The organism is Oribacterium sp. oral taxon 102 (assembly GCF_013394775.1).
In the GTDB taxonomy this organism is placed as follows: Bacteria; Bacillota; Clostridia; order Lachnospirales; family Lachnospiraceae; genus Oribacterium.
In genome coordinates this window covers 173,014-230,684 of sequence record NZ_JABXYT010000001.1, presented here as the reverse complement: position 1 = coordinate 230,684, position 57,671 = coordinate 173,014, and the positions used below count along the sequence as shown (strand labels likewise).

The window sequence follows — 57,671 nt, the reverse complement described above, 5'->3', positions numbered from 1 at the left end:
CGAGAAGGCGAAGCCGATCGATTATAAGGATATTGCAACCCTGAGAAAGTATATCTCCGAGAGAGGCAAGATTCTCCCGAGAAGAATTACCGGTACCTGTGCGACACATCAGAGAGCGATCACGGTAGCGGTAAAGCGCGCAAGACATGTAGCGCTTCTCCCGTATCAGGTAGACTGATCGAGGCAGGAAAACAGAAGAGATCCACAAACGGGATGACTGCGGGAAATCGCGGACGTCCCGTCTTTTCGTCGTATCTAAATTATGGTATCATAGACTGCATATCCGATCGTTCAGTCTGGTAATGGAGAGACTATGAAAAAATCAAGAAAACCCGGAAGCCTGATAGACAGCTACTTCATGTGGCCGCTGGGCTTCATCGTACTGATGATTCCGGCGCTGCTGATGGTGGAGCTGATTTCCGTACGTGCGGGAATTGTCCTGCTTTTCTTCTATATGCTCTATAGCATACTCGCGCTCTGGCTGTATCTGTCCCGCAGAAAGCAGCTGCTTGCGGGACTGCTGGACTTCGCGGCATCGGCGAACGAGGTGCAGGCGGAGCTCTTCCGTGAGATGCCCTTTGCCTATGCGATCGTCTCCGACAACGGCACGGTGCTCTGGCAGAACCGCGCCTTCCGGGAGATCGCGGCGGGAGACCGGTCGCAGAGCGGGAATCTCCTCTCTATGTTCCCGAATATCAAGAAGGAAATGCTGCGGGAGGACGGTGCGATTCTGGAGATCCATTCTTCTTTTCAGGACAGGAAATATTGCATCGATCTGCAAAGGACGCATATTGTGGCGGGACAGGAGGAATTCCCGACGCTGATCGACCCGGAGACGAAGGTTGTGGCGGTGTATCTCAGGGACGAGACGGAGGAGATCCGGCTTAACTTAGAGCTTGAGGCGGAGCATATTGTCTGCGGGTTGATTTATATCGACAATTATGAGGAGGTGCTGGACGAGATCGAGGAGGTGCGGCAGTCTCTCCTGACTGCGCTGGTAGACCGTAAGATTAACCGCTATGTTTCCTCGGTGAACGGACTGACGAAGAAGATCGAGAAGGACAAGTATTTCTTCGTACTGAAGCAGCAGTATCTGCAGAAGCTGCTGGACGATCGCTTCTCGATATTGGATGAGGTCCGGCAGGTTAACATCGGCAATGAAATAGCGGTCACATTGAGCATCGGGATCGGCTACGGTGCGAGGGAGTATATTCAGAATTACGATTACGCCAGAAATTCCATTGATATGGCGCTGGGGCGTGGCGGGGATCAGGCGATCATCAAGTCGCCGGATAAGTTTACCTACTTCGGCGGGAAGTCACAGAGCACCGAGCGCGTCACGCGGGTGAAGGCGCGGGTGAAGGCGCAGGCCTTCCAGGAGCTTCTGGAAAGCAAGGATAAGGTGCTGATCATGGGGCACGCGAACGGGGATATGGACTGTCTCGGCGCCTCGGTCGGCGTGTACCGGATCGTGACGAATCTCGGGAAGCGCGCCTATATTGTACAGAACAGGGTTACACCGCCGATCCTCCCACTGAAGGAGCGCTTTTTGAACAATGATGATTATCCGAGGGATATGTTTATCAGCGGCGCGGAGGCAAAGGACAAGGTCGACAGCAATACAGTACTCGTCATCGTGGACTGCAACCGTCCGTCGATACTGGATGAGGCGGAGCTTCTGAGGCTGTGCAGAACCATCGTGGTTTTCGATCATCACAGGCAGAGCTCCGAGACGATACAGGGGGCGATGCTGAGCTACTGCGAGCCGTATGCCTCTTCCGCGTCGGAGATGATCACGGAGATGATGCAGTATATCGGCGATGGCATCAAGGTGCGCCCGATGGAGGCGGACTGCCTCTACGGCGGCATCGTCATTGACACGCAGGAGTTCACGAATCAGACCGGAGTCCGTACCTTCGAGGCAGCTGCCTATCTCCGGAGGTGCGGCGCGGATATTACGAGGATACGGAAGAATTTCCGAGAGAAGATCGGAGACTATCAGGCGAAGGCGGTCGCCATCAGTGAGGCGGAGATCTACCGCGAGGCATATGCTTTCTCCACCCTGTCCAGCAAGGGGCTGGAGAGTCCCACGGTGCTCTGCGCGCAGACCGCGAACGAGCTTCTGAATATCCGTGGCATCAAGGCGAGCATTGTGCTCACGAAATACAATGAGACGATCTATGTATCCGCACGTTCCATCGATGAGATGAACGTGCAGGTGCTGATGGAGAAGCTGGGAGGCGGCGGACATCGTACGATCGCGGGCGCGCAGCTCCGGGAGGGTACGATCGAAGAGGCAATCCTGAGCGTAAAGGAGGCAATCGACCAGATGATTGCGGAAGGAGAGGTGTCATAATGAAGGTTATTTTACAGAAGGATGTGAAGTCGCTCGGTAAGAGGGGGGAAATCGTGGAGGTCAATGACGGCTACGCGAGAAACTTTATTCTCCCTTCCGGGACGGGTGTTCCGGCGGATGCGAAGAATCTGAATACGCTGAAGCTGCAGAATCAGAATGCGGAGAAAATCGCTGCGGAGAAGCTCGCGGAGGCGCAGGCTGTGAAGGAGAAGCTTGAGAAGGAGAAGCTGATATTCCGGATGAAGGCGGGCAAGGACGGCAGGGCGTTCGGTTCGATCTCGACGAAGGAGGTGCACGACGAGCTGAAGAAGCAGACGGGCATCGATGTGGATAAAAAGAAATTCGAGACGGATGTTCCGATGCGGAACTTCGGCGGCTATGACGTGCGGGTGAAGCTGCATAAGGATGTGACCGCGATTCTTCACGTCAGCGTACAACCATTGGCATAGGGGCCCGGAGATTCCCCGGGAGAGGAATTCGTCCCGAGGAGGGGAGAGCAGATGGCAGAACTAGACGAAAATATCATCAAGCGTGTGATCCCGCATTCGCAGGAGGCGGAGCAGAGTGTGATCGGTTCGATGCTGCGGGACAGGGACGCCGTCATTACCGCGACAGAGCTCCTGCGCGACGGGGATTTCTACCAGAGGCAGTACGCGATCCTGTTCGAAGCGATGCGGGAGCTCTTCAATGAGGCGAAGCCGGTCGATATCGTCACTCTGCAGGATAAGCTGAAATCCAAGAAGGACGTCCCCGCTGAGCTGACCGGCACGGACTTTCTGAAGGAGATCATGCTTTCTGTCGCGACAAGCGCGAATATCCGGAGCTACTGCAATATCGTGAAGGAAAAGGCGGTGCTCCGCGCGCTGATTCATACCAATGAAGACATCGCGAGCATGTGCTATAGTGCGACGGAGGATGTCGAGACGATTCTCGCCCAGACGGAGAAAAAGATCTTCGATCTGCTGCAGAGAAGGAATACCCGGGAGTTCACGCCGATTGAGGATGTGGCGATGAATGTGCTTCACAATATCGAGAGGGCTTCCCGGCAGAAGGATCCGATCACAGGCGTTCCGACGGGCTTTCTGGATCTGGATTACCGCACCGCGGGGCTGCAGAAGTCGGATCTGATCCTGATCGCCGCCCGTCCGTCCATGGGCAAGACCGCCTTCGTGCTGAATATTCTCGACTATGTCGGGGTGCGGAGGAATATGCCGGCGATGGTATTTTCCCTCGAGATGTCAAAGGAGCAGCTCGTCAACCGCATGCTCTCTCTGGAGACGCTGATCGACGCGGACAAGCTTCGGAAGGGAACACTGACGGACGAGGACTGGGGGACGTTGATCGAAGGGATCGACAAGATCTCCGGTGCAAATATCATTATCGACGATACGCCGGGCATCTCGGTCGCGGAGCTCCGCTCGAAGTGCCGGAAGGTAAAGCTCGAAAAGGGGCTGTCTCTCGTGATGATCGATTATCTCCAGCTGATGACCGGCTCCGGCGGCAAGGGCTCGGAGAACCGTCAGCAGGAAATCTCCGAGATCTCGAGATCTCTGAAGGCGCTCGCCAGAGAGATGGACTGCCCGGTGATCGCGCTTTCGCAGCTCTCCCGTGCCTGTGAGCAGCGTCCGGATCACCGCCCGATGCTTTCGGATCTCCGGGAGTCCGGCGCGATCGAGCAGGACGCAGATATCGTGATGTTCCTGTACCGCGATGACTATTACAATAAGGATACGGAGCATCCGAACGAGGCGGAGGTCATCATCGCGAAGCAGCGGAACGGGCCGATCGGAACGGTGACGCTTCTCTGGCAGCCGCAGTATACCCGCTTCGTCAATGCGGAGCATTCCTGAGGAGAGATCAAAGCCGCGTGGCTCCCCCGATCTTTGATCGGGGGCAGAAAAGAAGCAATCGCAAGCGATTGCCTTGAATCGCTCAAAGCCGCGTGGCTCCCCCGATCTTTGATCGGGGGCAGATCTGAAATATTTATAAATTTCTGAGACAAGTGTTTGCAAAATCGGGATTTTCGGGGTATAAGTATAGGAAACATGATAGAGCAGGGAGGGGGAGCCATGAAAATAGAAAGAATCGATGACAACTCCATTAGATGTACATTGAGCAGTCTGGATCTGTCGTCCAGAAATATGAATATACGGGATATGACCTATGGCTCCGCGGCGGCGCGCAAGCTTTTCAGTGAGATGATGCAGAAGGCACAGGCAGAGGTCGGCTTCGAGCCGGACAGCACGCCGCTGATGATCGAGGCGATCCCGCTGCAGGGCGGCGCGGTGCAGCTGATTATCTCGAAGGTGGACGATCCGGAGGAGCTGGATACCCGCTTTTCGAAGTTTACACAGGAGCTGATAGGACAGAGCGGACTCCTGAACCAGCTCGCGAATCAGATTCTGGAGGGAGCGCAGGGGCTGCTCCAGCAGATCAAGACGGAGAAGCCGGCGACGGTCGAGGAGCCTGCCGGGCAGCAGGAGGAAACGCCTGCGGAGGAGCTTCGGATCTTCATGTTTCCGGAGCTGGACAGGGTCTGCGAGGCGGCACGTGCGCTCAATGGTGTTTATAAGGGGAGCAATACTCTGTATAAGGATACAGTGGGACAGCGCTACTATCTCGTGCTGCATACAGACGGCGCGGATCGGGAGTCTCTGACCAGAGCTGCTAATCTGCTCGCGGAATACGGGCAGAAGGTGAACGGGAACGAGCTGAATGAGGCGTACTATCAGGAGCATTACGAGCGTATCGCAGGAGACAGCGCGGTACAGAGGCTGAGAAAGCTGTAAGGAGGTCGATATGACAGAGGTAAAGAAGGACATGAAGATCGGAGATATCCTCCAGATCAACGAGCTGATCGCGCCGTTTCTGATGCAGAACGGCATGGGCTGTGTGTACTGCCCGTCTTCCATCGGGGAGTCTCTGGAGGAGGCGTGCATGGTTCATGGCATTGATGTGGATGCTCTGACGGAGGATCTTAATGATGTGATCCGCGAATATGAGGAGGCGCACGGACTCGGCGAGTGAACAGAGCTTCTTCCTTTTTATTTTATGAGAGACCTTCAGGCCTATTGCCCGGAGGTCTCTTTTGCTTTTCAACGGAAAGCCTGCTGTTGGAATGCAGATGAGGTTAGTCTAATAAAACTTTTTTCGAAAAAATCAAAAAAAGCGTTGACAGCCGGAAATACAGATGATATAGTATGGTCATCGGTTAGAAATAACTAACCGCTACGAATACAAGGAATCCTGAACCTTGCTTCGTAGTCCCGAGAGGGTACGCGTCCTCCTGAAAATGGCGGAGGGGAAACCCGAAGCTGAACCATAAACGTGTGCATCTCGGAAATCTCCTGAAATAAATAGACTCAACTTAAGTGTGGCAAAGGACCGGTTCTCCCCGGTTCTTTTGCTTTGGAGAAATCTTCAATACGGCAGGCTGCGGTCGAGGAACTGCCCGGTGATCTCGGCGAGCTCGATCGGGCTCTCCTGCATACCGTCCCGGAACCAGTATTGCAGCAGACTGATGCAGCCGCCGACGATGAAGGCGAAGTAGGCGTCGAAATGCTCCAGCTTCCGTTTACGGATGAGACTGCCCCAGTCGCGGAGGAAACGATCCCGCAGCAGGAGCTGCAGGTTGTTCAGGAATTTGATATCGCCGTTTTCCCCGACCAGGATCCGAACCAGATCGACATTGTCGAGACAGATTTGATAGATCTCCTGAAAGAGAGGAATGAAATTTTCGTTGTAAATGATATTGTCATGGGAATATTTCGCGACGGCATCCCGCAGCAGGCAGATCAGCTCGTCCTCAGACTGCTCCATGAGATCGAAGACATCCTTATAATGAAGATAGAAGGTGCCGCGGTTCACGTCCGCGAGCTCTGTCAGCTCTTTCACGGAAATGTCCTTCAGCTTCTTTTTCTTCATCAGCTCTGTAAGGCTGTGCTTCAGAGCGGCAGTGGTCTTTCGAATGCGCCGATCCGTCGTCGCAGTGCGGACGGCGGCACGGCCGCCGTCCTTGGAATCATTTTGCTTCGTCATAGTTGTCCCCCCAAATCTCTGTGGCGTTCCGCTGTCTGCCTGCCCTTTCTGTATCAAAATCAGAAATTTAATGATATCAGGGGCAGAAGCCTAAGCCTGTGGCAGGCTTGCTTTCCGGCGGGGGAAAGGTTCCATAACCTGCCCCTGCATTCCGGAAGCGCAATACGCGGCGTAATCCAGATAGCAGCTTTCGCTTCCGATGTCATTAAATAAACAAAAGCAAACAAACTGTTCAAAAACAATCACCGTGACGCAAATTGATTATTGCGCCATATAAATCCTTTTTCTATAATGTGTACGATATCGCAGAAATGAACAGTTGTCAATTAGTAGAAACAAGTTCATAAAAGAACGCATATCAATGAATTCTGAAACGAAGTGCGGTGAGGGAGAAGGAATGAAGCTGTTTGAGAGGGTTGCGGATTTTATTGTAAAGCATAATAAGGGGATCCGGGATATTGCACTGGTGCTGGTGGTTTTCAACGCGATCTGCTTCTTCTTTGTCGGGGTCAATTACGATCTCACCTCCTACCTGCCGGACACGGTGGAGTCCAAGATCGCGATTAACAAGATGAAGGAGGTATTCGGTTACCCGGGGACGGGCAGGCTGATGCTCAAGGATGTCACGATCTATGAGGCGAAGCAGTATAAGAATGAGATCGAGAAGCTGGACGGCGTAGATCAGGTTGTGTGGATGGATACGACGACGCAGATCTACGGCTCCTCCGAGTTTATCGACTACGACAGCATCTCGGACTACTACAAGGACGGCGACGCCGTCATGGACATCACCTTTCAGGAGGGGGATACCAGCAAGCTGACCCAGAAGGCGATCCGAAGGATCGAGAAGCTGGTCGGCGAGAGGGGGGATCTCGTCGGAATGGCACCGACGAATAAGTTCGTCGAGGAGAATGTGAAGCGGGAAATGAATATGATCATGGCAGTGGCAGTCGTGCTGATCTTCATTATCCTCCTGTTCACGACGACCTCCTGGTTCGAGCCGGTGCTCTTCCTGGCGGTCATAGGCTGTGCGATCGTACTGAATAAGGGAAGCAATATCTTTCTCGGGACGATCTCCTACATTACCAATAACATTTCGGATGTCCTGCAGCTCGCGACCTCCATGGACTATTCGGTATTTCTGCTTCATGCCTATGAGCGGGAGAGGGAGAAGGGACTCGGTAAGGAGGAGGCGCTCAGGACAGGACTCACCAGTACGTTGACGACGATTCTCGCCTCCTCTCTCACGACCTTTTTTGGCTTTATTGTCCTCGTGTTCATGCGCTTTGAAATGGGCTTCGACATGGGCATTGTCATGTCGAAGGGTATCGTCTGCTCCCTCCTGATGGTGATCTTCCTGATGCCGTCGCTGCTCCTGAGCTGGTCGGATCGGATCGACAAGTACCGGCACCGTCCGTTCCTGCCGAACTTCCATAAATTCGGCGAGAAGGTTGTGAAGGTAAGCCCGATCCTGCTGGCGGTTTCGATCGTGCTGGCGGGACCGATCTATGTCGCGCAGGGAATGAACAATTTCCTTTACGGAACGGATGCCTCCGGCGCGGGTCCGGGAACCCGGATTTACAATGAGACGCAGGAAATCAATGAGCGGTTCGGCCGCTCCAATCTGCTCGTGGCGATTCTCCCGAATACGGATGTCGGCAAGGAGAAGGAGCTGGTAGAGGAGCTGAAGGAGAAGGACTATGTGAAGAAGGTCATGGGGATGTCCGCCTATCTTCCGGACGGCGTATCGGAGGAGATCCTGCCGCCGTCCATCGCTGAGCTTTTCCATAAGGACGGCTACGCGAGGCTGCTGATCTATATCAAGACGAAGTCGGAGAGTCCGGCGGCGTACAGGTACACGGCAGAGGTCACGGAGCTGATTCGCAGCTATTACCCGGAGGACTCCTACATCACCGGCAATACTCCGGTGACAGAGGATATGGAGACGATCCTGATTCCGGACTACAATATGGTCAACGCGCTGGCGATGATAAGCATCTTCCTCGTCGTCGCGATTTCATTTCACTCGCCGATCATGCCTGTGGCAGCGATGGTGCCGATCATGATGGCGATTTACCTCAATATGGCGTTCCCGTATATTTCCGGCAGCACGTTGATCTTCATTGCCTATGCCGTCGTGTCCTGCGTACAGCTCGGCTCGACCATCGACTACGCGATCTCCTGCACGGAGAACTACCTGCAGATTCGCTCGCGGGAGAAGGACAAGCGGAGCGCGGCAGTCGAAATGGTAGAGATTTCCTTCCCGTCGATCCTGACCTCCGGGACGATCCTGGTGGTCTGCGGCTATGCGATCAGCCTGCTGTCCTCGATCCCGTCGATCAGTGAGGTGGGGCGTCTGGTCGGGCGAGGCGCGATCCTGTCGATGATCTTCGTCGTCGGACTGATGCCGGTGCTCCTGCAGCTCGTTGATCCGTTGATTACGACGCCCGCGTCCGTGAAGCGTGCCCGACGCCGGGCGGCGATCAAGGAGGCGGCAATGCTGGCGAGAGAGCATCGGCGGAGAGGCAGAGCGAAGCTTCGGGAGGTGCTGCTGTTTGCATCCGGAGCCTATCAGAGAGAAGAGAGCAGAGGGGAAAAATGATGAAAAATTTTCGGACGAATTCAAAAATGAAAAGGGGCGTGAGTCTTGCTGCCGCATCGGTCTTCCTCCTGACGGAGCTGCTAAGCCCGATGACGGCAGCCGCTGCGCCGGCAAAGGCATCCGTAGAGGAAACGATGTATCTGAATCTGGACTACTACGGACAGGTTTCGAAGGCGAATGTCGTGAAGGGCATCAGCTTCAACTCGCTCCCGAGCTATACCGACTACGGAAACTATACCGATATCATCAATATGTCTACGGAGCAGAAGCCGGTGAAAAACGGAGACAGTGTGACGTGGGAAGCACCGAAAAATGGCGGGAAGTTCTTCTTTCAGGGGACGCTCGAGCCGGAGCGGGCAGTCATGCCGTGGCACTTTGATGTGAGCTATAAGCTGAACGGCGTCGAGACCAATGCGGAGGACATCGCAGGCGCTTCAGGACTGGTAGAGATGGATATCGACGCGTTCCCGAACCGTTCTGCCTCGAAGTATATGCAGGACAATTTCATGCTGATCGTGGCGGTGCCGATCGACAGCAACAAGGTCTACTCCGTGGATGCGCCGGGCTCGCAGATGGCGACGCTGGGGCAGTACAGCGGCGTCATGTTCATGGGGCTGCCGGGCAAGGAGGAGCATTTCGTCATCCGAATGGGGACGGACAGCTTCGAGACAGTCGGCGCGGTCATGATGATGTCACCGGGCACCGTGGGAGATCTCTCGGATCTGAAGGATCTGAAGGACCTGAAGGACAAGTTCCGGAACAATACCAATACCATGCTGGACAGCGTAGAGGCGCTGATGGACAATGTGACGGACATGTCGGAGCAGCTGGAGCTCAACAATCAGATGCTGCGGGAGCTTCGGAGCGGAAAGGATAAGATCAGCTCTGCGAAGGATTCGATTTTCGCCGGAAACGACGTCCTGATCTCCGACCTCCGGGAGCTTTCGGGAGAGCTCGGACCGCTGGACGAGTCTCTCCGCACCACGCAGTGGATGATCTATGACCTGAATAAGGATCTGAACGGGATGGATCAGGATATCCTCGATATGAGTGCGAAGATGCGGACGCTCAGTACGAGGCTGAAGGCGCTGGGAAATTCCATGGGCGGCGTCGATAATCTGACGGCGCAGGAGCTCGCCGGGGAGCTCGCAGCGGTACAGCCGGGGCTTGCGAAGCTGCAGAACGGCGTCCGGCGCGGACAGAGCGCTGCCGGGGAGCTGAATACCATATTTAAGAGCGGGGCAGTACAGCAGAGCGTCGATCGGTCACTCGCCAGCGCCTCCGAGATCGTGACGCAGGCAGCGGTAGACAATGCGAACTACGAGGAGGAGTACCTGCCGGAGGCAGTGATTGAGGCGGTAAATCTGGGATTACGGCAGCAGCTCGCCGCAGCAGGGAAGCATTCTCTCGCAGAGCTGAGCGCGGCGGAGATGGATGCGATGCTCGGCGATACGCTGACAGGGCAGGTGGCGGGACTGCTTGCCGTATATGATGGGATGGCAGCCGTGCCCGGCACCGGAAAGATCGAGAGAGATGCGCTGATCGCTGCGGCGGAGGCTGCGGCTGCGGGCGGCACGCCGGTTCCGGGGAAGTATCAGAACCTCGCCGGGCGCTATGTCGGCAGACTCAGGTCGCTTTCTGCGCTCAAACGTTCCTCGGAGACGCTGCGGCAGAGCGGCACGGCTGCGGCAGCGCCGATCGCCGACAGGCTTTCCGAGCTCAGCGGCTCTCTTTCGGAGATCGGCGCAGGACTCTCCGACCTGCTTGGCTCCGGCGCGGGGGAGGCGCTTCTCAGGCAGCTCTCTGCTGTTTCTTCCGACATCCGGAAAATCTCCGAGGACGGCGCGGCGGTATCCTTTCAGACTGCCCGTTTTCTGAACAGCACGAGAGCGCTTGCGGGGGATATGGATACGCTGATCAGCACGCTGGATGAATACTATCCGGATGTGCAGAAGCTCGTCGACAATACGGATGCGCTGGTACAGACCCTGCAGAAGTCCTCCAATGATCTGGCAGGCACGTTGAAGATCGTGAACGATACCGCGCGCGCTGCCTCGGATAATCTGGATCACGCTGCGGAGGCAGGGCTGGATGCGGGGGAGCTCGCAGTCGGGAATGCCGGTAAGATGATCGAGAATACCAGGAATCTGAAGGATGCGGGGGCGGATCTCCGGAAATCCATCAATGACGAGCTGGATGAAAAGGAAGCGGAGAACAATTTCCTGAATATGGACCCGGATGCGGTGAAGCTTTCCTTCACGAGTGAAAAGAACGAGGAGCCGAGCTCTCTTGCCATTGTCGCGCGTACAGAGGAGATCTCTGTGGAGGATGACGCGGCGGAGCTGCAGGATGCGGAGGACGCAGAGGCGAAGACGACGCCGCTGCATCGGATCGCACAGGTATTTGTAAGGATTTGGCAGCTTTTGAGCGGGCTTTTCCATAGAGAGGATTGAGGCGGCATTCCGGCAGCGTCAGAGCTCCGGAGAGGCGAAGCCGCGAGGGAAGACACTCGCTGCAGCATCGTGCCTGCGGCTCCGGATGTCTTAGTGGAGCGGCTGCGGCATTTGGCGGAAAAGAGGAGAATGGAATGAGAAAAACAGGGGCGAGGACAGCGGTGATGGCAGGGCTTTTTTCGGTGTTGTTGTCCGCGACGGCACTTGCGAATATCAGGAGTCTGGAGATCAATGCGGACATGGACAGTATTGCTTCAATGGCGGCGCCCGCCGGTACTGCGTTCCTTCCGACCTTCGAGATCGAGGATGAGGACGCAGTCATGCTGGATACGAGCTGGGACAGCGTGGATGCACTGAACCGGCAGAATCCGACGATTCCCTACACACTTCGATTCCGGATCAGGGCGGAGCAGGATGTACTGGACGACGATCTCCGGATCCGGGGCAGGGGCTTCCGCGCGAGCTATGTAGATCTCGTCTCGGCGGACAATACCGAGGCGCGGGGGAGGCTTCTGGTTTATCCCTTCTATCAGCTCGTCGCGCCGACGGGACTTACGCTCGATCCGGGGCAGGGGCGGCTCTCTTGGAGCGCCGGGGATGACTATGCCGGTGCCTACGAGCTGGTGCTGTGCTACACGAAGAAAAACGGCGAGCTCGCGACGCTGCATCGGAGAACGAAGAACAAGGAATACAATGTCGGGACGTGGCTGAACGAGTCTGCCGACCATACACTCGCTGCGGCAGTCCGGGCGCTCCCGACCGAGGAAATCGGCTATGAGCGGGCGGCGCTGGATACGAAGAGCGGGACAGCCGGCTGGACCGCATATGACGGTGCGGAGAGCTACCGTATGCTGGTGAAATGGACAGATCAGAACGGCAGAGAACAGAAGCATGAGGAGACGGTGAAGGGAACGAGCCGGGACGTGAGCAGTTATGTCCGGCAGGATCGGAATCACAGCCCGAAGGTTTTGGTGCGCGCCGTACCGAAGCAGAATGACGCGAAATATTACAATATCGCGGTCAGCGACTGGGCGCGGCTGGGCAGCGCGGACACCTCTGATTATGAGATCGACGATGTCTGGGAGCTGCTTGCCGATTATCAGGGCGTGACGGAGGGGGCATTCGCCTCTCTGTCCCGGAATGCGGGCGGCAGTCCGAATGACGGTGGCGGCAGCTGGCAGCGGGAGGGCTATCGCTTCCGCTACCTCATGAACGGCACGGCGTACAATGGCGGCTGGAAGAAGCTGGGAGGGAGCTGGTACTACTTCGATGCCGACGGCTTCATGCATACAGGCTGGCTCACGCTCGACGGCAGGCGCTACTATTTCTCGGAGGAGATCGGTGCAAAGAACGGGAGCATGCTCACCGGAGAGCAGAGCATCAAGGGACAGAGCTATCGCTTCTCGCAGAGCGGAGAGCTGATAGAGTAAGGAGATATGGGACGTATACAATGGCGGCGTCCGCCGGAAAGGAGTAGGCATGAAAGAGGTAAACAATCGGAAGGCAGCGGTCATCGGACTCGGCTTCGTGGGCTCCAGCTCAGCATTCGCGCTGATGCAGAGCGGGCTCTTCTCAGAGCTGGTGCTGATCGACGCTATGCCGGGCAAGGCAGAGGGAGAGGCACTGGATATCAGCCATGGGCTGCCGTTCGCACAGCCGATGAAGATCTATGCAGGCAGCTATGATGATATCGCCGACGCGGCGGTTATCATCGTGACCGCGGGCGCGGCGCAGAAGCCGGGGGAAACCCGGCTCGATCTCGTGAAGAAGAATGTGGGCATTTTCCGCTCCATTATGCCGGAGATCCGGAAGCGGGATATCAGCGGCATTCTCCTCGTCGTGGCGAATCCGGTAGACATCCTGACCTATGCTGCACAGAGGCTGACAGGGCTTCCGGAGAACCGCGTATTCGGCTCCGGCACCGTACTGGATACCGCCCGCCTGAAATATCTTCTGGGAGAGCATCTCTCGGTGGATAACCGCTCCGTACATGCCTTCGTGATCGGAGAGCATGGGGACAGCGAGATCGCGGCATGGAGCAGCGCGAACGTCTCTGGTATTCCGCTCAATGATTTCTGCGAGCTCCGCGGTTATCACGATCATCAGGCATCCATGGAGCGGATACTCTGCACGGTGAAAAACAGCGCCTATGAAATCATTGAGAAGAAGAAAGCGACCTATTACGGGGTAGCAATGGCGGTGAAGCGGATTTGCGAGGCGATTGTGCGGGATGAAAAGTCGATTCTGCCGGTTTCCACGATACAGCACGGCAGCTATGGCATCGACGGCGTCGCGCTGAGTCTGCCCGCCATCGTCGGACAGCACGGCGTCGAGCGCGCTGTCCCGATCCGTTTGAGCGAAACAGAGCAGGCGGCGCTGCGCGGCTCCGCGGAGACGCTTCGGGAGGTTCTTCGGCAGGTAGAGCTGTAGGTGCCCTCGCAGCCGCGCAGCATTGTTTCGGCGCCCCTGCTTTGCAACGGACGCCTGCTTCGAAGAATAGGGCAGCCGTGCAGCGCCCGAAGGACTGCCGTCTCGCTGCGAAATGCTGCCGCACCGAAGTCCGGCCTTGCAATGGATGCCTGCTTCGGCTAATATGGTAGCAGGGCAGCCGTAGAAGCCTCGTATTGCGGGGCAGCGGATCGGGAATGGCTGCGGCAAAATGCAGACAGGCGCGGGAGACCGGCTGAGGAGATAAGATGCGGTTACTGCTGGCAGAGGATGAGCGTTCCCTGTCGAGGGCGCTCAGGGCGATTCTGGAACGGAGCAACTATACGGTGGATACGGCGCTGGATGGCGATGAGGCGTGGCAGTATCTGGAATACGGGAGCTATGACGGCATCATTCTGGACATTATGATGCCGAAGCTGGACGGGATCGCCGTGCTGCGGCGGCTGCGGGAGAGGGGCGACCTGACGCCGGTGCTGCTGCTCACGGCGAAGGCAGAGGTTGAGGACAAGGTGCTGGGACTGGACAGCGGTGCGAATGATTACCTGACGAAGCCGTTTCACGCAGAGGAGCTTCTGGCGCGGGTTCGCGCCATGACGCGGGAGAAGGCGGCGCAGCCGGATATCCGGCTGGGACTCGGCAACCTGACGCTGGATTGCGCGAGCTTCGAGCTGTCCGCAGAGGAGGGGGTCTGCCGCCTGTCCAATAAGGAGTTCCAGATCATGGAGCTTCTGCTGCGGAACCGGAAGCGTCTTTTGTCCGCAGAGCATCTCATGCGTCAGATCTGGGGCTATGACAGCGAGGCGGACAGCAATGTCGTCTGGGTGAATATTTCCTACCTCCGCAGGAAGCTGCAGCGCATCGGGGCGAATGTGCAGATTCGGGCGGTTCGGAATGCGGGCTACACGCTGGAGGTGTCGGAATGATCCGGAAGCTGCAGAAGCGACTGCTTCTCGCGTCGATGCTTTCGCTCTTTCTGGTGCTCTGCATCCTGATCGGGACGGCATCCGCCATGAACTATCATAAGCTCATCCGGAACGCAGACGATACCCTGCAGATCCTTCGGGAAAACGGCGGCAGATTCCCGTCCCCGCCGGAGTCCCCGCCGGGGACGGACAGCGCATCGGAGCAGCATCTCTTTCGGGAGCGTCCGTTCGAGTCCCGCTATTTCTTGGTCGTTTTTCGATCGGATGGGACGGCGGAATCTGTAGAGCTCGGCAGGATCGCGGCGGTAGACCGGGATAGCGCCGTCCGTTACGGACAGCGGATCCTGGTGAGCCGCGGCAGCGAGGGCTTTCTGGACGACTACCGTTATCTGAAATATGAGGAGGATGGCAGAACAGGGATCCTCTTTCTGGACTGCGTCCGAAGTCTGGAGGATTTCCGGCATTTCCTCTGCAATATCCTGCTGGTCTGCTTCGCGGGAATGATAGCTGTGTGGGCGGTGCTGCAGCTCCTGTCCCGGCGTATCGTGAAGCCCTTTCTCGAGAGCGACCGGAAGCAGAAGCAGTTTGTCACGGACGCGGGACATGAGCTGAAGACACCGCTGGCGGCGCTCCGCGCAGATGCGGATCTTCTGGAGATGGATTTCGGGGAAAATGAGTGGCTTCAGGACATCGGAGAGCAGATCCGGAGACTGACGGCGCTCACCCATCATCTGATCAGTCTGTCGCGGCTGGAGGAGCAGCCACGGGAGGGGCTGCGCAGTCTCTGTCTCTCGGAAATTGCGGTGGAGACTGCGGAATGCTTCCGCGCGCCGGCAAGGGTGCAGCGGAAGACGCTGACAGCTTCGATTCAAAGGGAACTCTATATGCAGGGAGATCCGGCGGCAATGCGGGAGCTGTTTTCGATCCTGCTGGATAACGCCGTGAAGTATTCTCCGGAGGGGAGTGAGATCTCGCTCAGCCTGACGCGCAGGAGGAATACGCTTCTCCTCACGGTTTACAACCGCTGCAAGCACCTCTCCAGAGAGAGCGTCGGACATCTCTTCGACCGCTTTTACCGGGCGGATGCCTCCCGGAGCTCCCAGACCGGCGGCTTCGGGCTGGGGCTGTCCATCGCGGCGGCGGCGGTAAGGGCGCACAGAGGCGAGATCATGGCGGAAACCGCCGATGAGGAATCCCTGCTGATCACTGTAAAGCTTCCGTCGGAGAGGGCGAAAAAATGAGGGATGCATTGACATTTACCTTGTAAAATGTTACCCTGTAAATATTATTGCAAGAGTCCTATGCCAGGTGGCGTGTGGACTTCTGCAGCATGTAATGTCGGGAATTCCGGCATGGTATCAGGGGAACGTAATTTTGGAAGGAGGCATGAAGTATGTTGATGACGTTTAAGGCGAAGGCGGTAAAAACAAAGACCGGTCTCCAGGTGGAGTCTGATGCGAGAGGCTTCCGGCTCATCATGGATGAGCCGGAGGAGATGGGAGGAGCCAACACAGGTCTGAATCCGGTAGAGGCAGTGCTCTGTGCGCTTGGCTCCTGTCAGGCTATCGTGGCAGCAGCATTCGCGGAGGCGAATGACTTTAAGTACGACGAATTCCACGTCGAGCTGGAGGGCGATCTCGATCCCGATGGGATGATGGGACTGTCCGACGTCAGGAAGGGCTTCCAGGAGGTCCGCTTCTCCATGCATTTCAAGACGGAGGAGCCGCAGGAGAAATGTGAGGCGTTCGCTGATTTTATCGAGGCCAGATGTCCGGTCGGAGACATTCTGAAGAATGGCGTAAAGCTCGTGAGAACCGGTGTCGTGAAGGACTGAGCCGCGGCACAGGATGGAGGCATTATGAAAACAGTCTGTCTCGGCAGGCTGTTTTTCGCTTAGGAGGGAATGGAGATGGAGATCAGGCTTCCGGTTTTTCCGGGTGCAAAGCTGTTTACGGTCGGAAAGATCAATGTACGGGAAATGGACAGGCTCGCGAAGGACGATGAGCTGATGCAGATCGAAACCAAGAAGGGGAACCGAAGCATCAAGGCGCCGGCGGACGGCATCGTGCGGCGGCTGCTCGTGCAGGAGGGGGATCAGGTCAGCGCAGGCGATCCTTTGGCAGAGTTTGAGGAGGGGGACGCGCATTCCCGGACGGCGCAGGGGGACAGCGCAGAGGGTGCCTCCGGAGAGACCGCGCAGATCGAAGAAAAAGAGGCGGATCTGCTGATTCTCGGCGGCGGCATCGGCGGATATGTCTCGGCGATCCTCGCCTCCCGGAATGGCAGGAGACCCGTGCTGGTGGAGAGGGGGCGAATGGGCGGTACCTGCCTGAATGTAGGCTGTATTCCGACCAAGGCGTTTATCGCGTCTGCGGAGCACGCGGAGGCGCTGCGGGAGTGCGGGCTGTTCGGGATCGACTGCTCTCCGGCGTTTACGGTGAATATGGAGAAGCTTGTCGAGAGGAAGGACAGGGTGGTAGACCGGCTCGTCGGCGGCGTGGAATATCTGATGGAGAAAAACCGGATCGAGCTGATAAAGGGCAGTGCGTCATTTACGGATGATGCGCATGTGCTGGTTTCGGGAGAGAAAAATCTGCGTCTTCATTTCCGGGACTGCATCATCGCCACCGGCTCCGCGGTCTCCCTGCCGCCGATTCCCGGAATTCGTCTCGCAGGCGTCATGGACAGTACGGAAGCGCTCTCCTGCAGGGAACTGCCCGGCTCTATCGTCATTATCGGCGGCGGAGTGATCGGGCTGGAGTTCGCGTTCCTGTACAGGAGCCTCGGCGCAGAGGTCACGGTGGCGGAGTTCCTTGACCGGCTGCTGCCCATGATGGACAGCGATGTCTCGGAGGAGATCCTGCGGAGCGCGAGAGCGAAGGGAATCCGGGTCGAGCTCGGCGCAGAGGTTACGGAGTTTATGAAGGCGGAGAACGGACAGCTGATTACCGCGTACCGTAAGGGAGGCAATCGGCATTATCTCACCAGCGGCAGGGTGCTCGTCGCCATAGGGCGTCATGCGGAAACCGAGGGGCTCGGGCTGGAAAATACTACGATACAGCTGCTGGAAAAGGGGCGCGGAATCCGGACGGACGAGCATATGCAGACCTCCGCAGCGCATATTTATGCGGTCGGAGATGTCAACAACCGGGTGCAGCTTGCCCATGCGGCGAGCTATGAGGCGGAGATCGCCGTTGATCATATCTGCGGGAGGGAACGCGCATTCGACCGAAATGTCATTCCGAGTGTGATCTTCACCAGACCCGAGATCGCGAGCGTCGGGCTCACGGAGGATATGGCGAGGGCGCAGGGAATCCCCTGTAAGACGAGCGTCTTCCATTACGCCGCGAACGGAAAGGCGCTTACAATGAACGCGCCGGAGGGCTATGTGAAGCTGCTCGCGAATGAGGAGAATGAGATCCTCGGCGGCACAGTGATCGGCGCCGACGCGTCCGCCCTCATTGCGACGATCACCCTTGCCGTGACGAAACGGATGAAGGCAGAGGCATTACAGGAAACGGTCTTCGCGCACCCGACCACCGCGGAGATTGTCCACGAAGCGGCGCTCGGACTGACGATCGGCGCGCTGCACGAATGAGTATGAAGCTTTATTTGTCCGAAGAAGAGGATATTTATACGAATATTGCGCTGGAAAGGCGGCTGTTCCGGAGCAGGGAGAGCTGCCTTTTTCTCTGGAGGAATGCGCCCTGCGTCGTGATCGGAAGGAATCAGAATCCCTATCAGGAGGCGGACACCGCCTATATGGAGGAGAACGGCATAAGTCTCGCCCGCAGGTATACGGGCGGCGGCGCGGTCTATCAGGACAGAGGGAACCTTAATTATTCATGGATAGGAGACAGGGCGGATGTCTCCCTGGTGATTTCGATCATTGCGGACGCGCTGCGGCGCTTCTCCATTGACATCCGGCAAAGCGGCAGAAACGATCTGCTGTATCGGGACAGGAAAATCAGCGGAATGGCGTTTCTGGAGGAGGACGGCTGGTACCTGTATCACGGGACGCTGATGCTCGATGTCGATATCGACCGGATGACGAGAGTGCTCACACCGTCTGCGATGAAGCTGGAATCGAAGGGGATCACGTCCGTTCGTGCCCGCGTGTGCAATCTCTCGGACAGCAGACCGGAGCTTACTGTAGAAAGCATGACGGCTGCGGTCTCCGCTGCGGCCGGCATTCCTGTCGAGCGTCTGCATGCGGAGCAGACAGATCAGGAGCTGCAGAGAAATATCGCGGAGCTCGGCTCTTCGGAATGGATCTACGGGCAGAGCATGGACTATCAGGTGACACTCCGGGAGAGAATCCATGGAGAAAATTATACAATCTTCCTGAATGTCTGTAACGACAGGATCACGGGGGCGCAGATTGCCTCGGATGCGCTGACGGTCTTCGACAACGGGCGCATCAGCGGCAGACTGCTCGGCAATCGCTTCCGAAAGGATACAATTTTACAGACAGTAAGAGAGAGTATAGGGGGTTGATATGTTTGTTCTGGAGGACTGCATGGCTTGGCTTGCCAATCGAAGCTCGAAGGTTTTTTCAAGCGTGCTGGATTCTCATTTCGCTGCGCTGGAGGTGACGCGTGTCCAGTGGATGGCGCTGTATTACATGAATAGGAATCCGGAGCAGAAGCAAACCGAGCTCGCGGAGCGGCTGAACTGCAAGAGCGCCGCCCTTGCCCGCTTGCTCGACCGTATGGAGAAGGATGGCATGCTCACGCGCTCGGTCAATGCCGAGAATCGGCGCAGCAACAGAATAGAGCTCACGGAGAAGGGCAGACGCCTCTGCGCGGAGGGGACGGCGATCGCGGAGCGCTTCATGGATGATGTCATCTTCGGCATTTCGGAGCAAAAGCTGGAGCTCTTCAAAGCGGTTCTCCGCCAGATGGTCGGAAATGCGGAAAAGCTCCAGAAATAAACGGGACTGCGATACGGCGCAGGGAAGCTGACATGCCGATCAGGATTCGTTTACCAGCTTTCCCGTCATGCGGTCGATTGTCATGACGAGCATGTGTACGCGGCTGCCCGCTTTCTCGACCTCGTCCTCCACATCCTTCTCTGTAGGATAGAATTTTCTCGCCAGCTTCCGGCATTGCTCCAATACCTTCTCATGGTCTGTCAGGGCTTCGACCTGCCCCAGACAGACAACGCTTCGGATGTTAAGCGCCCATTCTCCCTCCTTCACGAAGCCCTCGTCCATCACGGTGAAGCATACCTTGTTTTCTTTTTCCAGGAGATCCAGCTTCAGACCCTGCTTCGCTCCGTGAAAATACAGCTTCCCATCCTCCGGATCATAGTATTGGTTCAATGGAATGGCGTACGGATAGCCGTTTTCCCCGTGAAATGCCATGATCCCGCGGGGCGCCGACTGCAACACGGCGACGCAGTCCTCCTCGGACAGTGCCTGCCGGAATCGTCTCATTTTACGAAATGCCTCCATGGTTTCTGCTCCTCTCTTACCTTGCAAAATGGGCTTGCCGCAGTGTAAACGGACAGACCGCGCAGTAAATATAAAAACTATAAAGACTGTACAGAGCTGTGTCAAGGCTCTGCTTTTTGCTTTTTTAAGGGCATTCTAAAAATACGGAAATATACAAAAGAGAAAAAGAAAGATATTATTATAATAAGAATATTTTATATCAATTCATATTATAGCAGGGGCGGGACACTTAAGATGCAGAAATGGAGGAGAAGTATGAGGGGGAAGAAGAGAGGCCGAAGCGTTATTTCTTTGCTGCTGATTTTTTCTATGCTCAGTTTATGCTTCCCGCATGCAGTATGGGCGGAGGAGGCTGCGCCGGAGAGGGAGCAGGCAGTCGCAGAAGCTGCATCGGAGACAGGGGAGGAACAGGAGATCGCGGAGGCTGCATCGGAGACAGGGGCAGAGAGCGAGACGGATTCGGAAACTGCGGCGGAGTCATCGGCAGCGGAAACAGAGCGGGAGCGCGCGGAGACCGTACAGGAGGGCGCGGCGGAGCGTGAGAGTGCGGAAGCCGCGCCGGAGATCGGGGCGGAGCAGGAGAGTGCAGAAGCCGCTCCGAGGACGGAGGCGGAGCAGGAGACCGCGGAAAATGCGGAGATGAAGCCGGAAGAAACGGGCGTGACATCTGCTGTTGCGAGTGCTTCCGAGCTGCCTGTGCCGGAGGGGGAAGGCGGCGAAATGCCTGCGCTCCGAAAAACGCTGACGGCGGAAAACGGCGTTACAGTGAAGCTCTATGCGGAAAAGGGAACTTTTCCGCGGGGGAGCTATGCAGAGGTAAGGGAAGCCTCCCGGGAAGAGGCGATGGAGGCAGCACAGCAGGTGGTGCAGGGCACCGTCGTAGATGCCGCGGCGGTCGACATTACGTTCTACAATGAAGACGGAGAAGAGATCGAGCCGGCGGATCAGAAAAGGGTGCATGTCAGCCTGAAAGCAGATCGAAAGCTGGAGGGGGACGAGTATAGAGTTGTCCATATCGAGGATAACGGAGAAGCAGAGATCATCTCTGAGGTCAGCCATATCAGCGCGAGACAGGCAAGCTTCTCTGCGGAGAGCTTCACGATCTATTCTATCATCGGAGAAGAGCTGCCTACTCGCTGTTACCGCTTCTTTAAGGCGGAGGGAAGCGAAGAGATCTGGGTGAAGCAGCGCGTAAAGGAAGGGGAGGAGCTTCTCCGGCCGCGCGTACCGGAGCATGCGGCAGGTCGAGAGTTCCTGGGTTGGTATGAGGCGGGGGCAAGCGTTCCCTTTGATGGCTTCGGAACTGTGAACGGAATCACGGAATCCTCGACGGTAGATCTGTACGCGCGTTATAGCTCGGAGGTGCATATCTTCTACCATAGCATAGATGGGACGATCATTCGGGTAGATAGTATCGAAGAAAATCATGATACGGAGATCGAAAGGAAATCGCCGTATGTACAGATGGCGTCCGTCACGCAGACGCATAACGGCTGGTATCTGGAGGGAGATGCCGAGAAAAAGGATATTTCCGGACACTACCATGTGGGGACGGAGGATCTTCATCTCTATCCGCTTGTGGAGGACGGCTGGTGGATCATTTTCGATACGAAGGGCGGCAGTACGGTAGAAAACCAGTTTGTCGGTGCGAATGATACAGATAAGCGCGTGATCGAGAAGCAGCCTCTGCGTACCGGCTATGTATTTGACGGCTGGTATGAGGATGAGGGCTATACGAAGCCCTGGGACTTTACGAGAGAGACAGAGGGCGCAGTGACGCTCTATGCGAAGTGGAATCCCGGAACCGCGGACTATGCTGTGCAGTACTTTCGGAAGGATCCGAATGATGAAACGAAGGACATTCTGATCAAGCAGACGAATCACAGCGGGACAGTCGGGGCAGAGGCAGGCTACGAGTGGGATGCGGCTACGCAGAAGCTTCCTGAGCTTACCGATGAGGAGTATTTCGGGCTTCACATCGACCAGCCGCGTACGGATGCGGCGAGGGAGTTCATCAAGCCGGACGGCAGTACGGTCCGGAAGGTTTATCTCGAGTCCAATGTGCATTCTATCACCATGAAGTGGACGGGCGATGACGGCATAGCACATGAGGCGACCACAGAGGTTCGGTATAAGCAGAATCTCCGGGCAGTCTGGGACAAGGTAAAGCCCTACGATGTATTTATAGAGGGGACACGCTGGCAGTGGGCGAACAGCGGAGGTGCGACATGGGCGAACAGCTATCTGGACTTTCCGGTGATGGTGTATGATGAGGATATCCTGTGGGTGCGCCAGACCGGCATTTTGTGGAATCTCTTCTACCAGATATTCTATGAGGGGATAGATGGAGAGGTGCCGGAGGGCTGTACTCCGGTCGAAAACGGGGGAAGGATCTTCTATCTGAAGAATGAGTCCGGATTTCGTGCCGGCTGGAATGGTGCCTTGGATCCGCCGCTGGCAAAGGATTTTGCGGTGGATCTGGAGCTCTCCGAGGGAAATATTTCGACATGGAAGCTGAAGAACTGCTGGCTGGTTTACTTTCATAAGAGGAGCGGAGAGAACTGGAAGAAGCACTGGATGAGTAAGCGCTATACCTATGAGAACCAGTATGAATTCAATGAGGATCCGGATCATAAGATGCAGGTCTATATGAGACGGCTGCGTTATGCGCTTCGTTTCCATGAAAACGGCGGTGCAGAGATAGCGGATATTGAGAATATCCCTTATGAAAAGAAGCTTGGACAATACGAGCCGCTTACTGCTTACCCGATTGGTGTCCATAGGGTGATCGATGGGCAGGAGCTGCAGTTTGCAGGCTGGTACACCGATTCGGACTGCAAGGGGCTGCGGTTTGACTTTGCCGGAAGCACCATGCCGGCAGATAATCTGGATCTCTATGCGAAATGGGAGCCGCTTCGCTATACGGTGTACTTCGATAGTGACGGCGGTACACCGGTTGCACCGGCGGAGAATATCCGCTACGGTATGCCGGTCACAAAGCCGAAGGATCCGACCTGCGACGGATACAGCTTCATCGGCTGGATGCTGGATGGGAAGCCATACAGCTTTGAGTCCGGTGTTTCACAGGATCTTACGCTGAAGGCACAGTGGAGGAGTCTCGGAGGCTTCCGTGTACGCTATGATTTGAATGGCGGAAGCGGCAGGGCACCGGAGGACTTGAACGGCTACTATGAGAATACTGAGGCGGAGGCGAAGGCACCCTCAGAGGCTGTGGCGCCGGAAGGGAAGGTCTTCATCGGCTGGCGGAGAACAGATACAGGAGAGAGGGTTTATCCGGGCGGCATCCTGACAGTACCCGGAGATGTGACGCTTTCCGCCGAATGGGGGGATATTGATAAGACGACGAGACTGCTCTATGACTTTAACTTCGGCTCCTATGGGATCAGGGCACAGGGGCCGGGCAGCAATGAGGTCAGGGAGATCGAGAATAATTCGATTGTGAAGCTGAGGGGCTTCTCATATATGGGAGATGTTCCGGACGGCTATGAATTTGCCGGTTGGTATGCGACGCCGGACGCCTCCGGAGAGGCACTGAATCAGGTGCAGATTGACCGCATAAATGAGGATAAAAACCGGGTTTACGCAGCGTGGAAAAGAGTCAAAGGCAGCGGTGGAAACGGCGGCGGAGGCGGAAATGGCGGCAGTACGCCGGCATCTCCGGTGAGACCGGCGCCTGCGACGCCGCCGGCTCCGGAGAATGTCGTTCCCGCGGTGCTCGGTGCGGCGCGCGACGTCGTGCAGCATGCACAGGATGCGCCGGGAAGGGTGCTCGGCGTGATGCGAAGAGCCATAGCGACCGGAGATCAGGGCATGGCGGGAGCATATGCCGCGGTATTCCTCGCTGCCTTCTCCGGAATGGCAGTCTGGGCTGTTCGGAGAAGAAAAAGAGAGAAGCGGCGTTAGGACGCGGAGAGCCGAGCTGACGCGCTGCGCTTCGGAAGCGGGACATGGCGATGGCGTAGCAGGCGGATAGTGAAGGTGAAGCTATATACGGAGGCAGTTTTGCGGAATAGGCAAAACTGCCTCCGTATTTTTATTACAGAAGATATTTGCCATGCGGAAGCGCCGGATTCTCCGGTTTTTTTCCTTTTCCCGGGAAAACCTGATTTCACAGAAAAACCACAGCTTCTTTAAGTCTCATTTAAGGCTGCCGGATTATACTTTCCGCAGCAAAGGGAAAGGAGAGTGGAAAAAATGAACGCACAGATGACGTTTCAGAGATATGAGCTGAAGTACCTTTTGAACGCGGAGCAGAAGAGGGTGCTGCTCGACAGCATGGAGCCCTATATGCAGCCGGACAGCTACGGCAGGACGACGATCAGGAACATTTATTTCGACACGGAGGACTTCCGGCTGGTACGGCATTCGCTGGAAAAGCCCGTTTACAAGGAAAAGCTCCGCATCCGGAGCTACCGGCAGGCATCGGAGGAGGATCCGGTATTCGTGGAGCTCAAGAAGAAATACCGGTCGGTGGTCTACAAAAGGCGGATCAGTCTCCCGGAGGGCGCGGCGATGGAGAGCTTCCGGAGGGGAACCGCGCTCCCCGTGCATTCGCAGATCGGAAGAGAGATCGAGTATTTCCGGCAGTTTTACCGCGGACTTCGTCCGGCGATGTTTTTAAGCTATGAGCGGGAGGCGTTCTGCATGCGGGACGGCGGAGACTTCCGGGTGACGCTGGATGAGAACATCCTTTACCGGACGGAGGATCTCAGCCTGCGGAGGCCGGCGTATGGAAACCTGCTGCTGTCTCCGGGACAGAGCCTTCTGGAAATGAAGTGCTCCGGCAGCATTCCGCTCTGGATGTGCAGGGCATTGAACGGGGCGGGGATCTATAAAATATCCTTTTCAAAATACGGGCAGGCGTATTGCAGGGAGCTTGGGAAAGAAGGAGGACAGCGCTATGCTTAACACATTTTTCAGAGGAATCTTCGATACGACACAGACGGCGGTGATCGCGCCGGGAGAATTCCTGCTCTGCGTCGGCACGGCGCTCGTGCTGGGACTGCTGCTGAGCTGCTGCGTGAGCTTCGGCGCCCGCGCCTCACGGAGCTTCTCGGCGGCGCTCGCACTGCTGCCCGCCGTGGTCTGCGTGGTGATCATGATGGTGAACGGAAATGTCGGCACCGGCGTCGCAGTGGCAGGCGCGTTCAGTCTGGTACGCTTCCGTTCCGCGCCGGGCTCCGCACGGGAGATCGCCGCGATCTTCCTCGCGATGGCAGTGGGACTCGTCTGCGGCATGGGATATCTCGGCTATGCGCTGCTGACCTCGCTGGTCTTCGGATGCGCCGGTATGCTGTATAACCGCATGGATTTCGGGCAGAGGAGGCATAGGGAACGGGATCGGCAGCTGCATATCACCATACCGGAGGAGCTGAATTACAGCGAGGCCTTCACGGATATCTTCGCGGAGTATACGGACAGCGCAGAGCTGCAGCTCGTGAAGACCACGAACATGGGAAGCCTTTACCGGCTCAGCTATCAGCTTCGGCTGAAAAACGCGAGGAGAGAGAAGGAAATGCTCGATGCGCTGCGCTGCCGGAACGGAAATCTGGAGATCAGCATCTCTATGCAGGAAAATGGAAATGGAGAACTGTAAAATGAAGAGACAAATGAGTACACCTCTATGCCGAAAACTTCGGCACCATCGATCCTATAAGTTCTGTGCGCTGGCGCTCTCTGCGGCGTTCCTCCTCGGTGCATGCGGGCAGAGCGTGCAGGGGAACGTCGGTATGTCGGCTGCGGGGACGGAGGAAGCGCAGGCAGCAGAGAGCGGCAGTACGGAGCAGACGAACGCTGCGAGCAGGAGCGGTACGGCAGAGGGAGAGCGTCTCGCCGAGGCATTTTTCAGCGAGCGGGACTACCGGACGGAATACGACGCATCCTCTGCGGTAAAGATTTCCTTCGAGGGCAGCAGCGCCGGCAGCAGCGATGAGAAGGCGGCAGTCGTCTCCGGAAGCACGGTGACGATCACGGACGAGGGCTGCTATATTCTTTCCGGGAATCTCACGGATGGCCAGCTGATCATTGACGCGGAAAAGAGCGATAAGATACAGCTTGTGCTGAACGGCGTGACGCTCTATTCGGAGAGCTCCGCGGCGATCTATGTGAAGCAGGCGGACAAGGTATTTCTCACGACGGCAGAGGGAACGGAGAATACGCTCTCGAACGGCGGGAGCTATACCGCGATAGATGAGAATGCGATCGACGCGGTGATCTTTTCCAAGGATGATCTGACGCTGAACGGAGAGGGAAAGCTTACGATCCGGGCGGAGGCGGGACACGGCATCGTCTCGAAGGACAGTCTGGCAGTGACGTCCGGTGCATATGAGATCACGGCGGCAGAGGATGGGATGTCCGGCAAGGACGGGGTCGGTATCGCCGGCGGAATGATCGAAATTTCCGCGGGAGACGACGGCATCCATTCGGACGGGGCGGTGTATCTCATCGGCGGAACGATCGATATCACAGAGAGCGAGGAGGGCATCGAGGGTGCGACGATCGATGTTCTGGACGGCGAGGTCTCTATCGTCTCGCGGGACGACGGCATGAACGCGACGAACGGGACGAGCAGGACGGTGCAGGAGAATGCTGCTGCACCGGGACAGGGTGCGCGCCCGTCGGCACCGCCGACAGGCGGCGGGGATTTCGCGGGACGCCCCTCGGACAGTGCGGAGAACGAGCAGGACAGGAGGCCGCCGCAAAATGGAGAAGCGCCGCCGGAGAGGGGCGGAAGTCCCGGTATGGGCGGGCAGGGGCAGCAGCCCTTTTCCGAGGCGGAGGAGGGTGTATACATCTCAATCTCCGGCGGAACGATCCGCATTGCCGCCTCCGGTGACGGGATAGATTCCAATGGGGATCTCTATGTCTCCGGCGGAGAGGTCTATATCAGCGGCCCGGAGAATGACGGCAACGGCAGTCTGGACTATAACGGGGAGGGCATCATCAGCGGCGGCGTGCTGGGGGCGGCAGGTTCCTCCGGAATGGCGCAGCGCTTCAGTGAGGATTCCCCGCAGAGAAGCCTGCTGATCGAGACGGGAGAGAATCCCGCGGGGACGGAGCTTACGCTCTATGACAGTACGGGCAGGGAGCTCCTGCGCTGGACGGCAGAGAAGGCATACTCCTGTGTGATCGTCAGCCTGCCGTCTCTCACGGAGGGAGAGAGCTATACGCTGAAGAGCGGAGACAGCGAAAAAACGATAGTCCTTGACGGCAGCGCCTCCACCCGCTAAGATATGCTGGGAACAGTTGACAGAAGTATATTTTCGGGGCAGCGGATGAGAGCGCGAAAGCAGGCAGATGCAGGATAGGGCAGAATAAGGGCACGAAGAGAGTGAGCGGTTCACTCTCATTCGTGCCCTTTGCTGTGTGAGTTCCGGAACGTTCTGATGACACGTGAATGGATACAGCGCATGATGCGATAGCCCCAGATAAGAAGGAGAGGGAAAGTATGAGTGAAGCGAAGAGGAAGCGCGTCGGAGACGAGGCGATTTATGATGTCAGAGAGCTGGGTACGGGACATATCCTGATATTGGGACTGCAGCACATGTTCGCCATGTTTGGCGCGACGGTGCTGGTGCCGCTTTTGACAGGGCTCAGCGTGTCTGCGACCCTGCTGTTTGCCGGATTGGGGACCCTGCTCTTCCATCTGATTTCCAAGAAGAGGATTCCGGCGTTTCTGGGCTCCTCCTTCGCCTTTCTGGCAGGCTATATGACGATCGCACCGCATGGGGAGGCGGAGCTTCTGCCCTATGCCTGCTTCGGCGTCGCCTGCGCGGGATTGGTTTATCTGCTGCTTGCCGCGCTCTTCCGCGCCTTCGGCGCAGGGAAAGTCATGCGCTACTTCCCGCCGGTGGTGACCGGACCGATTATTATTGCGATCGGGCTGAATCTGTCGAAATCGGCGATCGAGAGCTGCGGCAGTGATTGGACGATCGCCCTCGTTGCGATCGTCGTGGTCATTGTCTGCAATATCTGGGGGAGAGGCATGGTGAAGATCATCCCGATTCTGCTGGGGGTGCTCGCCTCCTATCTGACCGCTGCGGCAGCGGGAAAGATCGACTTCACAGCGGTACGGGATGCCGCATGGATCGGACTGCCCATCGCCTACCGAAATACGGTATTCGCTCTCTTTACCTCCGGCAGCCTGAACACGGCACTGCTGATTACCTCTGTGATCACGATTCTGCCGATTTCCTTCGCGACGATGATGGAGCATATCGGAGATATCTCTGCGATCTCCTCTACGGTGGGGAAGAATTTCATCAAGGATCCGGGTCTGCACCGGACCCTGACGGGAGACGGACTCGCCACGACCCTCGCCTCGCTCTTCGGTGCACCGGCGAATACGACCTACGGTGAAAATACCGGCGTGCTGACATTGACCCGGGTCTATGATCCGGCGGTGATCCGTCTCGCGGCATGCTTTGCGATTTTCTTCAGCTTCTGCCCGAAGTTCGCAGCGGTGATCGAGGCGATGCCTGCCGCGACCATCGGCGGCATCTCGCTGGTGCTGTACGGCATGATCTCCGCGGTGGGCGTGCGGAATGTGGTGGAAACGAAGGTGGACTTCTCCCAGAGCCGGAATGTCATCATTGCCGCGTTGATCCTCGTGCTCTCCATCGGCATCAACTACTCCTCGGCGGGGGCGGTGGGCTTCACGGTCTTCGGCATGGCGATCCGCTTCTCCGGACTCGCGACCGGTTCTCTCGTGGGGATCCTGCTTAATGCGATCCTCCCCGGCAAGGATTATCGCTTCGAGGAGGACGAGCCGAACGACACCGGCGTAGATCTGCAGATCGCGCAGGGCGAGAGTCTGGTCTGGCAGCTCGCGAAGCAGGCGGGACAGAAGAACATGGTAGAGGACAAATAAAAAAAATAAGCATTTAAGCCGCAGGGCAATCTCATCTGAGAAGCGGCGTGCGGGTCTGGGCGGATCTCTCTGCTACAGCATGCCGCCCAGCAGCACTGCGCCGACGACGGCGAGGGAGGTGAGGAAGAGTCCGGCACGGTTCCAGGCGAGCAGGATGCCGAGGAGCATTGCGGCGAGTCCCTGTATAGGACGCACGGTTCCGTCCATGACCGCGGGAAAGGTCATGACCGCGAGCGTCACATAGGGGACGTAGAAGAGGAAGGAGCGCAGCAGGCGGCTTCGGAGCTCCGTGCGGATCAGGCTGAGCGGGAGCGCGCGCAGCGCATAGGACGCGAGAAACATCGTGAGGATATAGAGATAAGGATTATGCTGCATGCTGTTCGTTCTCCTTTATCGGGAAAAGAAGCGCTGCGCCGAGGGAGAGCAGCAGCGTCAGCAGGATGATTCGTGTTCCCTCCGAAAGCTCCCGGGTGAGCGGCAGCCGCGAGAAGAGGAAGCTCAGTGCCATGGACAGCAGCACCAGTCCGCCCAGCAGGCGATTCTCCCGTGCCGGCGGGATAATGATGGCGAGGAACATTCCGTAGAGTCCGGCTCCCAGCGCCTCGACCAGCGCGGTCGGGAGAATGCTGCCTGTGACGACCCCGAGACAGGTGCCGAGCGACCATGCGCCGAGAGAAATGACGGCAAGCCCGTAGCTGTAGAAGGGGTTCAGCCTTTCCGGAACCGTCACGCTGGCACCGAAGATCTCGTCGGTGATGCAGAAGGCAAGGGCGAGCCGGTGGCGGAGAGAGCAGTCCGGCGAGACCTTCTGGGAAAGAGAGGCGGACATCAGCAGGTAGCGCGCATTGACGATCAGCGTAATGAGGAGCAGCTCTATATAGGAGCCCTGCGCGGAGATCACCGTGAAGCCGGCATACTCTCCCGCGGAGGCATTGCAGAGCGCGCTGCACAGGGTCGCCTGCAGGGCGTTGAGTCCCGCCCGCTTCGCGGCGATGCCCAGCGCGAAGGAAACGGCAAAGTAGCCGAGCGCAATCGGAATGCCGTTTCGTATCCCCCGAAAGAACCATTGACGCTTTGTTTCCATGATGCCTTGCTCCCTTCTGCTGATAAGGCACCGGCAGAGCTTCTGCGCCCCTGCGTGCATCCGTACTGCCCTGCCGAGCATTGAAGCTATTTTCCGGAGAAAAATTCTTTTTCCAGCATTTCCGCAGCAGCGCTGAGACTGTCACAAACGTAGTCCGCGAGCGTTTCCCGGAGTTCCTCCGTAGCGGGCTCCATATCCGGGATCATACAGGTTCGGCAGCCTGCCGCCCGCCCTGCAGCGAGACCTGCGGGGCTGTCCTCGAAGACGATACAGTCCTGCGGCGGTACACCGAGCAGCGAAGCGGCATGAAGGAAGATCTCCGGATCGGGCTTGTTGTGTGTAACTTCATCTCCGCAGACGGAGGCATCCACATAGGGGAGAAGCCCCGCCATTTCCCAGCGCGGCGCCGCCTCCTGCCGGACGGTGCCGGTAGCGAGCGCGATTTTCAGCCCCTTTTCCCTCAGGTAATCGAGGAAAACGAAGAGCCCCGGCTTCGTCGGGACGCCTTCTGCGGCGATCCGTTCCTCTACATAGTTCTGCCGGAGCGCCCGTGTGCCTTCATAGTCGGCATCCGCGCCGAACCATTTCCGGAAGGTCACGCCGTTCTCGTGCACGCCCTTCCCGTGAAAGAAGAGCACCTGCTCGTAGCGAAGCGGGTAATGAAGCTCCCGTGCGGCGCGGAGCCAGCCGTCCATGAAGAGCCGCTCGGTATCGAGCAGCGTACCGTCCACATCCAATAATACTCCCTTTAACATCTTTCCCCCTGCGCCGCCCTGCTTCCTTTATCGTAACGATTTGGCAGATATCTTCCTTCACAATTCGCGGAAATTCCATTTCTGATTCATATTCATAGCAATTTTCCCTAGTGTAGCATCGGAGACGCGGCAAGACAAGGGGCGGGGATGTGTAACATCGCGAAAGTGCGAATACCTGTCAGCGAGGCGAGAGCCTCGAAGAAGCGGAGCAGCGTTCCCTGTTTCGTGACGGATTCTTCCTGCCTCGCCCCGATCCTCCACAGAAGCGGTTTCGTCGGGGAGGGACTGCGGCTTGCAGAGGGACTTCGCATCCGCTGCTATGAGCTCGAAAAGGAATGAAGCATCCTCTGTATGACAGCGTCCGAAAGCAGGGACGCTGTATTTTTTACTGCCCCCGACTGCAGGGCGGGGGAGTCTGGCGGCTTAGAGCAATTCAAGGCAATCGCCTGCGATTTCTTGCAGGGCTTATCCTGCGCTGCATCTCTGGCGGAGCGTTTGGAACGGTTCGGAAGCATCGCCTGCGGAAGCTGCGGCAATGCTTCCGGCCGCGGGTCAGCGAAGCCTGCTGCCTTTCCCCGGCTGCGGATGCAGACATAGTAGAAAAGGTAAGGCTCCCGGAAGGGCTGTAAGAACAGGCCGGACTCGGCGGCAGCGCTCCGAGGGAGGAGCGCAGCGCACTGTCCCTGCGCGGCGAGCGCCAGCGCGGAGACGGCTTCATTGCACTCCGCGTAGATCTCGGGCAGCAGCTTTTGCTGGGACAGCGCACGGTTCCCGAGCTCCCGGAGGAAGCTCCGGCGTTCGGGCAGGACGAGGGGGAGCGAGAGAGGATCGCAGCCGGGGCGGCAGACGAGGAGCAGCTCGTCCCGGAAGAGCGGCGTACAGCAGTAAAAATCCTCCTGCTGATAGATATCCGGGATCAGCGCGAGATCGACGCGCCCCTGATCCAGTGCTTCCCGGAGCTTTCCCGTATCGGCATGCAGGAGTCGGAAGGGCACGGCGGGGAAGTCCCGCAGCAGACGCGGATAAATCTCTGTGCAGAAGCGGCGGTATAAGCTGGGAGCAACTGCGATCCGCAGCTGCTCCGGGCGTCCTTTTTTCGTAAGCGCGGAGAGGCTCTGCTGTGCCTTTTCCTCGATCCGCAGGATTTCGCGCGCACCGTTCAGATAGATCTTCCCGGCATCGGTCAGAACCATCCGCCGATGCTCCTTCCGGAAGAGAGGCGGGAGCCCGTCCTCCTCACGGAGCCGCCGGAGCTGCTGGGAGAGGGCGGACTGGGTGACGAAGCTGCGCTCCGCGGCGGCGGAGAGGCTGCCGGTCTCTGCGATGGCGATAACATATTCGAGCGATGCGGTATCCATGCTTCAGCCTCCGAACTCCCGGATGATGCCCCGGGAAAGCTTGTTGTAGTAGATATCCATGCCGCTTTCGGCGGCATTTCGGAGAACGAGGAAAATGAAGTAACGCTCTGCCGGGGAGAGGATACGCTCTTTCTGATAGAAGATGCCGATGAAGGTCTGGACGGGCGGCCAGAGCGAGAAGTAGACGCGGTTCTCATGCGGCTTACAGAAGGAACGGGGAATCAGTCCGACCCCGATGCCGGTCTTCAGGAGCTCGTTTACGAGAAGAGCGTTGTTTCCTGTATAAATGACAGTCGGGCTGAAGTGAAAGCGGCTCATATAGCTCTCGATAACCCTTGCATTGGTTGTTTCTGCGCCCCACATCACGAAGGGAGCATCTGAAAAGCGCTGCAGCTCTGTGGTCGGAAAGAGCGTCGCGGAGTCGTCGCTCCCGGAAGCGGCGGGGTGGGAGAGCGGGACGGAGAGACAGAGCTCCTCGTAGCTGCTGGAGGCGAAGCAGAGATGTGTTTCGTCTTCGGAGGTCAGCGTGCCGAGCGAGAGATCCAGCTCCCCGCGGCGGATCGCCTCCTTCATTTCCCGCATATAGCACTCCCGGAGATGAAGCTGGACATGGGGGAAACGCTCCGTGAAGGAGGGGAAGATCTCGCTGAAAACCCGCGAGCCCCGGTAGGGCGTGACGCCGATCGTGAGGATCTGCTGCGGCGCCGCGCCGAGACGGAAAATGGAGGCATAGCTGCGCTGGCGTACGTTCAGGATCTCCCGGCAGGCGGAGAGGTAGATCCTGCCCGCCTCGGTCGGGAGCAGCGGACTGCTTCGGATGAAGAGCTGCTGTCCGAGCTGCCGCTCCGTGAGCGAAAGAAATTTGGAGAGCGCAGGCTGGGAGAGCCCCAGCGCTCTGGCGGCGGCCGAGATACTTCGCTGCTCCTCCAGCGCGAGGAGATAATGGCAGGCTTTGACGTCCATACGAGTCCTTTCCGAGTTATGATCGTACAAGTTTCTGCATCACTTGGCTGTTCCGCAGTTTTGCGTTTGCCCGGATTCCCTCCCTCTCATACTTGATGGGCTCGGTGGGTTCGGAGCTGTCGGACAGCAATATGAGACATAACTTTCACTTAAAATTCAGATAACTATTTCGCGATTGATAAGCGCGCGACGGCGGTCTAGAATGGAAAGCATAGAGAATATATGGCTAAATTATTCCGTTTAAAATCAAATATATTCTGAATTTTACACGAAGTCTTTCGAAAAGAAAAGAGATAGGGAGAAAGAAAACAGGTGAATCGGAAATAACTATTTCTTATGTGTGTGCATAAGGACGCAAGCATAAAAGGAGAGGACTATGAAAAAAAGACTGGCAGCAGTATTGACGATGGCAGCGATGGCGCTCGGGATGCTGAGCGGCTGCGGAGCAGGAAGCAGCGGCGCGGCAGCGTCGGCAGCGGAACCGACAGCTGCGGCAGCCGCAGACACGAAGGCAGCGGAACCGACGGCATCGGCGGGAGAAGAGACGGCTTCGGCAGATGTCTCTTCGGTATGGCCGGACGGAACAACGGTTTATATAGACGTCCCGGCGAAGGCAGGCGGCGGAACCGACCTCTATACCCGCTATCTCACGCAGGCGCTCGGAGAGGTTTGCCCGAAGGTGAACTTCGTCGTGACCAATTACGATACCGAGGAGGTCGGGATGCAGCATGCGAAGAACGCGAAGGCGGACGGCAGGACCCTGCTCACCTGCCACGGCGGCGCAGCCATCAAGAAGCTGACCGGTGCCTCCGGCGTGTCCATCCGGGACGATATGAGAGCGGTGGGGCTGCTGAATCAGGGTGGGCCGCAGGCGATCATCGCGAATCCCGGCGCACCGTACAAGAACTTCTCCGAGCTTGCGGAGTATATCAAGGCGCATCCGGGCGAGCTGACGGTGGGCTGCTCCCTCGGCGGCACGACGCAGATCCTCTTCACCTCCTTCATGCAGGCGCTGCTGGGAGAGCCGTCTCTCGTAAACTATGTGCAGTGCTCCTCCGAGGCGGACAAGCTGACCAATGTCGCCTCCAATGCGATCAACATCGCGAACTGCTCGATCCCGAATGCGAAGGACTATGATAAGGACGGCAAGCTCACGGTGCTGGGCACGATCGGGCCGAAGGCCTCCAATCTCGAATCCATGGGTAAGCTGCTCGGGACGGAGCTGGATGCGAAGTTTGCTTCTACGGTAGAGCAGGGGATCGATACGACATGGGACTCCAATTACTATGTCCTTGCGCCGGCAGGCGTTTCCGACGAGGCTGCCGCTGCAATCAACGCGGCAATCGTCGCGGCAGAGACGCAGAGCTCCTATATAGACGGCATGAACAAGATGGCGACCTTCAACACCCCGGCAGAGCTTGCTGCGGCACAGGATGCGCTCAATGCGGAGTGGGAGAAGCTGGATGCGCTGGTCGGCTCCATGGGACTGAAGAAGTGAGATTTTGTCGGACTGTCCGGCGCGCGCCCGGCTCCTGTGAGCCGGGCATTATGCTTTCCGCCTCCTCGCGGTCCTCTGCGTAACTTCATTAGATTATTACGATCATTACGGGTATGATAAGGACGGAAAAATGATGAAAAAGCTGAATCGAACCTATGTCTGCGGGATCTTCATGCTGGCGCTTTCCCTGTGGATCGGCTATGAGAGCACACGGATTCCTACAATGCTTGTTTCGAATGAGCCGGGGCCGCGGCTCTTCCCCTGTATTTCTGCAATCGGCATTGCCCTCTTTTCCATTCTCTCGATGCTCTTCGACGGGAGGCAGGAGAAGAGCGAGCCCTATCTGGACAGAAACGGTTTTCTCCGTCTGTTCCTGATCATCGCGGAATGTCTGCTTTTTGCGCTGCTGATGCGCCTGATCGGCTTCTGGCTGACCTCGATGCTGGGACTTCTCCTCTTCATCTGGACACTGAAGGGCGAGAAGCGGCTGAATCTGCCGTTTTGCATCGTGTTCTGTATCCTGCTGGGCAGCAGCTGCTACTTCGGCTTCACCAGAGGCTTCCATATCCCGCTTCCGGCAGGGACGGTCTGGGAAAGTCTCGGCATTCCGATGCCGTAGGGAAAGGAGGAAATAAATATGGCGGATTATCTGAGCGCGCTGGGCGTACTGCTGCAGCCGATAAACTTCATCATGATGTATCTCTGCTCGCTGATCGGCGCAGTTCTGGGCGCGATCCCGGGACTCTCCGGAGGACTGGGTATCACGCTGATTCTGCCCATGACCTTCGCGATGAGCACGGAGCTCAGCTTCTCCATGCTGGTCGGCATGTATGTCGGCGGCGTTTCCGGCTCCTTCATCGCGGCGGTGCTGGTCGGTATCCCGGGCTCCGCAGCATCGATTGCGACCTGTTATGACGGTTATCCGATGACGAAGAAGGGGCAGGCGGCGAAGGCGCTCTCCATTGGCATCACAGGCTCCTTCCTCGGGACGCTGGTTTCGATTCTTGTGGCGACGCTCTGCTCGACCTATATCGCGAATGTGGCGCTGCTGCTGGGGCCATGGGAGTATTTCAGCCTCTGCCTGATGGCGATCACGATGGTGGTCGGTCTCTCGAACGGCTCGGTTTTTAAGGGCATGATCGCAGCGTTTCTGGGGCTCTGGTTCTCCTCGGTCGGGACGGATATGGTCACGAACCAGATGCGTTTCACCTTCGACAACTATAATCTCTTCGGCGGCATAAATGTCGTTTGTCTCCTGATGGGAACCTTCGCCCTGCAGCAGGTGGCGACCGGCTATGCCAAGGGGCAGCAGGAGATGCCGAAGGCTTCGGAGGAGGGGCTCTCCGGACTCGGCATCGGTTTCCGGGATCTCGCGGAGAACGGAAAGGTCATCCTTTCCTCGCTCCTGATCGGGCTCTGGATCGGCTTCCTGCCGGGAATGGGCTCCGGTATCTCGAATATCATCGCCTATGGACAGGCGAAGAAAATGTCGAAGCATCCGGAGCTCTTCGGTACGGGTGTGGAGGAAGGCGTGTGGGCGACGGAGGTCGCGAACAACGCAGGCGTCGGTGGCGCCATCATTCCGATGCTCTCTCTGGGCATCCCGGGAGACGCGACGACGGTGCTCCTGATGTCGGCAATGACGATTCATGGGTTACAGCCCGGGCCGATGTTTATCCGGACGAATCCGGTGCTCGCGAATCTGATCTTCGCGACCGTACTGCTCTCCGCGATCCTCGTATTTGTCACCGAGCTCTTCACGAAGAAGTGGTTCCCGCTGCTTCTGAAGGCGCCGTACCACTATCTCTACAGTGCCATTCTCGTGGTCGCGTTCATGGGAGCGTTCTCCTCCACAACCTCGATGTTCAGCGTCTATCTGGTGCTGTTCTTCGGGCTGGTGGGCATTATCATGGATTATTTCGGACTGCCGATGACGCCGCTGATGCTTGCTTTCATCTTGGGCGGTAAAATCGAGAGCTATTTTCGGATGGGGGTCTCCTATGGCAAGGGTGACTACTCGCTCTTCTTCACGAGACCGATCTCGCTGGTTTTCATCGCAGTGACCGTTTACAGCCTCTTCGGCCCGATGCTCCGGAAGCTCTGGAGAGCGCGCAGGCGGACGGCATAGCCGAGGCTGTCGGAGGAGCTGCACTGGATACAACAGGATACAATAACCCCACATGCCGTTTTCCCGTCAAATGCCGTTCGTGCAGGCATGCCCCTGCATTCGGCCGCTTGCGGGGAGACCTGTACAGTGAGGTGCGGTAGGAGGAGAAGCAAAATGCTGAGTGAAGAGAGAAAGAGGGAGCTGATTGCGTCGCTGCGCGGACACAGCGTCGCGGAGGAGCATATTACGGAGGAGTACAAAAAGAACCTGGAGCTTTCGGAGCGGGAGGAATATACGCTCTGCCCTGACAGCGTCCCGATGAAGGTCTATGTCTTCTTCGCGAAAAACCGTGAGCCGGATTGTCGGGTGCATATCAATGTCCACGGCGGCGGCTTCGTGCGTCCGCATGCGCTCCGGGATGAGATCTGGTCGAGCAGGCTGGCGTCTGCGATCGAGGGCATTACTGTGGATCTGGATTACAGCCTCGCGCCGGAGTACCCCTACCCGACGGCGGTGGAGCAGTGCTGCGCGGCGGTGAAGTGGGTATTTTCGAAACTGGCGGACTGGAATGCCGATCCGAGGCGGGTTTCCATGGGCGGCTACAGCGCCGGGGCGAATCTCACTGCGGCTACGGCGATTCGTCTGAATGAGACGAAGACGCACCGGCTCTGTCTTCAGGTGCTGGGCTACGGCTGCTTCGACATGGCGACAGACCCGGCGGACAAGCCGAACGCGGCGGAAAACCTGATTCCGGTGGAGCGGGGGCGGATGTTTAATGAGTGCTACACGGAGTTCGATCCGGAGAAGCTGTCCTCCCCCTATTGCAGCCCGCTGCTGGCGGCGGATCAGCAGCTCCGGGGACTGCCGGAGGCACTGATCCTCACCGCGGGGACGGACAATTTCCGCTTCGAGGACGGGGACTACGCGATCCGTCTGCTTCGGAATGGGGTCAAGGTTACGATGCAGGAATACCTCCATTCGAGCCACGGCTTCATTATTCATTGCAGCGGGGAATGGGAGAGCGCGCAGCAGAGAATCATCGATACAATCCGCGCGGCAGAGCTTTGACACAGCCCCCGAGCAGAGCTCGGGGGAGCCACGCGGTTTATCGCAGGGCCTGCCCCTGCGATGCCCCTCTGGCGAAGAGCTTAGAGCGGTTCAATGCAATCGTCTGCGAAAGGGCAGGGAGAAGGGACAAAAGATGAGGACAGTGATAGAACCCGGAAAGGCGAGAAAGAGCATCAATTTTCTGGACAGCATCGTGTATTCCACCGTGCGGAATCTCGCGGGGGAGACGCTTCCGCTCGAGATGTCGATCATGCTGCAGAATGGCAACAGCGAGATGTTCTTCGCGGCAGGCATTCACGATGAGGAGGACAAGCACCCGAAGCCGGCGATTCTCTGGATTCCCGGCGGCGGCTACCGGGGCTGTGACAAAAATCTGATGACTGCGGAAATGGCGTTTCTGGCGGATGCGGGCTTCGTCGTCGCCTCCATCTACTATCGGAGCTCTGCAGAGGGGCATATGCCGGCGCAGATCGTCGATGTGAAGACGGCGATCCGTTTCCTGCGGGCGCATGCTGCGGAATATGAGATCGATCCGGAGCAGATCGGGGTGATCGGCCGTTCTGCGGGCGGACAGCTCGCAGCGCTCGCCGGAATGAATGTTGACCGCTGGCACGCGGGCGAATGGCTCTCGGAACCCGATACGGTGCAGGCGTGCATCGATATGTTCGGGCCGGTGGACATCGCCGGGCTTCTCAGGGAGGAGGAACGGCGGCAGCAGGCAGATCCCGAAAATTACCGCTGGGCTTCCGTCGCGGAGTCTCACGGCGGTGCAGTGCTGGGCGGCGCATATGGTGCGGATATGCTCGAGCGGGCGAGGGAGGTCAGCGCGAATACCTACATCAGCGGGCGTATGTCGCCGATCATGATCCTGCACGGCGACATCGACAGTCTGGTGCCCGCATCAATCAGCGAGTGCTTCTACCAGTCGATCGTGGACAGCGGCTTCGGCGACCGTGCCGAGCTCTATATTCTCCACAATGCCGGACACGGCACCAAGGACTTCTTCCAGCCGTCCGTGAAGGAGCTGATGCTCCGCTTCTTTCGGGAGAAGCTGGGAGAATAGGGCTTCCTGAGACGACGAAACGTCATTTCCCGGAGCTCCCCCTGACTACAGTCAGGGGGAGCTCCGGGAAATGAGATATGAGAAAAACACATTAAAGTTTTGAATATTTACGGGATCCAAACGCCGCTTGCATCTACCTTATAGCCGTCCGGTGTGGTAGTGTTCTGGAGCAATGCCCCCTTCGTGCCGTCGGAAACAGCATTGAAGTAGTAATACTTCCCGTCGATCAGCTTCCAGCCGGTATACATCGTACCCTGTTTTCCGTCCTTGCTGCTGCCGTCATCGAGAAAGTACCATCTGCCGTCGGCATCCCGGAACCAGCCTGTTGCCATCCAGCCTTCCTCATTGAAACGGAACCATCCGGATTCGTTGACGTACGGATTGTAGACGAACGCCCATTCGCCCCTGTACTTCGGGCCGCTTCCATCCTCCTTCATGAAGGTCCATCTGCCGTCGGCATTTGGAGACCATGAGCCGCTGCGGTCGCCGTTTCCTGTGCCGGAGGAAATGCTTCTGACCGCACGGCGGCCGGACATACTGTGACCGCTGCCGCCGTTGTGATGTTTGCTGCCGCCATTTTCATTTGCTTTGTCATTTCCGACAGAGAGCAGCTTCGTCATGCCGTTGCTTACAGCCTCTTCCAGATCCTCGTCAGAGGAGGAGTGTGCAACATAGAGTATTCTCTCTCCTTTGGCGATTGTCCACCGGTCTGTCTCGGAATCCCAGTAAGAGAGGCTCCTCTGATCGAGATGTACCGTTACTTCTGTAGATTCGCCCGGCTGGAGCTCCTCGGTTCTGAAGAAGCCTGCCAGCGCATACTGTGCCATTTGGACACCGTCGGGAACAACGGCCTTTCCGAGGTAGAGCTGGGCAACATCTGCTCCGGGTGTTTCACCGGTATTTGTGATTGTGAAGCTTGCGTCATAGCCTGTCTCCTCGCCGTCTTCCGGAGCTGCTTTTACAGAAAGATCGGAATAGGCGAAACTCGTGTAGGAAAGCCCGTAACCAAAGTCATAGAGTGGCTTGACCTTCTGTGTGATGCCCTTGGAGACCAGCGTCTCATCGATACCGCTTGCATCGTACCACTTATAGCCATTGAGTATGCCCTCATAGTAATCGTAGGAGCCGCCGCTCTTATCATTGCCCTCATCCATGCTGGGAGGCCCGCCTGCACCGAAGTTTGGCATGACCATTTCTCCGACTTCCTGCGTCTTGAAGATTTCCTCTGTGATGGTATCTGCCGTCTCATTGTCATCCGCCGGGATTGTGAAGGCGAGCTTACCGCTCGGGTTTATTTCTCCGGTCAGGAGCCTTGCGGTAGCAATGCCGCCACGCTGCCCCGGATAGTACATTTCGAGAACGGCATCAACCTTGTTAATCCAGTTCTTCATGGTGACAGCGGTCGGGTTATTGAGAACCACGACTACCTTGTTTCCGTTATCATGCGCTTTTTTTGCAACATCCCTGATGAGCTTTTCCTGCGTCTTATCAAGTGCCAGAGAGGAGGCGGCACGGGTCTTTCCCAAGTCCACGCTCTTGCGATATGCGAAGACAATAGATACGTCGCAGCTTTCCGCAGCATCGAGGGCATCCTGATAGTCCTTTTCTTTCTGACTCGGTGTTATCCAGGAGAGCGTGAGCTGCATGTCCTTATCCATGCCGGTGTCCTTCGAGGTGAAGGCAACGCCTCTGAGCTCGACCTTATAGAACTGATCTTTTTCCAGCTTTGCTGTGATGGAGCTCAGCAGCGTGCCGGTCTCCCCGGTTACTTCGTTGGTGCCTTGTGTGCCCTGATTCAAATTGCTGATGCTGAAAGAGCCGATATCCTTGCCGCGCAGCGTCTTGACAGAGCCGCTGATGCTGCCGCCGATTCCTCCGAGAATCAGGCTGTACTCGCCGGTCTCTGGTGCCTGCAGGTAGGTCGTCCAGGTGTAGGCTGCACCGGAATCCTTGGCGAAAGAGCTTGCGTCTGCCACGCTTACGTTTTCCCCGAAATACTTCTCAATCTTTTCTGGATCAGAGACATAGTAACGGTTCGGTTTTCCGTCAATGCTGCCAGTCGTGAAGTTGATTTCGGCATCAGTTCCCGCGTACTCACCGAGCTCGTGCCCCTCCATCAGGGTCTTCTTGACCTCTCCGGATGCATGCCCCTGCCCCTGGAAGAAATCCATACCGCCGACAGCAGACTCTGCACCGTAGGTTCTGGTGACACCATGTCCTGCCTTGAGAAGCGCATCGGTTTCCGGAGAAATGTCTTCGTCATCTTCCGAATCAATATCTGAGGGAGTTGCCTTCTTCATGATGTTAGAGCTGCTTGCCTTTTTCCTGGTGTTGGAATCGCTTGCCTTCTGCCCGATCTCGGAGGAGGAAGCGGTATAGAGATACTGGATCGGGATAATGCTGCCAAGGGCATCGAGACCGATTGCGCCTGTTACATTACCGTGTATTTCTTCCAAGGCCGCGTATGGGCTGACCATCTCACTGCGGGTACCGTTCGATGCTTCTCCGCCGATACCGGACTGGAGATGCATCCCGTTTCTTCCGATGACAGCGACGGATATATCATCTGTGAGCGGCAGAGTGTTGTCTTCGTTTTTCAGCAGAACGCCGCCCTTCTCTGCGATCTCCTGTGAAAATGCATTGTTTTCTTCACGCACTGCCTCCAGATTAGCTCTGGCTTCATCCTCATCCTGATAGAGCCGGATTACCTCCGGAGGGGTGGGGTCTGCCAGTGCTTTCCCGTCTTCTATCTCGACGAGACCGAGGTAACCCGCCTTTCCGTAGGCGGTCAGGATATGGGCCAGCGCGTCATTCACGAGTTTCTTTGTCTCTGTGCTGCTGATCTTGCCTTGCCGGACTGCTTTTTCCAGGCTTTCTTTCGAATTATTGCTGAGAGAGGGCATTTCGATGTCGGTGCCCTTTCGGAGCGTCATGCCGTCATTCCCGCCCCAGTCTGTGATGGTGAAGCCCTGAAAGCCCCAGTCCTTCCGCAGAATGTCATTTTGCAGCTCGCTATGCGCAGAGGCGAAGACACCGTTGATCTTGTTATAGGCAGACATCATACCGAGGATACTGCCCTTCGTTACTGCCGCTTCAAACCCCGGGAGATAGGTTTCCCGGAGTGCCTGCTCGGATACCTTGACATCGGTCTTGGTTCCTGGGCTTGCATTGATCGCGAATGCTGCATAATGCTTGCCGACTGCCATGACATGCTGATCCTGGATGCCCTTGACAAGCTCGGGAGCGAGCTGAGAAAGCAGATAGGGGTCTTCTCCCATCTGATCCTTGCCGCGTCCGAAGTATGGGCTTCTCAGGATATCGAGCTGTGCGCCGAGCTGCATATTGCCGCCGATCGCCCGGTTTTCGCTGCCGTGGATTTTACCGTACTTATAGGCAAGGGACTTGTCCCATGTTGCGGCGAGCATCTGCTCCTGCGGCGGATTGGTTGTCTCATGCAGAGAGAGTACGCCTGCTGGTCCGTCGTACATCTTGGTTTGTGGGATGCCGAGCCGAGGCACGCCATTCAGGAAGCCTGCGTTTCCTTCTTTGCCGGTACCCTGTCCGCCGAGGAAGGAAAACTTTTCATCCTCTGTCATAGTGTTCAGCAGCGCGTCTATGGTTTCCGACAGCTCCTCGTCGCCCAGCTCCTTTTCCAGTGCTTCCTGCGGGTAGACCTCAGGAAAGTCGACAGGACTTGCCTGTGGCGTTGCAAGTGCGGCAATCGTGTCTGCAGCCGGCAGATTGCCGATCGACATTGCCAGTGAGAGGGATATGCCGATCATCCTTTTTACAGCTTTTTTCATTGTGCAAACCTCCTTCTGTTTTTTGCGATTTTCTTATAAACAGTGAGATTATTCTATGTTTCACTGTGTAAGATTTCAAGAAATCTGCACGAATGGTCGTTAGAACGACATGAAATGTAAAAAATCGCACAATGTTTCATCTATGCCATTGTGAAAGGGCGAGCGATGCCATAGCAAAAAAAACACCTCCCTAAAGGGAGGTTATGATGGAATCAGACTACAACGCGTACTGTGAAATAACCATTGTCCATGGAGAAGCGAATATCTCCGTCATACTTCCGTATAAGATCTCGGACGATTCGGAGCCCGAAGCCGTGGAAGCGGCTATCCTTCTTCGTGGTGTAAAGTGCGGGATTCCGCTCCAGCACATTCGTAGAGACCTTGTTTCGCAGGATCAGCTGCAGAATGCTGTGGGCGGCGGACATATCGATCTGGATTTCTCGGTTCTCTGCGGGCTCCAGACGTTCCGCTTCAAGGGCATTGTCTATGAGACAGGAGAGAATCATACAGAGATCATCATCGGAAACCGCGAGCTCTGTATGGAGCAGCGTCCGTGTGACGACTTGAATCCCGTCGACCCGCGCTTCGCGCATCTTTTCAGAAAGCAGTACATTAACCTGATGATTTCCGGTGGAAAGCAGCTCGTTGTGAGATAGCTCCTCTCCGATATATTTGTCGAGTGCAGCTTCCAGCACCGCATAATGCTGCTTCTCCAGCAGTCTCCGCCAATGTCGGCAGACGTTTCGGAACTGGTGACGTATATAGTGGCATTGTTCGACCAGCCCGCGGTTCAGCCGCTGCTCCCGGAGCTCCATTTCCCGCTTCTGGGCAGTGATGCCCATCCGAATGATCTGCTGGTGCTCCTGTACCGTCATCATTACGAGATAGAAAAACAGGTAGTTCATAAAGAAATGACAGACTGATACTAACAGGAGTGCGGGATTATGCAATGCTCCAGCGGCGGCGAGCTGCTGCCAGAGACTGAAGGACAGGAAGGCAATCAGCGGGGAGACGAGGAGGATGAGATACTGGGATCCCGTGAGGAAGCTAAGCTCTGAAATACTGTGGTGTATCATCAGAATGCTGGTCAGCAGCAGGAGAGGGATGGCAAGCAGCATTGCCCAATGGAAGGGCAGGAGCTGTTCTGTGAAAACCCGTACAGTAATGACAGAGTTAATCAGGAAGAGAATGTAGGGGAATGAGAGGCGCAGGGATTGCGGCGCGAAGAGCAGTACCCATAGAAGCGATGCTGTAAACATTCCGAACAGGAAGACCCAGTAAGAAATGCGGGAGAGCGCCGGGAGCGTCGTCAGGTAAAAGATACCGCTCATGCTGAGAGAAGCATAGACCACGGTGCGGATGAGTCCTCGTGTGCGGGTACTGCGGCAGGGCAGGACGTAAAAAAGGGTTAAGAGCAGAAAAAGGTATTTTGAAACAGGTTCCAGAAAGCGCAGCATTTCCATCTCCTTTCAGACTCCGGCCCATTCCATGAATTCCATCTTGACTACCCCGGTTCTGCCGCGGCTGATCGGGATGCGGCTGCCGTCCGAAAGAGACAGCTCCTGCCGGTCTATCCGGTGGATGCAGCGGTAGTTTACCAGATAGCTTCGGTGAACCTTAAGGAAGCCGAGCGGCAGCAACGTATCCTCCATTTCCCGGAAAGGAAGGCGGATGTTCAGCTCCTCCTGCCTGAGCCGGAGATGGCTGTACCGGAGCTGCGCTTCGACATAGAGAATATCCTTCAGCGGCAGCGTGAACACCCTGCCGCTCGCGGGTTCCCGCAATGTGAGCTGATGGAAACGCTGCCTGCGGAGACGCTGCAGGATCTCCCTTGCAACAGCGGGAAGCTCCTCATGAACGTGGTTTTTTCGCAGAAAGTTGAAGGGCTGTACCGCGAAGGACTGGAAGACCAGTTCCTCCTTGGAAGAGATGAAGATCACCAGTGTCTCGGCCTCTCGGGCGCGGAGCTGCCGACAGAGCTCAAAGCCATCCACGCCGGGCATAACGATATCGAGAAACAGTACGTCATACTGCTTCCCGGAGAGAATCGTGTCCAGCAGTCGACTGCTGTCATTGAACGGTTCTATGGAGAACTGTCCCCTTGCACTCCCGATATTACGAAATACCGTTTGGATTTCTTCCGAAAGATATTCCAGATAGGGGCGCTCATCCTCACAGATTGCGAAATGAAACATAGATACGGTGACCTCCGATGCGGGATATTTTAATATACATCGATGATTTTGCGAACAGCAGGAACCCTTTGTGAGCGGTAGCACCCATACGCAAACAGGAGCATCACAGTCCAGCCGGCGGCGCAGGCATATGCCTCGCCGTTGATGCCGAGTCGCGGGACGAGCAGATAGACAAAGAGCGTCCGCACGGAGATCTGGAGCAGGGTCGAGAGGAGCGTGACCGTCATGCGGTTCATCCCGCGGAAGTAACCCTGCATTCCGTTCGTGAGACAGGGGTAAATGAGGAGGAGCGCTTTGACCGAGAGGTAGGATACGCCGATCCGGAACATCTCTTCGCCGCCGGATTTGGGGACGAAGATCCGCATCAGCGGCGCGCGGAAGAGGAGGATCAGGGAGGCGGCGATAGGATAACAGAGCAGACCGAGGAGCAGACCCTTTCGTAGCGTTTCCTGCGTCCGTGAGAGCTTCCCCGCGCCCCGGTTCTGTGCGGTGCAGGTCATCATTCCATGGGAGATGGTCTGCGCCGGGATCCTGCCGTAGTCGTCGATCTTCGCCGCCGCATTGAAAGCGGCAATGACGGAGATGCCCTGCGTGTTGACGACCGACTGGATCAGCAGCTTGCCGATCGGCTGGCAGGACTGCTGCAGGGCGGTGAGCATCCCGCTCGAGAGGATGCGCCGAAGCATGGCATGATCCAGACGGAACTCTCCCCGCCGGAGCCGGAGCGCGGGGACATGCCGATAGACATAGATGAAGCAGAGCAGCGCGGAGACCGCCTCGGAGATAACCGTCGCCAGCGCCGCGCCGAAGACGCCGAGGGAGAGCGGGAAAATGAAGAGCACGTCCAGTGCCGCGTTCAGCAGGGAGCTCAGGGCGACGAAAAGGACGGGCGAGCGGGAATCGCCGACCGCCCGGAGCGCGCCGGAGAGAATATTGTACTGGAAAGTGAAGAAGCTGCCGACGAAGAGCAGCCGGAGATAGAGCACAGCGCTGGAGAGGATGTCCCCGGGGACGTGCAGCACGCGGAGGATGGGATTAGCCAGCAGGAGACCCGGTGCGAGGAGCAGGATCGAGGCGACGCTCCCGAAGAGCAGCGTCGTGGAGAGCGCCCGCTTCAGCTTCTCCATATCACCCGCGCCGTAGTATCTGCTCATATGAACCGAGGCACCGATGCCGATGCCCGAGATCCCCTGTACGAGGAGCGTCGCGACCGGATCGGAGACGCTCACCGCGGAGAGCGCTGCGATACCGACTCCCTTGCTGACGAGCGCCGCGTCCACGACATTGTAGGTGAGCTGCAGGATGTTCCCGAAAATCAGCGGGACAGAATAAGCGAGCAGATGCCGGTAGATGGAGTCCTCTGCCATATTTCGCATAAGCATGCCTCCTTCCTTGGACGCGCCGGGGGAGCGTCGGGCCGTGCAGAGAAACGCTGACTGCCCGCCGGATGTCGGACGATCCTTCTGCATGGTCCTTTCAATCGCTTATTTCGGCGGTGCAGCGATCAGCTTGCAGATCGGATTCCCTCTCGCAGAGAACTTCTCCTCGTATTCTGTCATCACATTTCCCTCGTTCAGGACGGGGTCGCGGTGCAGATCGCGGCTCACGGCGAGGAGCGTCCAGCCGGCGGCAGGGATGCTCTCGAGGGAGTAGTCGAAGAGACCGGTATTGTCCGTCTTGAACTCGAGTGTGCCGTCCTTTCGAAGGAATTTCGTATAGCAGTCCAGAAAGACCTGGCTGGTCAGCCTGCGATTCGCCTGCCGCGCCTTCGGCCAGGGGTCGGAGAAATTCAGATACAGCTTCGAGACCTCATTCTCCGCGAAGTGCTCCGGCAGCAGTCGGGCATCAAGGGAAAGATAGCGCAGATTCTCGAGGCGGCAGCCTGCTGCTTCCGCCGATTCCCGCTTCCGGAGCGCCTTCATCAGGACGGTGTCGTAGCGCTCAATCCCGACGTAGTTCCGCTCCGGGTGCAGCACCGCAAGCTGCGTGATAAACTGTCCCTTCCCCATCCCGATCTCGAGATGGATCGGCTGCGGCTTCGGGAAGAGCTCCCGATTCCAGACGCCCCGGTACCGTTCGGAGCGGTGTACCACATAGGGGGAATCCGCGACGAAGTCCTCGGAGCCGGTGATGTGACGCAAACGCATAGCAGTTCCTCTTATCATTCCTCAAAATTATTTTATCGTTATTATATAGGATCGTAAGGAATTTGTCAGCCGGAAGATAAAATAATATGATATACTTTAAGCTTCAAAAACGGCAGACAGCTTCGGATAGGAGGGAGGCTCCCGGCAGAGCGGCGGGTTCCGTATCCGGCAGGGAAGAAGATCGGAATATATATGAGAAAACACGGCGTATACAGAGCGCGGAAAACAGGAAATACGATTGGGAGACGGGGCGCTGCGGCGCTGCTGGCGCTTTCGCTTCTCGTACTGAACGGCTGCGAGCGACAGGTGGGAAGTGCGGCTTACAGCGGCACGGAGAGCGGGAGCGGGGAGCAGATCGCCCTCACGACGGCGGCGGAATCCGACTCGATACAGGGCGTCGGGGACTTCGGTGTGAACCCGAATGTGCTTCCGTCCATCGACGGCGTAACGATCGATGCCAATGCCGAGGCACTGGCTCCGGTGAATCTGACCGTCGGCGTCATCAATTCCGTCGTGGCAGAGCTGCAGCAGCGCCTGATGGATCTCGGCTATATGGACAATGATGAGCCGACGACTTATTACGGCGCGGCGACCTCCAGAGCGATCACCCTCTTCCAGCGGCAGAAGGGCATGAAGCAGGACGGCATCACGGGCGTGGAGACCTGGGACGCGCTGATGGCGGCGGATGCCCCGCATTACGCCGTGAAGCTGGGCTTCCAGGGAGATGATATCACCAATATCCAGTACCGGCTCTATAACCTTGGCTACCTGACGGAGGCACGGCAGATCAGCGGCACCTTTGACGAAGCGACGGATACCGCGGTGCGGAAGCTGCAGGAGATTAACGGGCTGAAGGTTGACGGCACGGTGGGCGTAACGACGAACGATCTGCTCTATTCCGATGAGGTCAAGGCGAATGTCATCGCACTCGGTGAGCAGAGCGATATCGTGAAGAAGTATCAGCAGCGCCTGATCCAGCTCGGCTATCTCTCCGGTGAGGCGGATGGCAGCTTCGGGACGGGGACGCAGAACGCGATCCGCGCCTTCCAGTCCCGGAACAACCAGATCGTCGACGGCTATCTGGGACCGGATACGAGGGCGGCGATGGATTCCGACAAGGCGGTCTCCTTCGCGATCCGTATCGGCGAGCAGTCGGATTCCGTGACGAACCTGCAGAAGCTTCTCGTGAAGTACGGGTATCTCAGCGCGGACAAGGCGACCGGCTACTTCGGTGCGCTGACACAGCAGGCGGTGAAGAGCTTCCAGTCGCGGAACGGGCTCAGTGCGGACGGGATGGCGGGTGCGCAAACCATGGAGAAGCTGCAGAGCGGGAATGCGAAGAAGGCGGCGAGCGGAAGCCGCGGCGGCAATGCCGGAGGCGGCAGAGGCAGCGCGGGGACGGGCGGCGGAGCAGTTGGGAACGGCGGCGCGACGGTATCCGGCAGCGCCGGCAATCTGATCTCCATTGCCTCCTCGAAGATCGGCAGCCCATATGTCTGGGGCGCGAAGGGACCGAATGCCTTTGACTGTTCCGGCTTCGTCTACTGGGCGCTGAATCAGGCGGGGGTCGGCATTTCCTACATGTCCTCCTCCGGCTGGAGGAATCCGGGCAGATTCAAGCGTGTCTCCTACGGAGAGCTGCAGGCGGGCGACATCATCGTCGTATCCGGCCATGTCGGTATCGTCGCGGGAGGAGGAACCGTCATCGACGCCTCCTCCTCTAACGGCCGCGTTGTACACCGCGGGCTCAGCGGCTGGTGGCAGAATCATTTCATCACCGGCTGGAGGATATTCAGCTAAGCTGCTTTCTGTACAAAGAATACTGTTTTTCTGAATGAAGCCGAGGCGCCGGTCGCTTCGGCTTTTTTCTGACGAGAAGCGCCGGCGAAACGATCGGAATGGAAAGCATGTACTGAACATATGAAAATGATATATCGGTGATATGAAAAGAATATTTTTTCTTGGACAGATTCTGTGATAAAATACGACCGTTTTCGAAAAATACAGCGTTTGAGGTAATACGATGAGACTTAGATATGTGGGAACCTCCTTTCAGGACGGGTTGACAAATGGCAGGGAATACGAGGGCAAGGAGGTCAATGCCTTCTGCTTTCTGGTGCAGGATGACAGCGGTGCGGAGCGGATGTACTCGCGGAGCAATCCCCGCCCCTGCACCGGCAAGTGCAACGGCGGCAGATGGGATATTGTTCTCTGATCCCGGATATCACAGATATCGTTATGTATAAGCAGGCGTCTCCGGTCTTTGACCGGAGACGCCTGCTTTGCCGAAGCGGAGCAATGCGGAAATTGTAAGGAAATGAGCGGGGATTTCACAGGGAATTCACTTGAATGTACGGACTGATTTCATTATACTAATTATGGGTCAACGCTGCGGGAGCTGCGGAGCGGCGAAGTAACGTGCAGAACTTATAAGAATTTATTTAAAGAAAAGATTTTTCACAAAAAGCGTTTTCGAGATACAGAACAGAGACGGACGCAGCAGGACAGGAGGTAGAGGATGCCGACACCGAGAGAAGATACGATTTGGAGCAGTGTTCGCGTGCAGCTGAGCGACACACAGCGATTCCTGCTGGAGGGGAAGTATCGGGAGGCAGTGCTCCGGGGCAGGGAGCTGCTGCATACATTGGTACGGATGCAGATGAACGATGCCTGTCTCGTGTCTACAGATCTGAGCGGCGATATTGAGCAGCTTTTCGAGAACCGTCGCATCAGTGCGGCGGCGCGGGAACATTATCAGCAGGTGAACCGGATGGCAGCGCAGGCGGACAGCGGCGCGGAGATCTCGGCGCAGGCGGCGAACGATGCCTTCGCTCTGCTTCGTCAGGAGCTCTCCGACTATGTAGAGCGCGGGCAGCGGACGCAGAGCCGGACGGAGGACGATACGGCAGAGGGCGCGCCGGAGCTTTCCGTATCAAGACGCTATACCTCGTCGCAGCGGGGCGAGGGCGCGGAGCTGAATATCCCTGTGCGGAGACGTGCTGCGGCAGAGCCGGAGCGGGAAAGAGTGCGGATGCCGCGGAGAAGCTCCGGAGATCGAAGAGAGCGGGATCGAAGCAGTGCGCGTTCCGGCAGAGCCGTCCGGATGAAGAGCCGTCCCGCGGCGGGGCGGAGCGGACGCAGGGGCAGCGGCAGATATGCGCGGGAGGAGGTATCCGAGCTGGATATCTACAGCATCCTGAAGATCGTGCTCCCGCTGCTCTGCCTGATTCTCGCGGTGATTCTGATTCGCGTGCTGACGAGCGGCGGCAAGCCGGAGATCCAGACGAGTCCGGCGGCGGTGACGGAAACGATCATAGAGACAACGGAGGCGCCCACGGAACCGGAGACGACAGAGCCGGAGACGACGGAGGCACCGAAGCGGTGGGTAACGACGGACGGCGTCCGCGTCCGCACGAAGCCATCCACAGAGGGCTCTGAGGTGCTGACGGTGCTGGAGCCGGGGACGGAGCTGCAATACCGGGGCGACTATGACGCCGACTGGATCAAGATCGACTACAACGGACAGGAGGCCTATGTTGCGCGGGCATATGTCCGGGCAGAGGAGATTTCCTGACAGAGAACCCGGCGAAGAGAGGGCTGTGGAGACAGAGGCGGAGAGGGAGACGGCAGGTATATGCGTATCTGGAAGATCACGGAGCGGCGTATCCGCTATGTTTACCTCAGCCTTCTGCTGATGCTCGTGCTTTTTTGTATCGGCAGCGAGCTGTATCCTTACCAAAGGTACGGATTCGACAGCGGCAGCCTCTACGAGCTCTCGCAGGGCTGGGTTCGGCTCCTTCCGGACGGGAGGGAGGAGCCGCTGCGGCTGCCCTGCCGCGTTCCGGAGGACAGCCGTATCGTGATCGAGCGGCAGCTTCCGGAAGAAGCTTTCATGAGAGGCGGTAACTGGATCTACCTGCATTCTCTGCATCAGGACATCACGGCGACGATTTCCGGCAGAGAGATCTACCGCCATGTGTTTCAGGATGACAGTCTCTTTGGTAAGGGAATGGCGCCGGGGGTGTGGCTGCGCTTCCCGTTGCCGCCGGGAGCTGCCGGAGAGAGGATCCGGATCACGCTCGAGCGGAGCGGGCGCTTCGTGGATGAGTCGCTGGGGCGTATCTACTATGGAGAGGAGAGCGCGATCCTCGCCGAGATCTTCCGGGACAATGCGGCGCAGCTTTTCACGGGGATTCTGCTGCTCCTGCTCGGAATAGGGACGCTGCTGGAGCATCTTTTCTTTCACAGGATGAAGTCCTACGCGCTCGGCTTCTATCTTTTCTTTGCCGGACTGTGGATCCTCAGCCAGAGTGAGGCGCGGCAGTTCCTCTTTCATAATATTATCCTCATTCGAAATCTCGAATTTCTCTCGCTGCTCCTCCTTCCGGTACCGGGTCTGCTCGCCGTGAATGAGATAGAGGGGAGCGCCTTTCGGAAGGAGACGCTGCGGCTCAGTGCGTTTCTTCTGCTGCTGGAGCTCCTTACTTTCGGGCTCTATCTCTTCACCCCGGTGGACTTCATGGACCTCTATCCCCTCATCATGCTGGGGCTCTTACTCGCCGCGGGCTTCGCGCTGTTCGGTTTTTTTCGGATGTACCGGAGAGAGCGGCAGCCTTTCCGTGCGATCCTGGGCAGTATCGTCGCACATCTTGCGCTGATCACGGCAGGTCTGCTGGAGATCCTTTTTCTGAAGCTCTTCGGCGCGCGCTATCAGGGCTGGATCATGGTGGTCGGCACCGTGAGCTTCGGGCTTCAGCTGCTGCTGAGCAATATCCGAAACTATAACCGGATCAATGAAGAGAAGAAACTGCTGGAAATGAGGGAGAAGACGAAGAGCGAGTTCCTCTCCAGCATGTCCCATGAGATGCGGACGCCGATCAACGCCATCCTCGGCATGAACGAGCTGATCCTTCGGGAGAGCGCGGAGGATCGTATCCGAAGCTTCGCGATGGATATCCATACTGCCGGGCAGTCTCTGCTCACCATCGTAAACGAGATCCTCGAGTATACGCGGCTGGAATCCGGACAGAACCGGAGCATCGAGAAGCCCTTCTGCTTCGGAGAGCTCCTGCATGACGTCATTACCGTGATCCGCATCCGCGCTGGACAGAAGGAGCTTCGCTTCGAGGCGGAGATCGCGGAGGGACTGCCGCTGGAGCTCCTGGGCAACAGCTTCTGGCTCCGGGAGATCATGATGAACCTTCTGGACAATGCGGTTAAATATACGGAGAAGGGCGCAGTTCACTTAACGGCGGACTGTGCCAGTGAGATGGAGGCACGTCTTAGGCTGCCCTTTCTCGACGGGCGGCAGGAGATCCTGCGGATCAGGGTGCAGGACACCGGCATCGGCATCGGGAGGGAGAAGCAGGAGGCGATTTTCCAGCGCTTTACGAGAGACAGCGAGTCCTGGAACAGCTATATTCAGGGAACCGGGCTGGGGCTCGCGATCACGAAGCAGTATGTGCAGAACCTCGGTGGGCGGATCGAGCTGCAGAGCGAGCCGGGCATCGGCTCCACCTTCACGGCTTATATCCCGATGAAGCTCTGTTCGGAGGAGCGGATCGGCAGCTACGCGGCATACAGCCTGCGGCTCGAGGAGAGCAGGACGAGCGGGATGCTGGATTTCACGGCCCGTGAGGCGCGGATCCTGGCGGCGGATGACAATGTGCTGAACCTCCGGCTGATGCGGGAGCTGCTCCGCCCGACCGGAGCAGAACTGGATACCGAGAGCAGCGGAGAAGGCGCGTTGGAGCGGCTTCGTGCAGAGCACTATGACCTCGTTTTCCTTGATGACCTGATGCAGGGGCAGAGAGGCACGGATATCCTCCGGACGATACGGAAGGAGGACATCCGTGCGAGAGGCGGCGGGCCTCTTCCTGTCGTCGTCTTCACGGCGAATGTCATGCCGGGCGCGCGGGAAAACTATCTCGCGCAGGGCTTCGACGCCTACCTCGAGAAGCCGGCGAACCGCGACATGATCGTGCGGCTCCTGCGCGAGCTCCTGCCTGCGGCGCTCCTCCGGCCGATGGAGACAGCGGGAGAGACGGAAGCGGACCTCGCGGAGGGGGAGGAGGCAGTGCTCGATCTCGCGGTCGGCAGGAAATACTGCATGGGGGACGAGGAGGTTTACAGAGAGATCCTCGGACTCTTCCTCGATTCCTATGAGGAACGAACCGGCGCGCTGCTTGCTGCAGTCGAGAAGGCGGACTGGGACGGCTATGAGCTGCAAGCGCATTCGCTGAAGACCAACGCGCTGACCGTCGGTGCGATGCAGTTCTCGACAGAGGCGCGCGAGCTGGAGCTCGCCGCGAAGAAGTGCCGGGTGGAAGCGGAGCGGGAGCAGGCAGTGCGTTACATTCTCTCACGGAACCAGCGGCTGCTCGTACTCTACCGGGGAGTGACCCGGGAGATTCGGGGCTATCTGTCCGCGGCGGAAAGCGCGCCGCCGGAGGGAGAGGAGACGCGTTCATGACAGAAAAGAGCGCATTCGGACATGATAGCTTGCAGCGGAAAAAGAGAAGGGTTAGGATACATTATAGGAGTATGAGAGATGAAAATCAGAATCGCGGTTTGTGATGATGAGCTGCTGGAGCGGAAACTGCTGGAGAAACAGCTCCGGTGCTTTTTTCGGGAGCGGGAGACGGAGGCGGAGCTCTGTTTCTACAGTTCTGCGGCAGAGTGCATGGAAGTGACGGAACAGGGCGGGGAGGAGAACTATCCCGAGCTCTTTCTGCTCGATATCTATATGGCGGGACAGAATGGCATCGAGCTCGCCCGAAGGCTGCGCAGCATAGGCGCGAAAGGCGACATTATCTTCGTGACCGGGGGCAATGAGTACGCCTCCGAGGCGTTCGAGGTCGGCGCATTCTACTATCTGCAGAAACCGGTGTACTATGAGAAGCTCGCTGCGCTTCTCGAGAGGGTCTTCCGGGAGATCTCGCTGCGCCGGCATATCGATATCGTCGCAGACCGGATGAGCGAGCGGATTTATCTGAGCGAGATCCTGTGGGCGGAGACGCTGAGCCGGAAGCTCACGATCTATACGGAGAAGCGGAGCTACAATACCTATATGTCGCTGCAGGAGCTGCTTTCGAGTTTGCCGGAGACGGAATTCGTGCAGATCTCCCGCTTCTCGGCGGCGGCGCTTTCGAAGATTACAGAGCTGAACCGGAGTGGTCTCGTGCTCCGGGACGGCACGGAGCTGAGTCTGGGGGAGCGGTACTATCCGGATGTGAGGAAGAGCTATGAAGACTTTCGAGAGAGACAGAGGGGACAGGGGTAGGGAAAAGACAATCCTGGTCGTGGATGACGACACCATTACACGGAGGATCGCGGAGAGAAACCTGCGGCAGGACTATGCGGTCTATACCTGTGCCTCGGGCAGAGAGGCGCTGCGACTGCTGCCCCTTATCCGCCCGGATCTGGTGCTCGCAGATCTGCATATGCCCGAGATGAACGGGCTGCAGCTTATGGAGGAGATCCGTGCGCTGCCGGACGAGCGGCTCGCGCAGGTGTCGGTGGTTCTCATGACCTCGGACGTGGATACGGACAATGAGGTGCGGGGCTTCGACCTCGGCGCCTCTGATTTCATCCGCAAGCCCCTGCTCTCCGAGGTACTCTCGAAGCGGATCGGCAGGGTGATCCGGAACGACGCGGAGCGGCAGAATCTCTCCCTGCAGGCGCACTTTGACGAGCTGACCGGGCTTCTGAACCGGAGAGCCGCCACGCAGCTCATCGACCGACATATCCAGATGGGGCAGGGCGTGCTGCTGATGCTGGATATCGACCGCTTCAAGTCGATCAATGACAGACTCGGACACCAGACCGGCGACCGTGCGCTCTGCGCCGTCGCAGAGGTACTCCGGCACTTCGTTCGTTCCGGCGATATCGTAGGGCGGCTGGGGGGAGACGAGTTTGTGATCTTCTACTGCGGCTTCCCGGAGCGGAGCCGCGTTTCCGAACGCTGCCGGGATATCTGCGAGCAGGCGCGCGAGGCGCTGTACCGGATCATCGGTGAGGACTTCGGAGAGGGAATCGGGCTCTCGATCGGCATCTCCTTCGCGCCGGAGGAAGGGGAGGATTTCGAGTCCCTCTACCGCGGGGCGGACGAGGCGATGTATCGTGTGAAGCAGAGCGGCAGAGGCAGCTTCGGCTTCTATGACAGGCGGTACGCGGCGGTCGGGGAGGGGCATGTCTCGGAGCTTCTCAGCCGGATGGAGGAGAGCCCCGGCAGGGGCGCTTTCGAGGTGCGGTATGAGGATTTCCTGAGCATCTGCCGCTTCCTGCGGCGAACCGCCGAGCGGGACGAGAGCAGGCTGGAGACGCAGCTCGTGCTCTTCACTGTACATGAGGGGGCGGAGAATACCGTCCTGCTCGAGAGCCTGATGCAGGGCTTCGGGCGCCTCCTGGGGCAGACGATCCGGCGCGGAGACGTCTACGTCCGCTACAGCGACACGCAGTATATGGCGCTCCTGATCGGCGCGGATCGGCAGAGAGCGGAGGTGGCGGTCGGCAGAGTTCTCTGCGGCAGGATTCCCCCGCTCTGCGAGCTTCGCTGCGAATATGACACGCTGGTTTCCTGAATTGGGTTTCGTGACATAAAAATATCGTTTGAGACAGGGTTTATTGACGAGAGACAGCAGGCTTGCTATCCTCAAGCTATCAGAAAGGAACGCCCGTAATTTTGAGCCTTTGCTGAGGCAGGTTCCCCGTGTGGGAGCCGCCTCGGCGGGGCTCTTTTCTATTTATCCGTTCAGGCAGACAGTGCTTTATGTCTGACGCTGCCATAGAGGAATGTGGGAAGCGGCAGACCGGGAGACGGGGATATCCGGAAGGTGGAAAGCATGAGAAGAGGGAACGAGCATCAGCAATCGAAAAGACTGAGAAACAGGAGACGTATCGCGGCAGTCCTCACACTGAGCATGATGATGAGCGGCGTTCAGGGGACTTCCCTTCCTGTTCTCGCAGAGGAGAGCGCGGACGCAGCTGTGGCGGGCAGTGAGGATCGGATCAGCCTGCGGCTGGATGCGCAGGCGCTTCGCGCCGCGGCGGAAAATGCCGTGCAGAGCGGAGGCAGCATTTCCCTCGGAGGCAGTGTCTTCGCAGGACGCGCGCTTCGCGATAGCTGCGAGGGGTATTTTTCGGGTGCGCATACCCTCTATGAGCTTTCGCTCGATGAGATCGATGCAGCGCTCCCTGCAGAGCTCTTCGCACGGGAGGCAGAGCTCCGCATCTTTGTCGAGCCTAAGCCGCAGGGAATGCTGCCCGGAAACGGCGCTTCGTTCGCGCTCTATGCGCCGGACGGGGAGCTCGCGGAGCTGCTGAGCGGCGGCGACCTCTACAATGGGACAGAAGCGACGCGCTTCGAGAGCGCGGGAGAAGCGGACTATACGCTGGACAGCAGAGCGCTTCTGACCTTCCTCTACCAGAATGACGGGGAGAGCACGAAGACCTTCACGCTGGAGGTCGGCGGAGAGAAGCTCGACTCCGTGAAGGTGAAGCCGGCGAAGAAGCTGATGCCGGAGGTACTGTCGGAGGTGGAGAAGCGCATCCGTACAGAGCTGGAAACCGGGACGCGCGCACCGGAGACGAGCATAGAGCAGACAGCGGAGAACACAGAGACGACCGCGCCGGAGAGCACAGCGGAGGAGAGCCGCGCGGCAGAAACGGCAGCCTCTATGGAGAGCGCGGCAGAGAATACGGAAACAGAGACGGAGACTGCGGCAGAAAATACAGAGACGACCGTTCCCGAGACGGCGGAGACAGGGGAAGCGCCGGACGAGGAGACTGCAGCGGAGACGGCAGGACCTGTCGCCTCGCTCGTAGCGGCAAGTCTCCGGCCCATAGAGGGTTTCGGACTCCTTATCCATAGAGTGGTACGCGGCATCCTGAATATCGGAGTGCTCGAGGCGAGAGCGGAGGAGCAGGACGGCGCGGTTGTGATCATAGAGACGGAGGAAGCGGCACCGGAGGAAACTGCAGCAGAGGCGGAAACGCAGGGCTCCGAGCCGGAGAAGGAGACCGCCATAGCGCCGGAGAGCGGCATAGCAGAGACATCTGCCCCCGAGACAGCGGCGAAAACCGAGACGGGAGCCGTGACAGCGGAGACGACGGCAGCCGTGGAGACAGTGGCAGCGGAGACGAGTCCTGCGGAGAGCGGAGCAGCAGAAGTACTGCCGGATACGGATATGGGAGAGCGCAGAGCAGTGCTTGAGCGGCTCCGGCAGGCAGATGCCAGAGAGTATCTTAATGCCGTCATGCTCCGGCAGTACAGAGCATCGAAGCTGCTCCGGAATATTGAGACAGAGCGGAAGCTTACCGTGCACTACCGTGCAGAGCTCGGCGGTACGGTGAGTCGCTCGGCGGAAACCGTGGACGTGCTGGCGGAGGATGCCGCTTTCCTCGGCGCTGTCGCAGAGGCGAATCAGAAATATTACAGCTTCGACGGCTGGGAAAATACAGCCGG

The 57,671-nt window shown here is 57.7% G+C and carries 46 protein-coding genes (2 of these 46 only partly in view); 34 read left to right on the top strand and 12 right to left on the bottom strand.

Features of this window, described 5'->3' with window-relative positions; genetic code table 11:
- The 6 genes from rpsR to HW273_RS00930 form a co-directional block, all read left to right on the top strand.
- Window positions 1-178: the 3' portion of a 30S ribosomal protein S18 gene (rpsR, locus tag HW273_RS00955; protein WP_179009884.1), read on the top strand. 89 nt of this gene lie to the left of the window's left edge; only the last 178 of its 267 coding nucleotides appear in the window; the start codon falls outside the window, past its left edge; its stop codon occupies window positions 176-178.
- 135 nt (window positions 179-313) lie between these two features.
- On the top strand, window positions 314-2,356 hold the full coding sequence (locus HW273_RS00950) for a DHH family phosphoesterase (RefSeq protein ID WP_179009882.1): 2,043 nt from the start codon (window positions 314-316) through the stop codon (window positions 2,354-2,356).
- Complete coding sequence (rplI, locus tag HW273_RS00945; RefSeq protein WP_179009879.1) at window positions 2,356-2,805, top strand: 50S ribosomal protein L9; 450 nt, start codon at window positions 2,356-2,358, stop codon at window positions 2,803-2,805. Before HW273_RS00950 ends, rplI begins: the two co-directional genes overlap by 1 nt.
- Window positions 2,806-2,856: 51 nt before the next feature.
- Window positions 2,857-4,206, top strand: coding sequence for a replicative DNA helicase (gene dnaB / locus HW273_RS00940; RefSeq protein WP_179009877.1), 1,350 nt, complete (start codon window positions 2,857-2,859; stop codon window positions 4,204-4,206).
- A gap of 219 nt (window positions 4,207-4,425) precedes the next feature.
- On the top strand, window positions 4,426-5,145 hold the full coding sequence (locus tag HW273_RS00935) for an adaptor protein MecA (RefSeq protein WP_179009875.1): 720 nt from the start codon (window positions 4,426-4,428) through the stop codon (window positions 5,143-5,145).
- 10 nt (window positions 5,146-5,155) lie between these two features.
- A complete protein-coding gene (locus HW273_RS00930) occupies window positions 5,156-5,383 on the top strand; it encodes a DUF1858 domain-containing protein (RefSeq protein ID WP_179009873.1) in 228 nt (75 codons plus the stop codon).
- A 393-nt stretch (window positions 5,384-5,776) separates the two neighbouring features.
- On the opposite strand, the gene HW273_RS00925 is transcribed toward HW273_RS00930, so the two are convergent.
- The gene (locus HW273_RS00925) at window positions 5,777-6,394 is read right to left on the bottom strand and encodes a TetR/AcrR family transcriptional regulator (RefSeq protein ID WP_179009871.1); all 618 of its coding nucleotides are present in this window, start codon (window positions 6,392-6,394) and stop codon (window positions 5,777-5,779) included.
- Window positions 6,395-6,791: 397 nt separating this feature from the next.
- Between HW273_RS00925 and HW273_RS00920 the strand changes: the two genes are divergently transcribed.
- From HW273_RS00920 to HW273_RS00875, 10 genes are all read left to right on the top strand, one after another.
- On the top strand, window positions 6,792-8,996 hold the full coding sequence (locus HW273_RS00920; protein ID WP_179009869.1) for an efflux RND transporter permease subunit: 2,205 nt from the start codon (window positions 6,792-6,794) through the stop codon (window positions 8,994-8,996).
- Window positions 8,993-11,449 (top strand): hypothetical protein, encoded by a 2,457-nt coding sequence (locus tag HW273_RS00915; protein WP_179009867.1) that lies wholly within the window; start codon window positions 8,993-8,995, stop codon window positions 11,447-11,449. Before HW273_RS00920 ends, HW273_RS00915 begins: the two co-directional genes overlap by 4 nt.
- 134 nt (window positions 11,450-11,583) lie before the next feature.
- Window positions 11,584-12,879 carry a hypothetical protein gene (locus HW273_RS00910; RefSeq protein WP_179009865.1) on the top strand — a complete coding sequence of 432 codons (1,296 nt, stop codon included), beginning with the start codon at window positions 11,584-11,586 and terminating at the stop codon, window positions 12,877-12,879.
- 49 nt (window positions 12,880-12,928) lie between these two features.
- Entirely contained in the window at window positions 12,929-13,879 is a 951-nt protein-coding gene (locus tag HW273_RS00905; RefSeq protein ID WP_179009863.1) for an L-lactate dehydrogenase, read from the top strand.
- A gap of 266 nt (window positions 13,880-14,145) precedes the next feature.
- Window positions 14,146-14,820, top strand: a complete 675-nt coding sequence (locus tag HW273_RS00900) for a response regulator transcription factor (protein ID WP_179009861.1) — start codon at window positions 14,146-14,148, stop codon at window positions 14,818-14,820.
- Window positions 14,817-16,061 carry a sensor histidine kinase gene (locus tag HW273_RS00895; protein WP_179009859.1) on the top strand — a complete coding sequence of 415 codons (1,245 nt, stop codon included), beginning with the start codon at window positions 14,817-14,819 and terminating at the stop codon, window positions 16,059-16,061. Before HW273_RS00900 ends, HW273_RS00895 begins: the two co-directional genes overlap by 4 nt.
- Window positions 16,062-16,213: 152 nt before the next feature.
- Complete coding sequence (locus tag HW273_RS00890) at window positions 16,214-16,654, top strand: OsmC family protein (RefSeq protein ID WP_179009857.1); 441 nt, start codon at window positions 16,214-16,216, stop codon at window positions 16,652-16,654.
- 75 nt (window positions 16,655-16,729) lie between these two features.
- The gene (lpdA, locus tag HW273_RS00885) at window positions 16,730-18,418 is read left to right on the top strand and encodes a dihydrolipoyl dehydrogenase (RefSeq protein ID WP_179009856.1); all 1,689 of its coding nucleotides are present in this window, start codon (window positions 16,730-16,732) and stop codon (window positions 18,416-18,418) included.
- A gap of 2 nt (window positions 18,419-18,420) precedes the next feature.
- Window positions 18,421-19,317 carry a lipoate--protein ligase gene (locus tag HW273_RS00880; RefSeq protein WP_179009854.1) on the top strand — a complete coding sequence of 299 codons (897 nt, stop codon included), beginning with the start codon at window positions 18,421-18,423 and terminating at the stop codon, window positions 19,315-19,317.
- 1 nt (window position 19,318) lies between these two features.
- Window positions 19,319-19,753, top strand: a complete 435-nt coding sequence (locus HW273_RS00875) for a MarR family winged helix-turn-helix transcriptional regulator (RefSeq protein ID WP_179009852.1) — start codon at window positions 19,319-19,321, stop codon at window positions 19,751-19,753.
- A gap of 39 nt (window positions 19,754-19,792) precedes the next feature.
- Here HW273_RS00875 and HW273_RS00870 read toward each other — a convergent pair whose 3' ends face one another.
- A complete protein-coding gene (locus tag HW273_RS00870; RefSeq protein WP_330603860.1) occupies window positions 19,793-20,257 on the bottom strand; it encodes a pyridoxamine 5'-phosphate oxidase family protein in 465 nt (154 codons plus the stop codon).
- Between the two features lie 273 nt (window positions 20,258-20,530).
- Here HW273_RS00870 and HW273_RS00865 point away from each other — a divergent pair, with 273 nt between their 5' ends.
- From HW273_RS00865 to HW273_RS00845, 5 genes are all read left to right on the top strand, one after another.
- Complete coding sequence (locus HW273_RS00865; protein WP_179009848.1) at window positions 20,531-24,199, top strand: InlB B-repeat-containing protein; 3,669 nt, start codon at window positions 20,531-20,533, stop codon at window positions 24,197-24,199.
- Window positions 24,200-24,490: 291 nt separating this feature from the next.
- The gene (locus HW273_RS00860; protein WP_179009846.1) at window positions 24,491-25,204 is read left to right on the top strand and encodes a polyphosphate polymerase domain-containing protein; all 714 of its coding nucleotides are present in this window, start codon (window positions 24,491-24,493) and stop codon (window positions 25,202-25,204) included.
- Window positions 25,197-25,892, top strand: coding sequence for a DUF4956 domain-containing protein (locus tag HW273_RS00855; protein WP_179009844.1), 696 nt, complete (start codon window positions 25,197-25,199; stop codon window positions 25,890-25,892). The genes HW273_RS00860 and HW273_RS00855 overlap by 8 nt, the downstream gene beginning before the upstream one ends.
- 1 nt (window position 25,893) lies before the next feature.
- Window positions 25,894-27,525 carry a carbohydrate-binding domain-containing protein gene (locus HW273_RS00850; protein ID WP_179009842.1) on the top strand — a complete coding sequence of 544 codons (1,632 nt, stop codon included), beginning with the start codon at window positions 25,894-25,896 and terminating at the stop codon, window positions 27,523-27,525.
- A 218-nt stretch (window positions 27,526-27,743) separates the two neighbouring features.
- Window positions 27,744-29,165, top strand: a complete 1,422-nt coding sequence (locus HW273_RS00845) for a uracil-xanthine permease family protein (protein WP_179009840.1) — start codon at window positions 27,744-27,746, stop codon at window positions 29,163-29,165.
- A gap of 72 nt (window positions 29,166-29,237) precedes the next feature.
- On the opposite strand, the gene HW273_RS00840 is transcribed toward HW273_RS00845, so the two are convergent.
- The 3 genes from HW273_RS00840 to HW273_RS00830 form a co-directional block, all read right to left on the bottom strand.
- A complete protein-coding gene (locus HW273_RS00840) occupies window positions 29,238-29,540 on the bottom strand; it encodes an AzlD domain-containing protein (protein WP_179009838.1) in 303 nt (100 codons plus the stop codon).
- The gene (locus tag HW273_RS00835) at window positions 29,530-30,249 is read right to left on the bottom strand and encodes an AzlC family ABC transporter permease (RefSeq protein ID WP_243206713.1); all 720 of its coding nucleotides are present in this window, start codon (window positions 30,247-30,249) and stop codon (window positions 29,530-29,532) included. The genes HW273_RS00840 and HW273_RS00835 overlap by 11 nt, the downstream gene beginning before the upstream one ends.
- Before the next feature lie 86 nt (window positions 30,250-30,335).
- Entirely contained in the window at window positions 30,336-31,004 is a 669-nt protein-coding gene (locus HW273_RS00830; RefSeq protein ID WP_179009836.1) for an HAD family hydrolase, read from the bottom strand.
- A gap of 147 nt (window positions 31,005-31,151) precedes the next feature.
- On the opposite strand from HW273_RS00830, the gene HW273_RS00825 reads away from it, so the two are divergent.
- Entirely contained in the window at window positions 31,152-31,343 is a 192-nt protein-coding gene (locus tag HW273_RS00825) for a hypothetical protein (protein WP_179009834.1), read from the top strand.
- Here the strand turns inward: HW273_RS00825 and HW273_RS00820 are convergent.
- Together HW273_RS00820 and HW273_RS00815 are read right to left on the bottom strand one after the other, a co-directional pair.
- Entirely contained in the window at window positions 31,322-32,362 is a 1,041-nt protein-coding gene (locus tag HW273_RS00820; protein WP_179009832.1) for a LysR family transcriptional regulator, read from the bottom strand. The genes HW273_RS00825 and HW273_RS00820 overlap by 22 nt on opposite strands.
- A gap of 3 nt (window positions 32,363-32,365) precedes the next feature.
- A complete protein-coding gene (locus HW273_RS00815; RefSeq protein ID WP_179009830.1) occupies window positions 32,366-33,325 on the bottom strand; it encodes a LysR family transcriptional regulator in 960 nt (319 codons plus the stop codon).
- 376 nt (window positions 33,326-33,701) lie between these two features.
- Here HW273_RS00815 and HW273_RS00810 point away from each other — a divergent pair, with 376 nt between their 5' ends.
- The 5 genes from HW273_RS00810 (at window position 33,702) to HW273_RS00790 (ending at window position 39,061) form a co-directional block, all read left to right on the top strand.
- Window positions 33,702-34,823 carry a tripartite tricarboxylate transporter substrate-binding protein gene (locus HW273_RS00810; protein WP_179009828.1) on the top strand — a complete coding sequence of 374 codons (1,122 nt, stop codon included), beginning with the start codon at window positions 33,702-33,704 and terminating at the stop codon, window positions 34,821-34,823.
- A gap of 130 nt (window positions 34,824-34,953) precedes the next feature.
- Window positions 34,954-35,442 carry a tripartite tricarboxylate transporter TctB family protein gene (locus HW273_RS00805; protein WP_179009826.1) on the top strand — a complete coding sequence of 163 codons (489 nt, stop codon included), beginning with the start codon at window positions 34,954-34,956 and terminating at the stop codon, window positions 35,440-35,442.
- A gap of 18 nt (window positions 35,443-35,460) precedes the next feature.
- The gene (locus HW273_RS00800) at window positions 35,461-36,951 is read left to right on the top strand and encodes a tripartite tricarboxylate transporter permease (RefSeq protein ID WP_179009824.1); all 1,491 of its coding nucleotides are present in this window, start codon (window positions 35,461-35,463) and stop codon (window positions 36,949-36,951) included.
- 153 nt (window positions 36,952-37,104) lie between these two features.
- Complete coding sequence (locus HW273_RS00795) at window positions 37,105-37,998, top strand: alpha/beta hydrolase (protein ID WP_179009823.1); 894 nt, start codon at window positions 37,105-37,107, stop codon at window positions 37,996-37,998.
- A gap of 133 nt (window positions 37,999-38,131) precedes the next feature.
- A complete protein-coding gene (locus tag HW273_RS00790) occupies window positions 38,132-39,061 on the top strand; it encodes an alpha/beta hydrolase (RefSeq protein ID WP_179009821.1) in 930 nt (309 codons plus the stop codon).
- Window positions 39,062-39,168: 107 nt separating this feature from the next.
- Here the strand turns inward: HW273_RS00790 and HW273_RS00785 are convergent, their stop codons facing one another.
- The 5 genes from HW273_RS00785 to trmB form a co-directional block, all read right to left on the bottom strand.
- Window positions 39,169-42,864: a glycoside hydrolase family 3 C-terminal domain-containing protein gene (locus HW273_RS00785; RefSeq protein ID WP_179009819.1), complete on the bottom strand. Its 3,696-nt coding sequence runs from the start codon at window positions 42,862-42,864 to the stop codon at window positions 39,169-39,171.
- 212 nt (window positions 42,865-43,076) lie between these two features.
- Window positions 43,077-44,321: an ATP-binding protein gene (locus tag HW273_RS00780; RefSeq protein WP_179009817.1), complete on the bottom strand. Its 1,245-nt coding sequence runs from the start codon at window positions 44,319-44,321 to the stop codon at window positions 43,077-43,079.
- Between the two features lie 12 nt (window positions 44,322-44,333).
- Window positions 44,334-45,059 carry a LytR/AlgR family response regulator transcription factor gene (locus HW273_RS00775; protein ID WP_179009815.1) on the bottom strand — a complete coding sequence of 242 codons (726 nt, stop codon included), beginning with the start codon at window positions 45,057-45,059 and terminating at the stop codon, window positions 44,334-44,336.
- Window positions 45,060-45,088: 29 nt separating this feature from the next.
- A complete protein-coding gene (locus tag HW273_RS00770) occupies window positions 45,089-46,435 on the bottom strand; it encodes an MATE family efflux transporter (RefSeq protein ID WP_243206712.1) in 1,347 nt (448 codons plus the stop codon).
- A gap of 108 nt (window positions 46,436-46,543) precedes the next feature.
- Window positions 46,544-47,206, bottom strand: a complete 663-nt coding sequence (gene trmB / locus HW273_RS00765) for a tRNA (guanosine(46)-N7)-methyltransferase TrmB (protein ID WP_179009811.1) — start codon at window positions 47,204-47,206, stop codon at window positions 46,544-46,546.
- Between the two features lie 192 nt (window positions 47,207-47,398).
- Here trmB and HW273_RS00760 point away from each other — a divergent pair, with 192 nt between their 5' ends.
- The 7 genes from HW273_RS00760 to HW273_RS00730 all read left to right on the top strand — a co-directional run.
- Window positions 47,399-49,006, top strand: coding sequence for a C40 family peptidase (locus tag HW273_RS00760; protein ID WP_179009810.1), 1,608 nt, complete (start codon window positions 47,399-47,401; stop codon window positions 49,004-49,006).
- Window positions 49,007-49,229: 223 nt separating this feature from the next.
- The gene (locus HW273_RS00755; protein WP_179009808.1) at window positions 49,230-49,421 is read left to right on the top strand and encodes a hypothetical protein; all 192 of its coding nucleotides are present in this window, start codon (window positions 49,230-49,232) and stop codon (window positions 49,419-49,421) included.
- 303 nt (window positions 49,422-49,724) lie between these two features.
- On the top strand, window positions 49,725-50,780 hold the full coding sequence (locus tag HW273_RS00750; RefSeq protein WP_179009806.1) for an SH3 domain-containing protein: 1,056 nt from the start codon (window positions 49,725-49,727) through the stop codon (window positions 50,778-50,780).
- 60 nt (window positions 50,781-50,840) lie between these two features.
- Window positions 50,841-53,678 carry an ATP-binding protein gene (locus tag HW273_RS00745; protein ID WP_179009804.1) on the top strand — a complete coding sequence of 946 codons (2,838 nt, stop codon included), beginning with the start codon at window positions 50,841-50,843 and terminating at the stop codon, window positions 53,676-53,678.
- Window positions 53,679-53,756: 78 nt separating this feature from the next.
- Window positions 53,757-54,488, top strand: a complete 732-nt coding sequence (locus HW273_RS00740) for a LytR/AlgR family response regulator transcription factor (protein ID WP_179009802.1) — start codon at window positions 53,757-53,759, stop codon at window positions 54,486-54,488.
- Entirely contained in the window at window positions 54,451-55,788 is a 1,338-nt protein-coding gene (locus HW273_RS00735) for a GGDEF domain-containing protein (RefSeq protein ID WP_179009800.1), read from the top strand. Before HW273_RS00740 ends, HW273_RS00735 begins: the two co-directional genes overlap by 38 nt.
- 261 nt (window positions 55,789-56,049) lie before the next feature.
- On the top strand, window positions 56,050-57,671 hold the start of the coding sequence (locus HW273_RS00730) for an InlB B-repeat-containing protein (protein WP_179009798.1). It continues 3,952 nt past the right edge of the window; the window shows 1,622 of its 5,574 coding nt (coding positions 1-1,622); its start codon is at window positions 56,050-56,052; the stop codon falls past the right edge of the window.

Excerpts from the sequence above, each read along its gene's own strand:
- HW273_RS00775 (WP_179009815.1), bottom strand. The coding sequence starts at position 45,059 with ATGTTTCATTTCGCAATCTGTGAGGATGAGCGCCCCTATCTGGAATAT.
- HW273_RS00930 (WP_179009873.1), top strand. The coding sequence starts at position 5,156 with ATGACAGAGGTAAAGAAGGACATGAAGATCGGAGATATCCTCCAGATC.
- HW273_RS00860 (WP_179009846.1), top strand. The coding sequence starts at position 24,491 with ATGAACGCACAGATGACGTTTCAGAGATATGAGCTGAAGTACCTTTTG.
- dnaB (WP_179009877.1), top strand. The coding sequence starts at position 2,857 with ATGGCAGAACTAGACGAAAATATCATCAAGCGTGTGATCCCGCATTCG.
- HW273_RS00915 (WP_179009867.1), top strand. The coding sequence starts at position 8,993 with ATGATGAAAAATTTTCGGACGAATTCAAAAATGAAAAGGGGCGTGAGT.
- HW273_RS00740 (WP_179009802.1), top strand. The coding sequence starts at position 53,757 with ATGAAAATCAGAATCGCGGTTTGTGATGATGAGCTGCTGGAGCGGAAA.
- HW273_RS00880 (WP_179009854.1), top strand. The coding sequence starts at position 18,421 with ATGAAGCTTTATTTGTCCGAAGAAGAGGATATTTATACGAATATTGCG.
- trmB (WP_179009811.1), bottom strand. The coding sequence starts at position 47,206 with ATGCGTTTGCGTCACATCACCGGCTCCGAGGACTTCGTCGCGGATTCC.
- HW273_RS00950 (WP_179009882.1), top strand. The coding sequence starts at position 314 with ATGAAAAAATCAAGAAAACCCGGAAGCCTGATAGACAGCTACTTCATG.
- HW273_RS00865 (WP_179009848.1), top strand. The coding sequence starts at position 20,531 with ATGAGGGGGAAGAAGAGAGGCCGAAGCGTTATTTCTTTGCTGCTGATT.
- HW273_RS00825 (WP_179009834.1), top strand. The coding sequence starts at position 31,152 with ATGTGTAACATCGCGAAAGTGCGAATACCTGTCAGCGAGGCGAGAGCC.
- HW273_RS00770 (WP_243206712.1), bottom strand. The coding sequence starts at position 46,435 with ATGCGAAATATGGCAGAGGACTCCATCTACCGGCATCTGCTCGCTTAT.
- HW273_RS00830 (WP_179009836.1), bottom strand. The coding sequence starts at position 31,004 with ATGTTAAAGGGAGTATTATTGGATGTGGACGGTACGCTGCTCGATACC.
- HW273_RS00850 (WP_179009842.1), top strand. The coding sequence starts at position 25,894 with ATGAAGAGACAAATGAGTACACCTCTATGCCGAAAACTTCGGCACCAT.
- HW273_RS00875 (WP_179009852.1), top strand. The coding sequence starts at position 19,319 with ATGTTTGTTCTGGAGGACTGCATGGCTTGGCTTGCCAATCGAAGCTCG.
- HW273_RS00870 (WP_330603860.1), bottom strand. The coding sequence starts at position 20,257 with ATGAGACGATTCCGGCAGGCACTGTCCGAGGAGGACTGCGTCGCCGTG.
- lpdA (WP_179009856.1), top strand. The coding sequence starts at position 16,730 with ATGGAGATCAGGCTTCCGGTTTTTCCGGGTGCAAAGCTGTTTACGGTC.
- HW273_RS00820 (WP_179009832.1), bottom strand. The coding sequence starts at position 32,362 with ATGGATACCGCATCGCTCGAATATGTTATCGCCATCGCAGAGACCGGC.
- HW273_RS00790 (WP_179009821.1), top strand. The coding sequence starts at position 38,132 with ATGAGGACAGTGATAGAACCCGGAAAGGCGAGAAAGAGCATCAATTTT.
- HW273_RS00805 (WP_179009826.1), top strand. The coding sequence starts at position 34,954 with ATGATGAAAAAGCTGAATCGAACCTATGTCTGCGGGATCTTCATGCTG.
- HW273_RS00895 (WP_179009859.1), top strand. The coding sequence starts at position 14,817 with ATGATCCGGAAGCTGCAGAAGCGACTGCTTCTCGCGTCGATGCTTTCG.
- HW273_RS00835 (WP_243206713.1), bottom strand. The coding sequence starts at position 30,249 with ATGGAAACAAAGCGTCAATGGTTCTTTCGGGGGATACGAAACGGCATT.
- HW273_RS00815 (WP_179009830.1), bottom strand. The coding sequence starts at position 33,325 with ATGGACGTCAAAGCCTGCCATTATCTCCTCGCGCTGGAGGAGCAGCGA.
- HW273_RS00840 (WP_179009838.1), bottom strand. The coding sequence starts at position 29,540 with ATGCAGCATAATCCTTATCTCTATATCCTCACGATGTTTCTCGCGTCC.
- HW273_RS00785 (WP_179009819.1), bottom strand. The coding sequence starts at position 42,864 with ATGAAAAAAGCTGTAAAAAGGATGATCGGCATATCCCTCTCACTGGCA.
- rplI (WP_179009879.1), top strand. The coding sequence starts at position 2,356 with ATGAAGGTTATTTTACAGAAGGATGTGAAGTCGCTCGGTAAGAGGGGG.
- HW273_RS00845 (WP_179009840.1), top strand. The coding sequence starts at position 27,744 with ATGAGTGAAGCGAAGAGGAAGCGCGTCGGAGACGAGGCGATTTATGAT.
- HW273_RS00910 (WP_179009865.1), top strand. The coding sequence starts at position 11,584 with ATGAGAAAAACAGGGGCGAGGACAGCGGTGATGGCAGGGCTTTTTTCG.
- HW273_RS00780 (WP_179009817.1), bottom strand. The coding sequence starts at position 44,321 with ATGCTGCGCTTTCTGGAACCTGTTTCAAAATACCTTTTTCTGCTCTTA.
- HW273_RS00920 (WP_179009869.1), top strand. The coding sequence starts at position 6,792 with ATGAAGCTGTTTGAGAGGGTTGCGGATTTTATTGTAAAGCATAATAAG.
- HW273_RS00935 (WP_179009875.1), top strand. The coding sequence starts at position 4,426 with ATGAAAATAGAAAGAATCGATGACAACTCCATTAGATGTACATTGAGC.
- HW273_RS00900 (WP_179009861.1), top strand. The coding sequence starts at position 14,146 with ATGCGGTTACTGCTGGCAGAGGATGAGCGTTCCCTGTCGAGGGCGCTC.
- HW273_RS00745 (WP_179009804.1), top strand. The coding sequence starts at position 50,841 with ATGCGTATCTGGAAGATCACGGAGCGGCGTATCCGCTATGTTTACCTC.
- HW273_RS00735 (WP_179009800.1), top strand. The coding sequence starts at position 54,451 with ATGAAGACTTTCGAGAGAGACAGAGGGGACAGGGGTAGGGAAAAGACA.
- HW273_RS00855 (WP_179009844.1), top strand. The coding sequence starts at position 25,197 with ATGCTTAACACATTTTTCAGAGGAATCTTCGATACGACACAGACGGCG.
- HW273_RS00750 (WP_179009806.1), top strand. The coding sequence starts at position 49,725 with ATGCCGACACCGAGAGAAGATACGATTTGGAGCAGTGTTCGCGTGCAG.
- HW273_RS00795 (WP_179009823.1), top strand. The coding sequence starts at position 37,105 with ATGCTGAGTGAAGAGAGAAAGAGGGAGCTGATTGCGTCGCTGCGCGGA.
- HW273_RS00760 (WP_179009810.1), top strand. The coding sequence starts at position 47,399 with ATGAGAAAACACGGCGTATACAGAGCGCGGAAAACAGGAAATACGATT.
- HW273_RS00810 (WP_179009828.1), top strand. The coding sequence starts at position 33,702 with ATGAAAAAAAGACTGGCAGCAGTATTGACGATGGCAGCGATGGCGCTC.
- HW273_RS00890 (WP_179009857.1), top strand. The coding sequence starts at position 16,214 with ATGTTGATGACGTTTAAGGCGAAGGCGGTAAAAACAAAGACCGGTCTC.
- HW273_RS00925 (WP_179009871.1), bottom strand. The coding sequence starts at position 6,394 with ATGACGAAGCAAAATGATTCCAAGGACGGCGGCCGTGCCGCCGTCCGC.
- HW273_RS00905 (WP_179009863.1), top strand. The coding sequence starts at position 12,929 with ATGAAAGAGGTAAACAATCGGAAGGCAGCGGTCATCGGACTCGGCTTC.
- HW273_RS00800 (WP_179009824.1), top strand. The coding sequence starts at position 35,461 with ATGGCGGATTATCTGAGCGCGCTGGGCGTACTGCTGCAGCCGATAAAC.
- HW273_RS00755 (WP_179009808.1), top strand. The coding sequence starts at position 49,230 with ATGAGACTTAGATATGTGGGAACCTCCTTTCAGGACGGGTTGACAAAT.